This window comes from Halorubrum ezzemoulense (assembly GCF_004126515.1).
Classification (GTDB): domain Archaea; phylum Halobacteriota; class Halobacteria; order Halobacteriales; family Haloferacaceae; genus Halorubrum; species Halorubrum ezzemoulense.
The window spans coordinates 3,012,196-3,062,294 of sequence record NZ_CP034940.1 but is presented as its reverse complement, the minus strand read 5'-3'; the positions used below and the strand labels follow the sequence as shown (position 1 = coordinate 3,062,294).

52 protein-coding genes, 1 tRNA gene and 2 pseudogenes (1 of these 55 running past the window's edge) are annotated in these 50,099 nt (G+C 69.6%); 33 read left to right on the top strand and 22 right to left on the bottom strand.

What is annotated here, in order from left to right; genetic code table 11:
• Window positions 1-900: 900 nt before the first annotated feature.
• Window positions 901-1,652: pseudogene (locus EO776_RS15615) on the bottom strand (TetR/AcrR family transcriptional regulator).
• Window positions 1,653-2,107: 455 nt separating this feature from the next.
• Here EO776_RS15615 and EO776_RS15610 point away from each other — a divergent pair.
• From EO776_RS15610 to EO776_RS15595, 4 genes are all read left to right on the top strand, one after another.
• Window positions 2,108-2,749: an Era-like GTP-binding protein gene (locus EO776_RS15610; protein ID WP_049931966.1), complete on the top strand. Its 642-nt coding sequence runs from the start codon at window positions 2,108-2,110 to the stop codon at window positions 2,747-2,749.
• Entirely contained in the window at window positions 2,749-3,162 is a 414-nt protein-coding gene (locus EO776_RS15605) for a DUF2073 domain-containing protein (protein WP_049931967.1), read from the top strand. The genes EO776_RS15610 and EO776_RS15605 overlap by 1 nt, the downstream gene beginning before the upstream one ends.
• Window positions 3,163-3,864: a Zn-ribbon domain-containing protein gene (locus tag EO776_RS15600; protein WP_094520964.1), complete on the top strand. Its 702-nt coding sequence runs from the start codon at window positions 3,163-3,165 to the stop codon at window positions 3,862-3,864.
• A gap of 436 nt (window positions 3,865-4,300) precedes the next feature.
• Window positions 4,301-5,482, top strand: coding sequence for an aspartate kinase (locus tag EO776_RS15595; protein ID WP_049931970.1), 1,182 nt, complete (start codon window positions 4,301-4,303; stop codon window positions 5,480-5,482).
• Between the two features lie 179 nt (window positions 5,483-5,661).
• Here EO776_RS15595 and EO776_RS15590 read toward each other — a convergent pair whose 3' ends face one another.
• Window positions 5,662-6,135 (bottom strand): hypothetical protein, encoded by a 474-nt coding sequence (locus EO776_RS15590; protein WP_049931971.1) that lies wholly within the window; start codon window positions 6,133-6,135, stop codon window positions 5,662-5,664.
• Between the two features lie 89 nt (window positions 6,136-6,224).
• Between EO776_RS15590 and EO776_RS19915 the strand changes: the two genes are divergently transcribed.
• The gene (locus tag EO776_RS19915; protein WP_425433471.1) at window positions 6,225-6,314 is read left to right on the top strand and encodes a hypothetical protein; all 90 of its coding nucleotides are present in this window, start codon (window positions 6,225-6,227) and stop codon (window positions 6,312-6,314) included.
• Entirely contained in the window at window positions 6,314-7,177 is an 864-nt protein-coding gene (locus EO776_RS15585; RefSeq protein WP_086216142.1) for a DUF7089 family protein, read from the top strand. The genes EO776_RS19915 and EO776_RS15585 overlap by 1 nt, the downstream gene beginning before the upstream one ends.
• A 27-nt stretch (window positions 7,178-7,204) precedes the next feature.
• Here the strand turns inward: EO776_RS15585 and EO776_RS15580 are convergent, their stop codons facing one another.
• Window positions 7,205-7,783, bottom strand: a complete 579-nt coding sequence (locus EO776_RS15580) for a DUF7090 family protein (RefSeq protein ID WP_049931973.1) — start codon at window positions 7,781-7,783, stop codon at window positions 7,205-7,207.
• An 812-nt stretch (window positions 7,784-8,595) separates the two neighbouring features.
• On the opposite strand from EO776_RS15580, the gene EO776_RS15575 reads away from it, so the two are divergent.
• A complete protein-coding gene (locus EO776_RS15575) occupies window positions 8,596-9,168 on the top strand; it encodes a magnesium transporter (RefSeq protein WP_049931974.1) in 573 nt (190 codons plus the stop codon).
• Window positions 9,165-9,740, top strand: coding sequence for a magnesium transporter (locus tag EO776_RS15570; protein ID WP_049931976.1), 576 nt, complete (start codon window positions 9,165-9,167; stop codon window positions 9,738-9,740). The genes EO776_RS15575 and EO776_RS15570 overlap by 4 nt, the downstream gene beginning before the upstream one ends.
• A gap of 63 nt (window positions 9,741-9,803) precedes the next feature.
• Here the strand turns inward: EO776_RS15570 and EO776_RS15565 are convergent, their stop codons facing one another.
• On the bottom strand, window positions 9,804-10,247 hold the full coding sequence (locus tag EO776_RS15565) for a hypothetical protein (protein WP_049931978.1): 444 nt from the start codon (window positions 10,245-10,247) through the stop codon (window positions 9,804-9,806).
• Between the two features lie 66 nt (window positions 10,248-10,313).
• Between EO776_RS15565 and EO776_RS15560 the strand changes: the two genes are divergently transcribed.
• The 4 genes from EO776_RS15560 to cgi121 all read left to right on the top strand — a co-directional run bounded on the left by EO776_RS15560 (window position 10,314) and on the right by cgi121 (window position 15,202).
• On the top strand, window positions 10,314-10,991 hold the full coding sequence (locus EO776_RS15560; RefSeq protein ID WP_049931979.1) for a class I SAM-dependent methyltransferase: 678 nt from the start codon (window positions 10,314-10,316) through the stop codon (window positions 10,989-10,991).
• A 96-nt stretch (window positions 10,992-11,087) separates the two neighbouring features.
• Entirely contained in the window at window positions 11,088-11,984 is an 897-nt protein-coding gene (locus tag EO776_RS15555; protein ID WP_089308529.1) for a hypothetical protein, read from the top strand.
• Window positions 11,985-12,152: 168 nt separating this feature from the next.
• Window positions 12,153-14,612, top strand: a complete 2,460-nt coding sequence (locus tag EO776_RS15550) for an ATP-dependent DNA helicase (protein WP_099288954.1) — start codon at window positions 12,153-12,155, stop codon at window positions 14,610-14,612.
• A complete protein-coding gene (cgi121, locus tag EO776_RS15545; RefSeq protein ID WP_099288953.1) occupies window positions 14,609-15,202 on the top strand; it encodes a KEOPS complex subunit Cgi121 in 594 nt (197 codons plus the stop codon). The genes EO776_RS15550 and cgi121 overlap by 4 nt, the downstream gene beginning before the upstream one ends.
• Window positions 15,203-15,294: 92 nt before the next feature.
• Here the strand turns inward: cgi121 and EO776_RS15540 are convergent.
• Window positions 15,295-15,367: transfer RNA gene (locus tag EO776_RS15540), tRNA-Gln, on the bottom strand.
• A 344-nt stretch (window positions 15,368-15,711) separates the two neighbouring features.
• Between EO776_RS15540 and EO776_RS15535 the strand changes: the two genes are divergently transcribed.
• Window positions 15,712-16,305 carry an IMP cyclohydrolase gene (locus EO776_RS15535; RefSeq protein WP_086216688.1) on the top strand — a complete coding sequence of 198 codons (594 nt, stop codon included), beginning with the start codon at window positions 15,712-15,714 and terminating at the stop codon, window positions 16,303-16,305.
• 180 nt (window positions 16,306-16,485) lie between these two features.
• Entirely contained in the window at window positions 16,486-18,615 is a 2,130-nt protein-coding gene (locus tag EO776_RS15530; RefSeq protein ID WP_099288952.1) for a S9 family peptidase, read from the top strand.
• 18 nt (window positions 18,616-18,633) lie between these two features.
• Here EO776_RS15530 and EO776_RS15525 read toward each other — a convergent pair whose 3' ends face one another.
• The 4 genes from EO776_RS15525 to EO776_RS15510 all read right to left on the bottom strand — a co-directional run bounded on the left by EO776_RS15525 (window position 18,634) and on the right by EO776_RS15510 (window position 20,440).
• Complete coding sequence (locus tag EO776_RS15525) at window positions 18,634-19,008, bottom strand: helix-turn-helix domain-containing protein (protein WP_099288951.1); 375 nt, start codon at window positions 19,006-19,008, stop codon at window positions 18,634-18,636.
• A 55-nt stretch (window positions 19,009-19,063) separates the two neighbouring features.
• Window positions 19,064-19,303, bottom strand: coding sequence for a hypothetical protein (locus EO776_RS15520; protein WP_049931988.1), 240 nt, complete (start codon window positions 19,301-19,303; stop codon window positions 19,064-19,066).
• Window positions 19,304-19,379: 76 nt separating this feature from the next.
• Window positions 19,380-20,066 carry a DUF5828 family protein gene (locus EO776_RS15515; protein ID WP_094495121.1) on the bottom strand — a complete coding sequence of 229 codons (687 nt, stop codon included), beginning with the start codon at window positions 20,064-20,066 and terminating at the stop codon, window positions 19,380-19,382.
• A 122-nt stretch (window positions 20,067-20,188) separates the two neighbouring features.
• A complete protein-coding gene (locus EO776_RS15510) occupies window positions 20,189-20,440 on the bottom strand; it encodes a hypothetical protein (RefSeq protein ID WP_086220242.1) in 252 nt (83 codons plus the stop codon).
• Window positions 20,441-20,567: 127 nt separating this feature from the next.
• On the opposite strand from EO776_RS15510, the gene EO776_RS15505 reads away from it, so the two are divergent.
• Complete coding sequence (locus tag EO776_RS15505; protein WP_049931992.1) at window positions 20,568-20,948, top strand: cupin domain-containing protein; 381 nt, start codon at window positions 20,568-20,570, stop codon at window positions 20,946-20,948.
• Window positions 20,941-21,615 (top strand): hypothetical protein, encoded by a 675-nt coding sequence (locus EO776_RS15500; protein WP_129452532.1) that lies wholly within the window; start codon window positions 20,941-20,943, stop codon window positions 21,613-21,615. Before EO776_RS15505 ends, EO776_RS15500 begins: the two co-directional genes overlap by 8 nt.
• A 49-nt stretch (window positions 21,616-21,664) precedes the next feature.
• Here EO776_RS15500 and EO776_RS15495 read toward each other — a convergent pair whose 3' ends face one another.
• From EO776_RS15495 to EO776_RS15480, 4 genes are all read right to left on the bottom strand, one after another.
• Window positions 21,665-23,551 (bottom strand): carbon starvation CstA family protein, encoded by a 1,887-nt coding sequence (locus tag EO776_RS15495; protein ID WP_049931995.1) that lies wholly within the window; start codon window positions 23,549-23,551, stop codon window positions 21,665-21,667.
• A 265-nt stretch (window positions 23,552-23,816) separates the two neighbouring features.
• Window positions 23,817-24,770: an ArsA family ATPase gene (locus EO776_RS15490; RefSeq protein WP_049931997.1), complete on the bottom strand. Its 954-nt coding sequence runs from the start codon at window positions 24,768-24,770 to the stop codon at window positions 23,817-23,819.
• A gap of 28 nt (window positions 24,771-24,798) precedes the next feature.
• Window positions 24,799-25,095 (bottom strand): hypothetical protein, encoded by a 297-nt coding sequence (locus EO776_RS15485; RefSeq protein ID WP_049932143.1) that lies wholly within the window; start codon window positions 25,093-25,095, stop codon window positions 24,799-24,801.
• Between the two features lie 94 nt (window positions 25,096-25,189).
• On the bottom strand, window positions 25,190-25,396 hold the full coding sequence (locus EO776_RS15480; RefSeq protein WP_049931998.1) for a hypothetical protein: 207 nt from the start codon (window positions 25,394-25,396) through the stop codon (window positions 25,190-25,192).
• 163 nt (window positions 25,397-25,559) lie between these two features.
• On the opposite strand from EO776_RS15480, the gene EO776_RS15475 reads away from it, so the two are divergent.
• Entirely contained in the window at window positions 25,560-26,876 is a 1,317-nt protein-coding gene (locus EO776_RS15475; protein ID WP_099288949.1) for a CobW family GTP-binding protein, read from the top strand.
• Window positions 26,877-26,903: 27 nt separating this feature from the next.
• Here EO776_RS15475 and EO776_RS15470 read toward each other — a convergent pair whose 3' ends face one another.
• Window positions 26,904-27,143, bottom strand: a complete 240-nt coding sequence (locus EO776_RS15470; RefSeq protein ID WP_049932002.1) for a hypothetical protein — start codon at window positions 27,141-27,143, stop codon at window positions 26,904-26,906.
• A 96-nt stretch (window positions 27,144-27,239) separates the two neighbouring features.
• The gene (locus tag EO776_RS15465) at window positions 27,240-27,566 is read right to left on the bottom strand and encodes a hypothetical protein (protein WP_049932004.1); all 327 of its coding nucleotides are present in this window, start codon (window positions 27,564-27,566) and stop codon (window positions 27,240-27,242) included.
• Window positions 27,567-27,624: 58 nt separating this feature from the next.
• Here EO776_RS15465 and EO776_RS15460 point away from each other — a divergent pair, with 58 nt between their 5' ends.
• The 7 genes from EO776_RS15460 (at window position 27,625) to EO776_RS15430 (ending at window position 33,365) form a co-directional block, all read left to right on the top strand.
• Complete coding sequence (locus tag EO776_RS15460; protein ID WP_086216696.1) at window positions 27,625-27,864, top strand: hypothetical protein; 240 nt, start codon at window positions 27,625-27,627, stop codon at window positions 27,862-27,864.
• 93 nt (window positions 27,865-27,957) lie between these two features.
• The gene (upp, locus tag EO776_RS15455) at window positions 27,958-28,635 is read left to right on the top strand and encodes a uracil phosphoribosyltransferase (RefSeq protein ID WP_049932007.1); all 678 of its coding nucleotides are present in this window, start codon (window positions 27,958-27,960) and stop codon (window positions 28,633-28,635) included.
• Window positions 28,636-28,744: 109 nt separating this feature from the next.
• Complete coding sequence (locus tag EO776_RS15450; RefSeq protein ID WP_049932009.1) at window positions 28,745-28,960, top strand: DUF7569 family protein; 216 nt, start codon at window positions 28,745-28,747, stop codon at window positions 28,958-28,960.
• A 46-nt stretch (window positions 28,961-29,006) separates the two neighbouring features.
• Complete coding sequence (locus EO776_RS15445; RefSeq protein WP_080508662.1) at window positions 29,007-29,516, top strand: IS630 family transposase; 510 nt, start codon at window positions 29,007-29,009, stop codon at window positions 29,514-29,516.
• Window positions 29,513-30,076 carry a transposase gene (locus EO776_RS15440; RefSeq protein WP_080508661.1) on the top strand — a complete coding sequence of 188 codons (564 nt, stop codon included), beginning with the start codon at window positions 29,513-29,515 and terminating at the stop codon, window positions 30,074-30,076. The genes EO776_RS15445 and EO776_RS15440 overlap by 4 nt, the downstream gene beginning before the upstream one ends.
• A gap of 88 nt (window positions 30,077-30,164) precedes the next feature.
• Complete coding sequence (gene thrC / locus EO776_RS15435; protein ID WP_129452531.1) at window positions 30,165-31,448, top strand: threonine synthase; 1,284 nt, start codon at window positions 30,165-30,167, stop codon at window positions 31,446-31,448.
• Between the two features lie 150 nt (window positions 31,449-31,598).
• Window positions 31,599-33,365: a histidine kinase N-terminal 7TM domain-containing protein gene (locus EO776_RS15430; RefSeq protein WP_089308522.1), complete on the top strand. Its 1,767-nt coding sequence runs from the start codon at window positions 31,599-31,601 to the stop codon at window positions 33,363-33,365.
• Window positions 33,366-33,436: 71 nt separating this feature from the next.
• Here EO776_RS15430 and serA read toward each other — a convergent pair whose 3' ends face one another.
• A complete protein-coding gene (gene serA, locus EO776_RS15425; RefSeq protein WP_049932012.1) occupies window positions 33,437-35,041 on the bottom strand; it encodes a phosphoglycerate dehydrogenase in 1,605 nt (534 codons plus the stop codon).
• Between the two features lie 171 nt (window positions 35,042-35,212).
• On the opposite strand from serA, the gene EO776_RS15420 reads away from it, so the two are divergent.
• Both EO776_RS15420 and EO776_RS15415 read left to right on the top strand, forming a co-directional pair.
• Window positions 35,213-36,529 (top strand): hemolysin family protein, encoded by a 1,317-nt coding sequence (locus EO776_RS15420; RefSeq protein WP_049932014.1) that lies wholly within the window; start codon window positions 35,213-35,215, stop codon window positions 36,527-36,529.
• 87 nt (window positions 36,530-36,616) lie between these two features.
• Window positions 36,617-37,447 (top strand): DUF7504 family protein, encoded by an 831-nt coding sequence (locus EO776_RS15415; protein WP_086216894.1) that lies wholly within the window; start codon window positions 36,617-36,619, stop codon window positions 37,445-37,447.
• A 98-nt stretch (window positions 37,448-37,545) separates the two neighbouring features.
• On the opposite strand, the gene EO776_RS15410 is transcribed toward EO776_RS15415, so the two are convergent.
• Window positions 37,546-38,946 (bottom strand): HEAT repeat domain-containing protein, encoded by a 1,401-nt coding sequence (locus EO776_RS15410; RefSeq protein ID WP_129452530.1) that lies wholly within the window; start codon window positions 38,944-38,946, stop codon window positions 37,546-37,548.
• Between the two features lie 89 nt (window positions 38,947-39,035).
• A complete protein-coding gene (thpR, locus tag EO776_RS15405) occupies window positions 39,036-39,611 on the bottom strand; it encodes an RNA 2',3'-cyclic phosphodiesterase (protein WP_094494302.1) in 576 nt (191 codons plus the stop codon).
• A gap of 123 nt (window positions 39,612-39,734) precedes the next feature.
• Here thpR and EO776_RS15400 point away from each other — a divergent pair, with 123 nt between their 5' ends.
• Both EO776_RS15400 and EO776_RS15395 read left to right on the top strand, forming a co-directional pair.
• Window positions 39,735-40,631: an alpha/beta fold hydrolase gene (locus tag EO776_RS15400; RefSeq protein WP_129452529.1), complete on the top strand. Its 897-nt coding sequence runs from the start codon at window positions 39,735-39,737 to the stop codon at window positions 40,629-40,631.
• 210 nt (window positions 40,632-40,841) lie between these two features.
• Complete coding sequence (locus EO776_RS15395) at window positions 40,842-41,486, top strand: helix-turn-helix domain-containing protein (protein WP_086216308.1); 645 nt, start codon at window positions 40,842-40,844, stop codon at window positions 41,484-41,486.
• Between the two features lie 37 nt (window positions 41,487-41,523).
• Here the strand turns inward: EO776_RS15395 and EO776_RS15390 are convergent, their stop codons facing one another.
• Window positions 41,524-43,314, bottom strand: coding sequence for an excinuclease ABC subunit C (locus EO776_RS15390; RefSeq protein ID WP_049932018.1), 1,791 nt, complete (start codon window positions 43,312-43,314; stop codon window positions 41,524-41,526).
• A 162-nt stretch (window positions 43,315-43,476) separates the two neighbouring features.
• Between EO776_RS15390 and EO776_RS15385 the strand changes: the two genes are divergently transcribed.
• From EO776_RS15385 to EO776_RS15375, 3 genes are all read left to right on the top strand, one after another.
• Entirely contained in the window at window positions 43,477-45,093 is a 1,617-nt protein-coding gene (locus EO776_RS15385; RefSeq protein ID WP_089308518.1) for a methyl-accepting chemotaxis protein, read from the top strand.
• Window positions 45,094-45,184: 91 nt separating this feature from the next.
• Window positions 45,185-46,579: a cytochrome P450 gene (locus EO776_RS15380; protein WP_094519662.1), complete on the top strand. Its 1,395-nt coding sequence runs from the start codon at window positions 45,185-45,187 to the stop codon at window positions 46,577-46,579.
• The gene (locus tag EO776_RS15375) at window positions 46,580-46,762 is read left to right on the top strand and encodes a hypothetical protein (RefSeq protein ID WP_129452528.1); all 183 of its coding nucleotides are present in this window, start codon (window positions 46,580-46,582) and stop codon (window positions 46,760-46,762) included.
• 13 nt (window positions 46,763-46,775) lie between these two features.
• Here EO776_RS15375 and EO776_RS15370 read toward each other — a convergent pair whose 3' ends face one another.
• The 3 genes from EO776_RS15370 to mdh are packed head-to-tail and all read right to left on the bottom strand — an operon-like array spanning window position 46,776 to window position 48,543.
• On the bottom strand, window positions 46,776-47,372 hold the full coding sequence (locus EO776_RS15370) for a 2'-5' RNA ligase family protein (protein WP_129452527.1): 597 nt from the start codon (window positions 47,370-47,372) through the stop codon (window positions 46,776-46,778).
• Window positions 47,373-47,385: 13 nt separating this feature from the next.
• Window positions 47,386-47,574 (bottom strand): DUF7554 family protein, encoded by a 189-nt coding sequence (locus EO776_RS15365; protein ID WP_049932025.1) that lies wholly within the window; start codon window positions 47,572-47,574, stop codon window positions 47,386-47,388.
• A 54-nt stretch (window positions 47,575-47,628) separates the two neighbouring features.
• Window positions 47,629-48,543 carry a malate dehydrogenase gene (gene mdh, locus EO776_RS15360; RefSeq protein ID WP_049932026.1) on the bottom strand — a complete coding sequence of 305 codons (915 nt, stop codon included), beginning with the start codon at window positions 48,541-48,543 and terminating at the stop codon, window positions 47,629-47,631.
• A 108-nt stretch (window positions 48,544-48,651) separates the two neighbouring features.
• Between mdh and EO776_RS15355 the strand changes: the two genes are divergently transcribed.
• A complete protein-coding gene (locus tag EO776_RS15355) occupies window positions 48,652-49,245 on the top strand; it encodes a DUF7474 family protein (protein WP_049932148.1) in 594 nt (197 codons plus the stop codon).
• Between the two features lie 82 nt (window positions 49,246-49,327).
• Window positions 49,328-50,099 (top strand): annotated as a pseudogene (locus EO776_RS15350) (histidine kinase N-terminal 7TM domain-containing protein) (it continues 1,089 nt past the right edge of the window).

Genomic DNA, 50,099 nt, shown 5'->3' with positions numbered 1-50,099 from the left:
CGACTGATTGTTCTCTTCGAATGGACCCCCCCACCCCTTCGTTTCGTGTGGAACAGCGATCAGGGGTGGGGAGGGGGTCGAAGAGCTCTATGTAACAGAGGTAGATTTAATATCTATAGCGTAGAACAGTACCCTCGGCAATCTACTATAGAATATATTAGTATGTTTGTAGTTATTTTATCTTGTTTATAGCCGTATTTTTCTTGCCGCCCACAGACAACCCTGGACAACTCCGGTTCAACCGGCCACCACCCCACCGCCGAGCCCGGTTCCACCTGAAACGAAGGGGTGGGGGGGGAGATACCAGCGAGAAGTACCAATCCGGACCCTCTCCGGCCGTTAGCACTGGGCCGGGAAGTCCCCACAGGTGTCACCCGCCTCAACACCCTAACGTTCGTCGCCAGCGGGTTCCGCCTGGTGGTTCTAGCGAAGCAAGCCGAAGGGGTGACCGAAGTTGGACAACCTGACTGCGATGACGCCTTCCGTCACTCCACACCGACGCACGTTGAAGACGAGTCTCCAGACTGCCCGACCCGGCTCACCGAGAGAAGAGTCTCACCTCAAATTTAAACAAGCGGACAGCAAGAGGCGATGAACTGTCAAAAGAGGCGCGAAAACGCTAAAGAGTCACTGAGAACCAGTCCGCGACCGAGGGTTATCTCGGGAGCGACGAGCCGCGTCGTCCGCCGTCGCAGGTACCCGCAGGGAGGTCACGCTCTGTCCAGTTGACATGGCGGCGGTCGTCGCGACGACAGTCGAGAGGACTCACCCAGATGTCTGTGCGCCGAACCGCCTCGCACCGCTTCGGCCCGACTTGGCTCGATCCATTCGACTACTTTCTCTGTCCCATCGTCTGATCCGTTCGACTACTTGCTCTGCCCCACCGCCTGATCCGTTCGACTACTCGGTCCGTTCGAGCGATTCAAAGATGAACTCGTCTATTGCTTCTCGCGTCTCCTCCGGGGCGTCCTCGTGACCGAGCGAGATCCGCCGCCCGCGAGCGGCGTGGATAACGTCGGTCACCAACTGGCTCATCCGTTCGGGGTCGACGTCGCGGAAGACCCCCTCGTCGATCCCCTCTTCGACGACCTCGACGATGTTGCCCCGGACGCGCTCGTAGTGTTCGTTGAACACCTCGCGGTGCTCGGCGTCGTTTGCGCCTGCGTGTACAGCTCGTGGTACACTCTCATTCGGTCTCAGTGGCTGAAATCCTCGAATTCGGGTCCGAACAGGCACTGATCGACGCGAGCGCGCAACTCGGTCCGCGGGTCCTCGTCGCCCTCGACGACTAGGCTCCTCTCATACTGGTCGATGGTGTGTTCGAGGAACGAAGACATCAGGTCGTACTTCCCGTCGAAATGATAGTGGATCACCTGCCGCGTGAGGTCCATCTCCTCGCCGATATCGCGCATCCGGAGGTCCTTGTAGCCGTGCTTGCTCAGCGCGCGGAACGTCGCCTCCATGATGACCTCCTTCGTATCCTTCGAGGAGCCCGTCTCTCTGCCGGATCTGTCGGAATTGTCGGATCCGATGGCGGAACGCTCTTGCGGAGGATTCCTGTCGGAGCCGCGGTCACCGGAACCCGCGTCGTTCGCGTCGTCCGACAGTGACTCGACGGACTCGTTCACCGGGCCATCCTGTGAGTCGTTCATGCCAATTTGATACGCGTGAGGTAGATAATACGGTTACTCTTCGCTTTTATTCTCCGACGAGATCTACCCCCTCGATCGAACGATATCACCGCAGGTAAACAAACGATCGTCCGAAACTGAACCGGCGTTTCACTCAACCCGCCAAACGAGTGGGTCACACCCGACGAGTGAGTCGGGTCGCGGACCGACGGTCCCCGGGATCCCGTGTCGCCTGCCGCCCGCGACCGCGCCTTCTCATCAGCCGATTCTCCCCCGCCGAACCGCACCCCCGACGCCGAATTTCGGGTTCGTCCGGCGCCGATGCTCCGGATCGGGGGGGATGTCTGACGCAGTTCTTAAGTGAGAGCGGTGAGGACCGTACCGTAATCCCCCGAACGGGCGTGGAGCGCACGGATCGAACGGCGTCCGAAACGACAGCGGTGTTCGGGTAAACTACACACGGACTGGAGGTCAGGATGGGACTGCTCACGAATCTCAGAGACAGCATATCGCGGGTCACAGACGGCCTGTTCGCGGCCGACGAGCCCAAGCGGATCGGGATCTACGGACCGCCGAACGCCGGTAAAACGACCCTCGCAAACCGGATCGCACGCGACTGGACGGGTGACGCCGTCGGGCCGGAGAGCCACATCCCCCACGAGACTCGCCGGGCCCGCCGGAAAGAGGGCGTGGAGATCGAACGCAACGGGCGGACGGTCACCATCGACATCGTCGACACGCCCGGCGTGACGACGAAAGTCGACTACAAGGAGTTCTTGGACCACGACATGGAGAAGGACGACGCCGTCCGCCGGTCGCGCGAGGCGACCGAGGGCGTCGCGGAGGCGATGCACTGGCTCCGCGAGGACGTCGACGGCGTCATCTACGTGCTCGACTCGACGTCGGACCCGTTCACCCAGGTGAACACGATGCTGATCGGGATCATCGAGTCGCAGGACCTCCCCGCGCTCATTCTCGCGAACAAGACTGACCTGCCGGGATCGGACGTCCAGCAGATCGCGAACGCCTTCCCGCAACACGAGACGATTCCGCTGTCGGCGTTGGAGGGCGACAACATGGACGAAGTGTACACCAAGATCGCGGAGTACTTCGGCTAATGGCCGGCCCGAAAGCCAACGTCAACGCCGCCGACGATCCCGACGACTCCGACGACGGCGTCCGGATCGACATGATAAGCGGCGCGCGGATGGAGGGGCTCACGAGCATGGAGAAGATCCGGCTCATCCTCGACGGCGTCCGCGAGGGAAACATCGTCATCCTCGAAGAGGGGCTCTCCCCCGACGAGGAGTCGAAGCTCATCGAGGTGACGATGACCGAGATCAGCCCCGACGACTTCACCGGCATCGAGATAGAGACGTACCCCAAGGCCGAGGCGGGCGACCAGAGCTTCCTCGACAAGTTGATGGGCCGCGAGTCGACCCAGAAGCTCACGGTGATCGGCCCGGCGAACAGAATCGAGACCCTCCACAAAGACGAGAACCTCATCAGCACGCTCGTCTCTCGCAAGTAGATGCCCCACCAGTGTACCTCCTGCGGCCGGACGTTCCCCGACGGCTCCAAGGAGATGCTGTCCGGGTGCCCCGACTGCGGCGGGAACAAGTTCCAGTTCAAGCCCGCGAACGCGACGGAGAACGCCGGCCCCGCCGCCGAAGCGGACGAGGCGTCCGACTCCGCCGCCGGAGCGGACGGGACGCCCGACTCCGACTCGGGGCCGTCCGACGGAACGCGGCCGACCGCGGACGGGGAGGTTGCGTCGGCGTCCGACGAGGGCGCCGCCGCTCGGGGCCCCGACAACGCCGCAGACGCGACGCCGGACGACCGGGCCGATCCGACGCCGGACGATGCCGTGGCGGGCGCCGAATCAACGACCGGGTCCGACGGTACGGAACAGATCGCCGACCGGAGTGACGAGGACATGGCACAGGCGAGCGCGCGATCCGAAGTGGTGTCCCCGGACGAGCTTGACCGCGCGAGCCGCGATGTCGACTCCGCCGAGACCTCGGAGCCGACCGACGAGGAGTCCAAGCCCGGCATCGACGCGCTCCGCGACGAGCTCAACGACCAGTTCGAGAGCATCCGCATCGTCAGCCCCGGCCAGTACAAGCTCAACCTGATGGAGCTGTACGACAGACAGGAGTACATCATCTCGCTTCAAGAGGACGGCCGGTACGTCATCGAAATGCCCGACGCGTGGGGCATCGACGACGAGTGACGCCTTCACTCCCCGTCCCGTCCGGCTTTTCACGCTCCTGACCCCCCAGTTCTCTTCCTGACCCCCAGTTCTCTTCCTGACCCCCCAGTTCTCTTCCTGACCGCCCCCGTTCTCGTCCTGACCGCCCCTTCCCGTCCCGCCCCGCGCTCTCTGACCGTCGTCTCCCCACATTCCCGGCGATTCCGGACGTCGGTGATCGTTCGTCTCGTTTTATTCGTAGTATAACAACTGAACCGGACGATTCGGCGATTCGGGCGACCCTTGTCGAAGAAGATACTGTTATCCGGCTTCCTCCGCTACGGAGTCGCATGTTTACCGATCGCTCCCGCCGACCGACCCGGAATTCCGGCGTCGGCTCGGCACCCGCCGTCCCGCTCGCCCGCCGCCGACCGCTCGCCGGAGACCGACCCTCTCGGACCCGCGACGGGGTAGCCGCATGCGCGTAGTCGCGAAGTTCGGGGGAACGAGCCTCGGCAGCGGCGACCGGATCGAGCGCGCGGCCGACTCGGTCGCGAGCGCGGTCGCGGCCGGCCACGAGATAGCGGTCGTCGCGAGCGCGATGGGGTCGACCACCGACGACCTCCTCGACGACATCACCTTCGAGACGGACGACGCCGACCGCGCGGAGATCGTCTCGATGGGCGAACGCACCAGCGTCCGCATGCTGAAGGCCGCGCTGTCCGTCCGCGACGTCGACGCCGTCTTCCTCGAACCCGGCCACCCGGACTGGCCGGTCGTCACCAACGAACTCGGCGAGGTCGACGTGGCGGAGACGAAGCGGCGGGCGGAGGAGATCGCGGCCGATATGGACGGCGTCGTCCCGATCATCACCGGGTTCCTCGCCGAGGACCACGAGGGCAACGTCACCACGCTCGGGCGTGGCGGCTCGGACACCACCGCCGTCATGCTCGGCAACTACATAGACGCCGACGAGGTCGTGATCGTCACCGACGTGGAGGGCGTGATGACCGGCGACCCCCGCGTCGTCGAGGGCGCGCGCAACGTGGGCGAGATCACCGTCGACGAGCTGCGCAACCTCTCTTTCCGCGGCGCCGAGGTCGTCGCGCCGTCTGCGCTCTCGTACAAGGACGAGGGGCTCGCGGTTCGGGTCGTCCACTACCAGCACGGTGACCTGCTCCGCGGCGGCACGCGGATCGAAGGCGAGTTCGAGAGCCTGATCGACATGCGCGAGGAGCCGCTCGCGTGTCTCACCATCGCGGGGCGAGCCATCCGCAACCGCCCGGGGATCCTCTCGGAGCTGTCGAACGCGCTGCGCGCCGAGGAGGTCAACATCGACGCGGTCGCGTCCGGCATGGACTCGGTCACCTTCTACGTCGATGTCGACATCGCCGAGACCGCCGAGGCGCTGCTCCACGAGGCGGTCGTCACCGACGAGGCGCTCTCCTCCGTCACCGTCGCCGACCCCATCGCCGTGATCCGCGTCACGGGCGGCGAGCTCCCCAACCAGTCGGGGGTCATTCAGGACATCATCGCGCCCATCGCGGACGCCGGAATCAACATCATCGACCTGATCACGAGCGCCACCTCCGTCGCGGTGTTCGTCGACTGGGACGACCGAGAGGAGGCCCTCGAAATCGTCCAAGAGCGCTTTGACTAAGCCTCGCGGGGATCGACGACCGCGACTCTGACCGGATCGGTGGCTGCGACCCTGACCGGATCGACGACCGCAACCCTGACCGGATGGGCGGCTGCGATCCTGATCGGATCGGCGACCGCGACCCTGACCGGATGGGCGGCCGCGGTCCTGACCGGATGATAAACCCCGAAGCGTCCGCCTCAGCCGCTTTCCGCCGGATCGAACCGGTACCTCGTCGTCGCCGTGCCGTCGATCCGCGGCCCGGATCCCGCCGCCTCGAAGCCGAACGCCTCGACCACTTCCGGACCGACCCCGTCGGCGGGGACGATGACTTCGACCGACATTCCCTCTCGTTTCGCGAAGCCGACCGGCTCCTCGAACAGCCGCTCGACCGCGGCCGCGGTGCCCTCGAAGTTCGTCACGTGAACCGTCCCGTCACGCACGTCGAACGCGACGAATCCGGCGACCGCGTCGACCGGGGTGTCGTCACCGCCGTCACCGTCGCCGCTCGGCTCCGACGGCGAGGGCGCTCCCCCCGATTCCGACCCGGCGTCGTCTGTCACCGCGACGCGAACCGACCGGTCGTGGATCATGTTCCGAGCGACGCCGCGGGGTCGGCCCGTCATCGACCCGACGGCCGCGGCGTCGGCCTCGACCGCGTCACGAACTCGCATACGTCAGTACTCTCGGCCGACGGCATAAAATCGCCGCACGGTTGGCGTCGACCGGATGATTTTAACGACGGGCGGACGGATTGTCTCGCATGTCCAAATCGACCCAGATCGTGGTTGGCACGGTCGGCGTTTCGGCCGTCCTCTCGGTGCTCATCATCCTCTCGTACGTCCTCGGCTGATGTTCTCGCCCCGGGCGCTCGACGACGATATTGAAGCGGTCCGCGATCACTACGCACCGGGATCGCCGGTCCTCGACGTCGAGTCCGACTTCGAGACCCTCCCGCCGGCCGCCGCGGAGGACCTCGGCCTCTTTGTCGACGCGCTCGACCCCGCGTCGTACCCCGCCGAGTGGCTTCCCGAGGCGGTCCCGGACCTGCTCGGCAAGCACGCTGGCCCGGCGTTCACCGTCGGACTCCCCGGCGACGGGACCGTCGTCCGGACCGCACAGACCGATCCGCCCGCGGTCCTCGTCAAGCGACGTGCGGAGGGGACGCCCGAAGACTTCCTTGCCTTCCTCGTCGCCGAGCGGCTAGTCCAGATCGACTGCGACCCGGCTCCGGGCGCAGTGAGCGGCGGAGACTCGACCGGGCTCCCCGAGACGTTCCTCCCCTTCTTCGGCGAGCGCTACCGCGACCTCGACGCGGCGATCCGCCGCCCCGACCCGGAGACGGGCGCGTCGACGACGGGATTCGGACCGGCGGACGTGTTCCAGGTTGCGAACGCGCTGTTCGACGCGTGGGTCGGCCTCCACACCCGCGACACGTTCGCGTCGTGGGAGTCGGAGCACCCCCGGCTGTACGACGCGTGGGTCGACGCCGGCAAGCGGCTCTCCGGCCGGCTCGGTGAGCTCTCCGGCGAGGTCGCGCGCGGCGACACGGAGTTCCCGAGCGCGACGGAGTACGCCTGCTCGGCGGTCAAACACGACCTCGACCTCCCGGCGCCGTACGCCGCCCTCGACACGACCGCCTACCGGGACCGCGGGGCCGCCTACGCCGTGGCGTGGACAGAGAAGACGTTCGCGGCGCTCCTCGACGAGAGCTGACGCTTCCTCGCGGCGGCAGACCGCCGCTCAGACGTCTACGACGACGTTCCCGTCCCCGTCGAGGTCGATGACGCCGTCGAACAGGTCGCGGAACCGGTCGAGCGTCGCGACCTCGTGGACCTCTTCGGAAAGGTGGAAGATACCGACCGCGTCGTGCTCGTCGAGGAGGTCAAGGATCTCGCTCGCGGCGTCGTACACCGCGTCGTCGTCGGCGTAGTAGGCCATCTCGGTGAGCGAGTCGACCGAGACGCGCCGCTTCCCCTCGTTCTCGGTGAGGAACCGCTCGACGCGGTCGACGACGCCGTCGAGGTCGTCCGGCGCGGAGACGTAGTAGACGTCGTCGGCGGTCCGTCGCGAGTAGCCGCGCTCGACGGAGAGCGTGTCGAGGATCGTCGCCTTCGTCTCGTCGACGTCGTAGTACTCCAGCTTCTGTTCGACCTCGCGGGCGGTCGTCCGGGTCGAGACGACGAGGAACGCGTCGGTGTCGGTCTTCAGGAAATCGGTGTCGATCCGGTCCGTCTCGCCGATGCTCGGGTGGACGAGCAGGAGTCCCGTGCCACCCGGTATCGCTTCCGGTCCGTTCTCGATCGCGAGCGAGTAGTCCATGGGATCGGCAATCACGCGACCGACTTAACGGTGCGGTCGACGGGCTAATAATTAAGTCAAATAGAATACACCTGTGGTTGAGCGAATGAGCGATACGTCTTCTGGGACATACGACGCTGTCATCGTCGGCGGATTCTCCGGCGTCGTCACCACGATACTCGCCGTCCGTGAACTCCAGAACGTTGATCTGTAAGTCGACCCGCTGGATCCGGACGGGTTGGGTGGCCTCAGCATCACCGGATACTTTTCGATTCGCACTACGCTCACGTTCTCGACGGGGTCGCTACTTCTCCCCCCGCGTTCATTTTCGTCCGGGGAAACGCCCCCTCGCGGTTGGTCTCTGTGATCGCCGCCGGTTTCGTCGGAACGATTCTCGTTTCGTTCCTCTACCCGACTCGACTGACCAATAGAAGGCCCAACAGCACAGCGACTCGAGATTGGAGGAACTCCGAAAAGAGCATCCGACAGGCGAAACTGACGCCCTCAACTACTCGAAAATCGAATCCAGTGACGAAAACATGGAATTACTGAATCGAATGGAACTAGACAGAGTCCGTCGGGAGTAGCAGGACTACCAAAATCTATGGCTCTATCCGTTTCAAGTGAGTAGCCTCCTGAAACTGATCTCGTCGCTCGTTCTCCCGATCCTGTTCCTCGTAATTGATTCGTACGTACTCTGCGTCTCCACCGCATTCGCCCCCTTCGTTTCATCTGGAGATCGCCGTCACGGACCGATGAGTTGTGACAAGTCTCGATCCTGCGTTCAAACGCGTCGGTCGGTTTTTTTGCCCCGCCCGTCGTCGGTGCGTTCGATGCCCGGGCACGACTCCGCGCGCGACATCTACCGGCAGGCGGTCCCGGTGATAACCGTCAGCCTGATCGCCGGGCTGTTCGCGGGGACGATACTCGCCTCCGACGCCATGCGCGCGAACATCGCGGAGGTCCCCGGGCTCCTCCTGTTGCTCCCGGCGTTCCTCGCCACCCGCGGGGGAGTGTACGGCTCGCTCGGCGCCCGGCTCTCGACCGGGCTCCACCAGGGGATCATCGAACCGCGGTTTCAACCCGACCGGCGACTCACGAACGCGGTCGTTGCCTCCTTCCTGAACGGAATGACCGTCTCCGTGTTCATCGCGGTCGTCACCTACGCGACGCTCGTCTTGTTCGGTGACGGCGGGAGCCTCTTCCAGCTGGTCGGCGTGATGGTCGTCGCCGGCTTCCTCTCGGCGGTGCTGATGATCACGGTGCTCATCGCGGTCATCTTCCTCGGCTACCGCCGCGGGCTCGACCCAGACAACGTCATCGGACCGGTGGTCACCACGCTCGGCGACGTGTTCGGGGTGTTCTTCCTCTTGGTCGGCGTCGCCGCCGTGGGGGCGCTGTCGTGACCGACCCCGAGTCCACCGCGGTCGACGAGTGGTCGGTCCGACGGATCGTCCGGACGATGATCCCCCTGCTCGCCGCGCTGTCGGTGCTTCAGCTCGTCTCGGGGACGGTACTGGAGACGTACGAGGCGGTACTGCTCAGGTACCCGGCCCTGCTAGTCCTCGTTCCCGTCCAGATCGGGACGGCCGGCAACCTCGCGTCGATCACCTGCTCGCGGCTCACGACCCAGCTGTACCTCGGGACCTACGAGCTCAGCCCGTCGAACCCGGCCCTCCGGGCGAACACGGGCGCGGTGTTCGGGCTCGCGGCGACCGTCTTCGGCGCCGTGGGAGTCGCCGCGTGGGCGATCGGGCTCGCGCTCGGCGGGTCGCTCGCGCTCGGCCGGGTGCTGCTGATCTCGTTGGTCTCCGGGCTGTGCCTCGCGGTCCTCGTCGTCGTCGCCAGCGTCGCCGCCGTCGAGGTGTCCTACCGCGTCGGGCTCAACCCGGACGACACGACGATCCCCGTGGTGACGAACCTCTGTGACATCGCCGGCGTGCTGATCCTCTTCGCGGTCGTCTCGGTCGTGCTGTGAGGCCGGAGCGAGCGGCACGGCGCGACCGCGGCGCCGTGACCGCGACAGCGCGCCACGCCCCTCTCAGAACACGCTGTCGGCGGTCGCAGCGCCGACGACGCTGAACATCGCGCCGACGGCGACGGCCTTCGCCGTCGTCGCCACCACCGCGCCGTCGCCGATCCCACCCTCGACGAGGAACGTCTGCGGGGCGTCGAAGATCAGCGCGAGCAGGAGCACGGACCCGAACGCCACCGTCATCAGCGAGACGAAGCGGGTCGGGATCCCGACGAAGTCCGGCTCCTCGTCGACGTCGCGTCCGGTGTCGGCCCGGTACAGCGCGGCGTACCCGATCAGTCCGACGAGCGCGGCGGTCACACCGGCTTGGACCCAGTTCATCCCCGCGGCGAGCTCCCAGACCTCCGCGGTGACGACGAACGGCCCCGCGAGCAGGAAGCCGCCGACCGACTGCTGGGCGATGTCGGCCACCCGGAAGTTCGGTCGGCGGAGCGCTCGCGGTCGCTTCATACCCACTGGCGGGAGCGGAGCCGGTAAAACACCGCCGTTTTTCACCGCTCTCCCCGTTCGGCCGGTATGAGCGTCCGCGAGGAGTTCGACGAGTGGGCGGCGAGCGGGAAGGACCGCGGGATGGAGGACCGCCACTGGCACACCGCGAAACACGTGTTGGCCCGCATGCCGGCCGAGGCGGGCGACGCCGTCCTCGATCTGGGGACCGGCTCCGGCTACGCGCTCCGCGCGCTCCGCGAGCGGGGGATCGACCGCGGCTACGGCCTCGACGGCGCCCCTGAGATGGCCAGCAACGCCCGCGAGTACACCGACGACGACGCGGTCGGCTTCCTCGTCGGCGACTTCGACGAACTCCCCTTCGCCGACGACTCCTTCGACCACGTCTTCTCGATGGAGGCGTTCTACTACGCGGCCGACCCGGTCCACACCCTCGAAGAGGTCCGCCGCGTGCTGAAGCCGGGCGGTACCTTCTACTGCGCGGTGAACTACTTCGCGGAGAGCGAGACGACCCACGCGTGGCAGGAGAACATCGCCGTCGAGATGACGCTGTGGAGCCGCGAGGAGTACCGCGAAGCGTTCCGCGAGGCCGGCCTGTACGTCGCCGAGCAGGACGCGATCCCGGACCGCGAGACCGAGATTCCCGACGCCTCCGAGTTCCCGACCGAGGGGTACGAGACGCGCGAGGCGATGGTGGACCGCTACCGGACGTGGGGGACGCTGCTGACGGTCGGTGTGGCTCCCTGAGTCGGTCCGTCGGGATTCGACCTCCCGTGGCGGCCGGTGCGAGACGAACAGTTGATCTCCCAACCGTTTTACCGAGTCCCACAGTCGTCTCCCTCAATGGACGTCCGCCGTGCCCTCCTCGGCCGTCCCGACGGTCGCTTCCGTATCGCCGGCACCGTCGGTCTCGTGTTCGTCTTTGCGTTCGTCCTCTACGCCGCCTACTGGCGGTCGAACGCGGCGTACGGTGCGAGTACGGAGGTGACCACCCAACTCGGTGCCATCCGCGCGGTCGCCCCGGAGATCAGCGACATCGGTCACTCGCGTGCCACCGCCGTCCTCTACCTGCCCGCCGCGGCGATCGCTATCCTCGTTCAGTATCACGGTGGCGCCGCCATCTACACGCTCGCAGCGGGGCCCGCCATCCCGGTCGCGTCGGCTCTCGCGCGTGCGGCGTTCAGCCCCTTGCCGGACGTACTGGAGATGGAGGTCCTCGGCGTCACGCTTCCGACTCACCTCCGGCTCGGCCTCGCGGTCGGCGCCTTCGCCGTCGTCGTCGGTTCTGCCCTCCGTCGATTGAGTCCCCCGAGCGAGCGTTCAGCGTCGGAACGCTTCTTCGGCTCGTCGGGGGAGCGGCACAGAGCGGTTGTCGTCATCGCTGTCGCCGCCGTTCTCTCGGTCCCGTCCACGTTCTGGTTATATGCCTCCTATCCGACCTACCAGCCGTTCGGGTACGCCGTGTTCGGGGCTCCGATCGCGGCGCTCGTCTACTGGTACCGGGGCGGGATCGCACTCGCGTGGCTCGGTGACGCCGCGGCCGTCTTGGGACACGCAACCGCGATCGCGTTTATCGCCGATTCGCCCGACTACGTCCTCGATCCGGCCTTCTTCGTTCCCGCGCTCGCCGTTGCGACCGCGCTCGGGTCGCTCGGCGCGGGCGTCGCCGTCGGCTTTCGAGGACTGTACGTGGTCGTCAGCCGCCGGGACGCTGTAGGGTCGGGATCGCACGGGGGGTAGGTCGCGAGACGGCGCCCTTGGTCTGCCCCCGGCCGCCAGCGACTCGCGCGCGCAGCTCGCGGCCTTCGCTTCGCTCCGGCCGCTCACCGACACGCGCCGCCGCGCGTTCTTCCGCTATGTTCGGCCCGTTCCGACGGTTTAAATCGAGGCGAGGCCCAGACTCCGGTAATGGAACCGAGTTCGCTCTCCGGGCTCCCCGCGGGCGTCGGCGAGGCGCTCGAAGCGGAGGGCGTCGCGGAGCTGTATCCGCCGCAGGAAGCGGCGGTCGAGGCGGGCGTCACCGACGGCGAGAGCCTCGTCGCGGCGGTCCCGACCGCGTCCGGCAAGACGCTGATCGCCGAGCTGGCGATGCTCTCCTCCGTCGAGCGCGGCGGCAAGGCGCTGTACATCGTCCCGCTGCGCGCGCTCGCCAGCGAGAAGAAGGCCGAGTTCGAGCGCTGGGAAGAGTTCGATGTGACGGTCGGCGTCTCCACCGGCAACTACGACTCCGACGGCGAGTGGCTCGCGAGCCGGGACATCATCGTCGCCACCTCGGAGAAGGTCGACTCGCTCATCCGCAACGGCGCCCCGTGGATCGACGATCTCACCTGCGTCGTCAGCGACGAGGTCCACCTCGTCGACGACTCCCACCGCGGCCCCACCCTCGAAGTGACCCTCGCGAAGCTCCGCAAGGTGAACCCCGGCCTCCAGACGGTCGCGCTCTCGGCGACCGTCGGCAACGCCGACGTCATCGCGGACTGGCTCGACGCCGAACTCGTCGAGTCCGACTGGCGACCGATCGAGCTCCACACCGGCGTCCACTTCGGCAACGCGATCAACTTCGACGACGGGAGCCAGCGCGAGGTCCCAGTCGAGCGCGGCGAGGACCAGACCGCGAAGCTCGTCGCCGACGCCCTGGACACCGAGGAGGACGGCCAGGGCGGCTCCTCGCTCGTCTTCGTCAATTCGCGGCGCAACGCCGAGTCGTCGGCCCGCAAGCTCACCGGCGTGACGGGGCCGCGGCTCACTGGCGACGAGCGCGACCGCCTCCGCGAGCTGGCCGAGGAGATCCGCGGCGTCTCCGACACCGACACCTCCGAGGACCTCGCCGACGCGGTCGAGGAGGGGTCGGCGTTCCACCACGCCGGCCTCGCGAGCGAGCACCGCAGCCTCGTCGAGGACGCCTTCCGCGACCGCCTCATCAAGTGCGTCTCCGCGACGCCGACGCTCGCGGCCGGCGTCAACACGCCCGCGCGCCGCGTGATAGTCCGCGACTGGCGGCGTTACGACGGCGAGTTCGGCGGGATGAAACCGCTCGACGTGCTCGAGGTCCACCAGATGTGCGGCCGCGCGGGCCGCCCCGGCCTCGACCCCTACGGCGAGGCGGTGCTGCTCGCGAACAACGCCGACACCCGCGAGGAGTTGTTCGAGCGGTACGTCTGGGCCGAGGCCGAACCCGTCCGCTCGAAGCTCGCCGCCGAGCCCGCCCTCCGCACCCACGTCCTCGCGACGGTCGCGTCCGGCTTCGCCGCCACCCGCGACGGGCTCCTCTCGTTCCTCGACAACACGCTCTACGCCACGCAGACCGACGACGAGGGGCGGCTCGCGGCGGTCACCGACACCGTCCTCGACTACCTCGAAGTCAACGGCTTCGTCGAGCGCGACCGCGACGGCGGGAGCGAGGGCCTCGCCGCGACCGGGATCGGTCACACCGTCTCGCGGCTCTACCTCGACCCGATGAGCGCGGCCGAGATACTCGACGGGCTTCGGACCGTCGCGGACGACGGGTCCGGGCCTGTCGGATCCGCGGACGCGGACGGCGAGTTCGTCGCGGCCGACGACCTGACCGCCGACGCCGACGACCCCGGGTTCACCACGTACACTCGCGCCGGCGAGGACGAACCGGACGACCCCGCCTCAGAGGGGCCGGCGTCGGCCGGCGACGCCGCCCCGGCGGTCACGCCGCTCGGACTCTACCACCTCGTCAGCCGGACGCCCGACACCTACGAGCTGTACCTCAAGTCGGGCGACCGCGAGGAGTACACCGAGGTCTGCTACGAGCGCGAGGCGGAGCTGCTCGGCGACACCCCCTCCGAGTACGAGGACGTGCGCTTCGAGGACTGGCTCGCCGCGCTGAAGACGGGGCGCCTGCTCGAAGACTGGGCTAACGAGGTGGACGAGGACCGGATCGCGGAGCGGTACGGCGTCGGCCCCGGCGACATCCGCGGGAAGGTCGACACCGCCGAGTGGCTCCTCCGGGCGGCCGAGACGCTCGCGCGCGACGTGGAGGGGATCGACGGCGACACCGTCGTCCAGGTGCGCGAGGCCCGCAAGCGGCTGGAGTACGGGGTCCGGGAGGAACTCCTCGACCTCGCGGGCGTCCGCAACGTCGGTCGGAAGCGCGCCCGCCGCCTCTACGAGGCAGGCATCGAGAGCCGCGCCGACCTCCGCGAGGCGGACAAGGCGGTCGTCCTCGGCGCGCTGCGGGGCCGCGAGCGAACCGCCGAGCGCATCCTGGAGAACGCCGGCCGCGAGGACCCCTCGCTCGACGGCGTCGACCCCGACAGCTCGGCCTCCGCGGCGGCGACCGCGGGCGCGGACGCCGACGGCGACGGCGACGGACAGGCCAGCCTGGGTGATTTTGGATGACCGACTCCGCGGCCGGCGGCGACGGGATGCCAGCGCCCGACCCCGGGGTCAGCATCGTCGCCGGCACCTTCGCGATCGACGACCTCGACGCGTTTCTCGCGGACCTCGACGCGATTGCGGCCGATACCGGCGCGGTCGTCCAGGCGTTCGACGCCGACCTCGTCATCTCCGCGACGCACCTCCGCGAGGCGGCGCGACTGGCGGCGCGGGCGATCGCTCGCGGCGAGGCCGTCGCGCGCGACCCGGGCGTCGAGGTCCTGCTGTACGCGGCCGGGCGCAGGCAGATCGACCGCGCGCTCGAACTCGGCGTCTCGGAGGGCGAGCGCGCCGCGGTCGTCCTTGTCGCGGACTTCGGTGACGTGTCCGGCGCCGACCGCCCGTCCGCGGACCTCGACCAGGCGACCGAGTCCGTTCGCGAACTCACCGCCGACTCGCGCACCGACCCCGACGACTCCGGGCTTCCGGTCGACTTCGACGAGGAACGGGTGCGCGAGTTCTACGGAGTCACTGATCGCGAACTCACCGCGACTACCGGCGGTCTCGCCGATGTCGTCCGCGAGCGGGTCGCCCTGCTGGACGTCGAGAAGTGACGGCCGCCCGCTCATCGGTACCCCTTCGTTTCAACTGGAAACCACGAGACGTGGACGCCACTCCGTTCCACTCGAAACGAGACCGAGAGAAGTAGTCCATCCTGGATTCGAACCAGGGTCGTTGCCCCCAGAAGGCAACAGGATTGGCCACTACCCCAATGGACTGCGCACCTACAGATAGCCAGTACGTGTTTGTAAGCGTTGCGCGTTGCGGTCGCCGTGCGATCGGTTGACGAGCATCGGCGGGCGCCGGCGGGCGTCGCTGCCCGCCCCCACTGTTGTCTCGCTGTCCTGTCCCCACTGTTGTCTCGCTGTCCTGTCCCCACTGTTGTCTCGCTGTCCTGTCCCCACTGTTGTCGTCGCCGTCCCGTCCCCACTGTTGTCGTCGCCGCCCCGCCGTCACCGCCCCGCCGTCGCCGGCGGCAGATCATGAAGAGGGCATCTCGCCCACGGATCGCGTTCGTGCGCATATCGATGCGCTTTATGCGACTCGATACACACGAAAATGTATGTACGTCGGACGATTCGTCGTCGTCGCGCCCGGCATCGGCGGCTACCGCGTCTCTTCGCGCTCGTTCCCGAACCGCCGCGTCCGCGACCGCGGCGGGACACTCACCGTCGGCCCGACCGCGGACGCGCCGGAGACCGACAACCCCTACGTCTCGTACAACTGCGCTCGCGCGGTCGAGACCCCGACCGAGGAGCCGCTGGCGGTCCTCGGCAACGGCTCGCACGTCGACCCGATCGCGGAGAAACTGGAGCGCGGGTACCCCGCGCGCGACGCGCTCGCCTCCGCGCTGCTCGCGCTTGACTACGAGAAGGACGACTACGACACGCCTCGCGTCGCCGGCGTGGTCGGCGCTGAGTCGGCGACGATCGGAACCGTCCGCCGCGACGCGCTCCTCGTCGAGGCCGTCGAGGAGCCGACCGTCGTCGCGACCTACGAGACGGACTCTCCCGAGCCGTACGACCTGACCGCGACCGACGCCGAGCCCGTCGCGACCGAACTGCTCGGCGCCGACCTCGAACACCCGGTCTGCGCCGCGGGCGCGACCGTCGACGCCGACGGCGTCTCGCTCGCGTTCGACAACGGCGGCGACTGAGCGACGGACGACTGGGCGCTGCCCACGGCGCGGGCTCGGCGTCGGCGTCGCTCGCGCTGCCGCCCGGCTTTCCGTCTCCTAACGTTCGCCTTTCCGCCCCCCGACACGCGGCCTTTCGCTTGCCGATCCTCGCCTTTCCGCCTCCCGACGCCTTTTGCCTCCCCCGTCCGACCCACACCCATGGAGCCGATCACCGCGGCCGACTACCACGACATCGCGGTCCCGTCCGACCCCCGGATCTCGCCGGGCGACGACCGTGTCGCCTTCGTGCGCCGACAGCCGAACGACGACGACAGCTACGAGGCGACGGTGTACCTCGTCGACGCAGCGGGCGAGGGCGAGCCGCGCCGCCTCACCCTCGCCGAGGGCGCCGACGCCGAGCCGCGCTGGAGTCCCTCGGGCGACCGCATCGCGTTCACCTCCACCCGCGGCGCGGCCGACGACCGCCAGCAGCTGTGGGTCCTCCCGCTCGACGGCGGCGAGGCCCGTCGCGTCACCGACGTGGTCGGCGGCGTCTCGTCGATCGCGTGGTCGCCCGACGGCGAGCGGATCGCCTTTGTCCAGTCCGTGACCGCCGACGACCGCGAGGCCGACCGCGACCTCGCGGTGCCGGACGACTACGAGCCCGAGGACCATCCCGACCCGCGCGTCATCGACCGGACCGTCTACCGCGCCGCCGAGCGTCACTTCGACGGCCGACGCCCCGGCGTGTACGTCGTCGACGCCGACGCGACGGTCGGCGGCGTCACCGACCCCGACCCGGCCGAGTCCGGCGCGGTCGACCGAGTCACGGACCGGGAGGCCGACTTCGCCGCGCCGTCGTGGGGCGACGCCGACACGCTGTACTACACCGAGGCGGTCGGCGACGACCCCGACGACTCCGTCGAGATCGCGATCCACGCCCACGACCTCGACGCGGGCGAGGCCGAGCGCGCCCACACCACGACCGGGTGGGGCGCCGACCTCGCGGCGACCGCGGACGGCCGCGTCGCGTTCACGCATGCGGAGCCGAAGCAGGTGTCGATGCAGCCGACGGACCTCCGCGTCCTCGACGTCGAGTCGGGCTCGGTCACCGACCTCACCGGCGGTGTCGACCGGGGCCTCGGCCGCGGGACGACCCCGCAGTGGGGGCCGGCCGACGAGACGCTGTACTTCGCGACGCCTGACGAGGGGCAGACGGCGCTGTGGCGGGTCCCCGCAGACGGGAGCGAGACGCCCGAGCGCCTGCTCCGGCCGGGGACCGTCTCGGGCGCGACCGTCGGGGGCGACGCCGACGCGGGTCCCGAGTCGGTCACCGTCGCGTTCGCCGCCAGCGAGTGGGACCACCCGGGCGACGCGTTCGCCTACGACGCTGCGGCCGACGAGACGACCCGCCTGACCGACCTGAACGCCGACTACCTCGACGAGCGCGCGGTCGGCGAGCCCGAGGAGCTTCGCTTCGAGTCCGACGGCGTCGAGATCCAGGGGTGGTTGCTGACCCCACCGGTCGAGGCCGGTGACGCCGAGTCCGCCGACGCGGACGGTCAGTACCCGCTCGCGGTCGAGATCCACGGCGGCCCGCACGCGATGTGGTCGACCGCCGGAACGATGTGGCACGAGTTCCAGACGCTCGCGGCCCGCGGCTACGCCGTCTTCTGGTCGAACCCCCGCGGCTCGACCGGCTACGGCGAGGCGTTCACGCAAGCAATCGAGCGCGACTGGGGCGCGATCACGCTCCGCGACGTGATGGCGGGCGTCGAGACGGTCGCCGACCGCCCCCAGATCGACGACTCGAACGCGTTCGTCACCGGCGGCTCCTTCGGCGGGTTCATGACCGCGTGGGCGGTCGGGCAGACGGACTACTTCCGCGCGGCCGTCTCCCAGCGTGGCGTCTACGACCTCACCGGCTTCTACGGGTCGACCGACGCGGCGTACAAGCTCGTCGAGGGCGACTTCGACACGGTGCCCTCGGCGGAGCCGGAGTGGCTCTGGGAGCAGTCGCCGACGGGCCACGCCGACGCGGTCGACACCCCGACCCTGCTGATTCACTCCGAGGACGACACCCGGACGCCGATCTGTACGGCGGAGCTGTACCACCGGCTCTTACGGAAGAACGGCGTCGACACCCGATTCGTCAGGTACCCCCGCGAGGGCCACGAGCTCTCGCGGTCCGGCGAGCCCGCGCACGTCGTCGACCGCATCGAGCGGATCGCCCGCTGGTTCGACGGCTACTCCGAGCACCACGACGCCGAGCGCGCGCTCGACCGCCCTGAGGACGACGGGCTGAGCGCCGGAGAAGAGCCGGAGGACTCGGCGGAGTCCGAGACGTAGTCGCCGCGAGCGACGCGATCAGCTCTCGTCCGGCTCGAACCCGTCGATGGCGTCGTGGACGTCGGCCACCCACTCGTCGAGGGCGTCGTGGAGCCGGCGCTTGGCCTCCGGCACGGGCGTCGCGGTGTACTGGTAGACGTAGCCGCCGGAGTCGAGCAGGCGGCGGCGGCGCTCGACGAGCCCCTTCTCGCGGAGCGTCGACAGCGAACGGTTCACGTTCGAGCGGTCCCGGTCGAGCGCGTCGGCGAGCTCCGACACGGTGCTGCCCGGGTACTCTAGCAGCGCAAGGTACGCGCGGCTCTCGTGGTCGCGCACGCCGAAGACACAAGAGAGGACGTGTTCGAAGGAGGGAGAGCCGTCGCCGACGAGGTCCTCGATTTCGGGGTTGCTCATGCGGGCCGATTCGTGCGCGGCGAGGTTAAATGCCGGTTTCTCCGACTCGGGGTGGTCACTCCTTGGCGGCGTACCCCATCTGGTCGATACAGCCGCGCATCCCTGACTCGTCGGCGTGCCGGTGGAGGTTCGTCGGCGTGTCGCAGTGGTACGTCTCCCCGTCGTATCGGAGGGCGACCTCGTGGTTGGCGCCCGCGACCTCGACGTCGACGAGGATCCGCTGCCCGTCGTTGAGCGCGTCGATGAGTTCGTCCACGGACAGCTCGCCCGCCTCGACTCGGAGTACCTCGCTCATGAGCTCGATTCAGCGGTGAGCGAGTTAAAGACGACCGATGTGGCTCCGCGTTCGCGACCGCCCGACACGCTCCGCCTCACGTCGTCGTCGAGTCCGGCCCGCCCTCCTCGGCGGGCGGCTCGACGCCCTCGGCGGCCGCGACCTCGTCGGTCCGCTTCTCGGTCTCGACGTGCCAGCGGTCGATTTCGGACTCGTACTCGTCGAGGACCGCCGACACCTCCGATTTCAGCTCGTCGTCGTTGACGTTCACCTCGAAGACGAACGTCTCGCCGTCCTCGGCTCGGGCGACCTCCTGGATGTTGGCGCTGACGAGATCGTTGTCGAAGTAGTACGGCGCCACTTGAGTCATCACGTTCCGGTAGACGGCGTCCTCCACCTTCCGGATCGCCTTCCGACCGGCCGAGTCGGCCGCCCGGGCGACGTGTCCGATCGACTCGCCCCAGCTTTCGCGGGCGCTCTCGGTGTCGTTCTCCTCGACCTTCTCGTAGGACTCGGTGAGCTTCTCGCCGGCCGTCTGGAGGTCGTCGCCCGGCGATTTTCCCGCGCGCTCGCCCTCTCCCTCGTCGACGGACGCCTGCGCCGCGGTCTTCTCCGAGACATCCTCGTCGATGCGCTCGTGGGTCTTGGGACGCCACTCGTCGAACTCGTAGTAGGCGTCGCTGTTGACGCCCACCTCCCGGAGCGCCAAGGCGATCCGCTCGCCGTGTTCGACGACGTCGCCCCAGTCCCCGCGCACCTTGAAGCCGGAGATGCTCTCTTCCATCGGTTGCCCTCATTACGGAACGGAGGGGTATAAGTCTCTCCGAACTGACGGGACTCGGCCGCTCAGTTCGCCGGCCGGAACCGCTACGGCGCGCGCCTCCTCGGCCGGGGCCGCTACGACGCTCACCTGCCGTACGCGATCCGGCGCGCGACCGCGTCGAGCCGCTCTTTAACTTCGCCGAGGTAGCCGGCCGGCGACGCGCGCCGGACGGCGGACTCGTCGACTTCGATACGCTCGCCGCGGAACGGGTCGCGCTCGGCGCGCTCCTCGGGGGACTGGTCTTTCGCCACCGCCCCCACGACCGTCGACATCGAGCAGCGGCCGCAGGCCTCCGCCTCGACCGCGCCGTCCGCCTCGTCTCCTTCGTCTGTCATGGTCTCTCACATCACACGACGTGGTCCTCCCGGTTAAAACTCCGCCTCGGGAAAACGACGCCTCGGGGGCGCTCGCGCCCGCTCCGCTCCCGACGCCCTTTTCACTCGCTCCGTGGAATGCGTTCCCATGGGATATCGTGTCGTCGACGTCGACTCGGTCGACCCGGAGCCGGACCGGCCGTGCGAGTGTCGAAAGCTGTCCGATTCTGGAGGGCTCGACGCCGCGGCGATCAACCGATTCAGGGCCGCCCCCGGCGAGCAGCTCCCGCTGGCGTACCACTACCACGAGACCCAACAGGAGGCGTTCTACGTGCTCGACGGCACCCTCGCGATCGAGACCCCCGACGAGACATACGAGGTGCCCGCGGACGACCTGTTCGTCGTCGACCCGGAGAGCCCCCAACGGGCGTACAACCCGGCCGACGCCGACGCTCCCGTCACCGTGCTGGCGATCGGTGCGCCCCCGGCCGACGGCGACGCGGTCGCGTACGAGCCCGCCGATGAGTGAGCGTGCCGAGCCGGAGGCGGACGGCGAGGGGGGTGCCGACGCCGCGGACCCGGCGGGGGCCGACGACCGCCGCGCCCCCGAGGAGCTGCCGGTGGAGATTCGCGAGGCCGTCCCCGAGTACGACGACGAGTACCTCGACCGCGTCTCCGACCGGCTGATGTACAGCTACGACCTCGACCGCGACGCCGTCGTCGACGGCGAGCGCTTCGAGATGACCGCCGAGATGCGGGTACGCAATCAGAAGCAGTTCCTCCACCCGGCGCTGAGCTACGCGGACCACGACATGCGGGAGTACGTGTACGTCCGCCGGGTGTCGACCCCGAGCGTCGGGGAGCTAGAGCGACTGGTCGAGTTCGCTCACGACGTCGCCGACGAGCGCGTCGAGGGCCACGAGGAGCACTACGGCACGGACGTCACCGTCGTCGTCGTCGCCGACCGTATCCCGGACGACGTTGCCGACTTCGTCGCCGGGTTCAGCGACCGCACGCTGCTGAAGTTCGGCTACTACGGCCACTACGAGGTGAACCTCGTCGCGGTCGCGCCCGACCGCGAGGCACTCGTCGCCAGCGAGAACGCTGACACCGCGGCCGCGTTCCGGCTGTGGGAACGGGTCGACTCGCCGGACGAAGGGTTCTTCTCGCGGTTCGCGAAGCGCTTCTGGCGCTGACCGTCGCCGGTCGTTCGGAAAAAACCGCGCCGAACCGGGCCGATCTCAGTCAGTCGTCGCTCGGTTCTGCGGCCGCTCCGCTGTCGCTCCGCACGGTCGTGATGTTGTCGTAGCCGATCCGCACCAGCGACAGGGCCAGGTAGATGAGGACGAACGCGAGCCCCATCTGGACCACCGCCGATATCTGGCCGCTGAGTCCGGCCACGTTACCGAGGATGAGCTTCTGATAGAGGTTGTCCCACAGCGCCACCCACGACAGCCCGAGAACGGTGATCGTCACCATGATCGTCATCGGGACGCCGGTGGAGGCGAGCTGCTTGGACTCGTCCCAGTTCGCGAGCCAGACCGTGCCGGCGAGCAGCGCCAGCGCCGCGAGAAGCTGGTTCGCGCCACCGAACAGCGCCCACAGCGTCACCCACTCGCCGGAGATGACGAGCAGGTACGCGACGAGCGACTGGACGGCCGGATTCGTGTACCGGCCCTTGGCGATGCTCCCGAGGTCGGCGGAGAAGCCCGTCGTCGTCCCGCTCCCGGTCGTTCCGACGATCTCTTCCATCATGTACCGACCGAGCCGCGCCGCGGTGTCGGTCGAGGTGAGCAGGAAGCTCACCAACACGAGCGCCATGAACGGCGCGCCGACGCCCTGCGGGATCCCGAGGCTGGTGAGGATGATCCCCCCGCCGGTCGCGAAGTTCGGCAGCGCGCCGCCGATGCCGCCGCCCGCGGCCGCCGTGGTCGCCCCGGCCACCGCGAGCGTCGAGATGGCGACCGACGCGAGCAGCCCCTCACCGAGCATCCCGCCGTAGCCGATGAGGCGAGCGTCGCTCTCCTTGTTCAGCTGTTTTGCCGTCGTCCCGGAGGACACCAGCGAGTGGAACCCGCTGATGGTTCCGCAGGCGATTGTCACGAACAACAGCGGGAAAAGCGGCGTGATACCCCGGGTATCGACGGCCAATTCGCTACCGAAGAAGCCCATGTACGCGCCGATGGAGGGATCGACGGTCAGCGGCTGGGCCGAGGTGCCGAGCAGCGTTCCGACGATAATCGCGAGCAGCGCGCCGCCGACTCCCGAGTAGAGGAGGAACGACGACAGGTAGTCGCGGGGCTGAAGCAGCACCCACACCGGGAGCGCGCTCGCCAGTGTCGCGTAGACGAGGATGACCGGCACCCACGCGGCGACGTTCGGCTGGAGGATGGCGTCCGCACTCATCACCGCTCCGGGCAGCCACCCGCCGTTACCGAGGAACTCGAAGAGGACGATGGTCCCCTGGGGGAACGCCCCGGACTCCACCGCCGGGAACAGCGCGATCGGGTACTGGATACCGAGCCAGACGCCCGCGAACACGCCCGCGACGAACACCACCGTCCCCGGGAGGAACGGGCCGTCGAGCTGGTACAGGTAGACGCCGAACAGGAACGCCAGCGCGATGTACACGAGGCTCGCCGTCGCGGCCGAGGGGAACGCGTTCAACACGATCCCGACGACCAAGGCGAACACCGCCACCACGAGGATGATGGTGAGGAACGCGAACCACAGCAGCATGTCCTTGCCGCGTTCGCCGACGTACTCGCCGATGATGTAGCCGATCGACTTCCCCTCGTGTCGCATCGACCCGGACAGCGAGATGAAGTCGTGGACCGCTCCCATCAGCGGATTGCCGATGGCGACCCACAACAGCGCCGGCACCCAGCCCCAGATGGCTCCAGCGGTGATCGGACCGACGATCGGCGCGCCGCCCGCGATACTTGAGAAGTGATGCCCCAACAGAACCGGCTTCTTCGCCGGTACGTACTCTTGGCCGTCCTCGTACTTGTGTGCCGGCGTCTCCCGCTCGTCGTCGAGATCGACGAAACGAGAGAGGTACCGCGAGTACCCCACGTATCCCACGGTGAACGTACTGAGCACGGCGACGACGATCCAAATTATACTTGTCATAAGGTCCCTGCCTCGTGGTATCGATTCACTATGTCGAACTTAAACGTTATCTTCGTTCATGACGATCGACGACTCCCCCGGATCGAGTAACGCTACTCACCGTCGAAACGAAGTTAATTTCTCTGACTAATAGGTAAAATCTGCCCAGATCGCCCGTCGACCCACCTCGCGCGCACCCGGACGGACCGCAGCCGCCGCGCGCGATCGAGTCGGATCGCCGCGCGCGCTCTCCCAGCTCGCGGCCGCGCGCTCGACTCCGACGGATCTACGGCTCCACGTCGAGCGACGCGGCCACGTCGGCGAGCACGTCCCCCCGGACCTCCGTCGTGCGCGACTCGATCTCGGCGACGAGCGGCGGGTCGAACCCCTCGCGGACCTGCGCGAGCCGCTCGCGCTCGGTCTCGACCTTCTCGCGGAGGTAGCGCGCTCCGCGCCCCTGCTCTCCCTCGTCGGGGGACGGCGTGAGCTTGTTCGCCACCAGCCCGCGGACCCGCAGGTCTCGCTCGGTGAACGCCTCGATGGCCCGTTCCGTCTCGTTGACCGAGAGCTGGTCGGGGTTCAACACGAGGAAGAAGGCGGCGTCTGTGCGCATCGTCTCGCCGGCGTACTCGAAGAACTCCTTGCGCTCGTTGAGCCGCTCGATCACGGGGTCGCCCTCCAGCAGGCGCCGGGGCTCCATGTCCCCGATCGCCGCCTTCTCGAACAGGTCGATCGACTGCTCGCGCTTGTACAGCAGCCGGTCGATCCAGTCGCCGAGGAACTCAGGGAGCCCGAGCAGCCGGAGCGTCGACCCCGTCGGGGCGGTGTCGAACACGACCCGGTCGTACGGCTCGCTCTCCGTGCGCATCACGTCGACGAACGCGTCGAACAGCGCCGACTCGTACGCGCCCGGCGTCCCGTGGGACATCTCCAGCTGGCGGTTGATCTCCGAGACCATCGCGGCCGACACCTGCTCCGAGAGCGCCTCGCGGATCTCCGTTAGGTGCCGCTGCATCTCGTCTTCCGGGTCGATCTCCATCGCGTCGAGCCCGTCGACGTCCGCGACCGACTCGGGCTCGTCGCCGAACCGCTGGTCGAACACGTCCGACACCGAGTGGGCCGGGTCGGTCGAGACGACGAGCGTCCGGAGACCGTCTCGCGCGCAGCGGTGGGCGTACGCGCACGAGACCGTGGTCTTGCCGACGCCGCCCTTGCCGCCGAAGAAGACGAACTGCTCCATCAGTCGCGGCGTGAGTGTCGTCCGGTCATCAGAAGTGGTACTGCTGCCCCTTCCGCTCTAGCAGCGTCTCGCGGTCCCACAGTCGCCGCTCCCACGCCTCGAACTCGTCTTCGAGGTACGGGAGCAGCTCGGCGGTGTAGTACGACACCGGCGACGGGATCCCGAACGCGTCCGGGAAACACGCCAGCATGAATTCGTCTTCGGCGTCCTCGGCCTCCTTCTCGATCTTCTCGTAGGCCGGGTGCGTGATCATCCCGTGGTACAGGCCCCGGACCCACTCCTCGAGGACCGCCCGGAACCGCTCGATCCGGTCTGCTACTGTCATCATTCCTCATGACACTCTTCCCCTGTTAAAACCTGTCGCGGTCCGGGCCGCCGAGGGGCGGACCGCGGCCGGATCGGCCTCGGCGGTCGCGGCGTCAGGCGGCGTTCCCGTCCGGAAGTTCGCCCGACGCCTCGTCGTTGTCGTCGCCGTCGTCGTCCAGTTCCGGGTGGTCCTCGCTACCGGGGCTCGGCGTGTGGATGTCGCTGTCGAGCGATCCCCAGACGAGATACAGCATCGCGGCGACCATCAGCACCGTCACCGAGACGCTGACGAGCGACACGGCGGAGGCGGACAGAACCATATCGCGAGTACGACGACCGCGGCGTATCAACGTATCGGCTCGGACCGGTCCGCGTCGGTCTCACCCCCCGGGCCGGCCCCGCGCGCCGCCCGGTTTTCGCCCCGCCGCCCGAGTTTCCGTGTGTCGGCCGGGGGTTCAAGAGCGTCGTGTCCGATCCGCCCGTATGGACGACCGCATCCCGGTGACCGTGCTCTCGGGGGGACTCGGCGCGGGTAAGACGACGCTTCTGAACCACCTGCTCCGGAACGCCGGCGACCGCGACATCGCGGTCCTCGTCAACGACATGGGGGACGTGAACGTCGACGCGGACCTGATCGCCGAGGAGTCCGAGGTCGATGTCGAGGGCGTCACGGAGCTGTCGAACGGCTGTATCTGCTGTGAGCTTCAGGACGACCTCGAAAGCGCCGTGGTGCGGCTCGCGAACGAGCGCTCTTTCGACGCCCTGGTCGTCGAGTCTTCGGGCATCTCGGAGCCCGCGCCGGTCGCGCGGCTGTTCACGACCGAGTCGCGCGCGGCGGCCCGGTACCGGGTCGACGCGCTGGTGACCGTGATCGACACGCGGCAGTTCCTCGACGCGTTCGCGGGCGACGAGACGCCGGAGCGGCGCGTCGATCCCGACGCCGGCGCCGGGGCCGCGACCGGCGACGAGGACGACGCCGACCGGCCGCTCTCGGACCTCCTCGTCGAGCAGGTCGAGGTATCGAACCTCGTGGTGTGTAACAAGGCGGACCTCTGTACCGACGCGGAAATCGACGAGGCGGTCGACCTCGTGGGCGCGCTCCAGCCCGACGCGGAGACGGTCGTCACGGAGTTCTCCGCGGTCGACCCGGACCGGATCCTCGGCGTCGAGCTGTTCAACGAGCGGGAACTCGGCGAACTCCCCGGCTGGAAGCGCGCGCTCGCCGAGGTCGACGACGCCGACGCCGACAGCGGGACGGACGACGACCACGCTCACGACGGCGACCACGGCCGCGACGGCGACCACGCCCACGACCACCGCCACCCCGACGAGGTGTACGGCGTCACCTCCTTCACCTACCGCCGCCGGCGGCCGTTCCACCCGGACCGACTCGCCGCTCTCCTCCGAGACCTCCCCGCCGACGTGGTCCGCTCGAAGGGGACGCTGTGGGTCGCAGGCACCGACCAGCGCCAGCAGGTCGGGCAGGCGGGTCGGTCGGTCCGCGTCGAGGCGCTCGGCCCGTGGATCGCGAGCCTGCCGTCGGTCGAGCGCGATATGCTCCGCTCGAACCGCCCGAAGCTAGAGTGGGACGACGACCACGGCGACCGCCGGACCGAGTTCGTCGTCATCGGCACGGGAGTCGACGAGGCACCGCTCGTCGACCGGCTCGATGACGCGCTTCTGACCGACGACGAACTCGCGGAGCTCGGCGACCCGGGGATCGGTGACGACCCGGTCGACGTCGGCCCAGCCCCGTTCCCGAGCGAGCAGGGCGCCGAGGTCGCGCTCCGGGAGCCGTAACCCCTCGACGCGACCGGCGGTCGGCGATCAGCAGGCGCAGTCGCCCCCGGTCGCGCGGGCGAACCGCATCGGGTCGCCGCAGTCGGGACACGTCGGCGTCCCCTCCGCGTCGCGGTCGAGCCCCTCGTCGTCGACGTCGACGTCGCGGACGCGGACGCCGCAGTCGTCGCACCAGTACGCCCCCTCGGAGCCGTCGTCGCCGGCGGCCCCGGGTGCCGTCCCCGTCGACCCCGCCAGCGCGTCGGTTACCGTCTCGAAGATGCCCATATCGTAATGATCCGCATCGATCATCTTAGTCCCCCGGTGTCGTGTAACCGATTCGCACAGCCGACCCGCGGAGGCCGCCCCGCGCTCGGCGCCCCGTCACAGCAGCGGCAGCGTGAGCGCAAGGAACGCGATCCCTAGCACGACCCCGGCGTACAACAGGCGTTCGAACCGGAGGTCGGCCGGGAGCGCCCCGGCACCGACCGGAGGCGCGGACCGGACGAGCTGTCGGTACGCGACGATGGTCACTCCGACGAACCCGAGCGCCGAGAGGGCAAGCGCGGCCGAAAGCGACAGCCCGTAGGCGAGGCCGTACAGCGGCCCGAACGAGAAGACCAGCGCGAACGCGAGCCCCGTCGTCACGAGGAAGGGGATCGGATCGATGGGGTCCCCGCGTCGGTTGCGGAGGTGGACCGGGCCGATCATGAGGGCCGTACGGCCCGAACGGACAAGAGCTAAGTGGCGCACAGCCGCGAATCCGCGTATGAGTGCCGAGGAGCGCACGGACGAGGGAGGCGACGAGGCCGGGATCCGCGAGGGCGTCGAGCGCTCCTCAGGCGATCCCAAGGTGCTGCTCGCGATGAACGCCGTGCTCTCGGCGTGGTTCGCCTGGATGATCGTCTGGGGGCTCGACTTCGTCGGGACGGCGACGCTGTCGCTCCGGAACGTCGCGACCCTCGCCGTGATCCTCTTCGCGGTGACGTACGTCGTCGCGCTCCGCTAGGTGCGGTCGCCGGAGGGGGCTGCCCTCTGGTCGCGGTCCGGCGAGCGCTCGATTCGCCACGTTTTAAGACCGTTCCGGGCGCGGTTCCGTATAATGACGATCGAAGACCGCGACGACGCGTACCTCATCACGCACGCGCTGGCGACGGACACCCTCTCGCGGCTGCGCGACGCCGAGACGGAACAGGTGGCGTTCCGGAAGGGCCTGGTGAAGCTTGGGCGGATCTGCGGCTACGAGATCATCGACGGCGCGATGGAGACGGAGTACGTCCCCGTCGAGACCCCGCTCGCGGAGACGACCGGCGAGCGCGTGAAAGGACTCGACGACGTGGTGATCATCAACGTCCTCCGGGCCGCGACCCCCTTCGTCGAGGGGCTGTTGAAGGCGTTCCCCCGCGCGAAGCAGGGCGTCATCTCCGCCGGTCGCGACGAGGCGGCCGGGATGACCGACGACGGCGAGTTCCCGATCACCATCGACTACGTGAAGCTCCCCGAGATCCGCCCGGAGGACACCGTCATCGTCGCGGACCCGATGCTCGCGACGGGATCGACGATGGCCGCCGTCCTCGACCACGTCCTCGACGAGGCCGACGACTTCGAGGACCTGTTCGTGCTCTCCGCGGTCTCCGCGCCCGCCGGCCTCGTCCGCGTGAGCGAGGCCGTCCCGGAGGCGGACCTGCTGACGGTCGCCATCGACGATCACCTCGACGACGACGGGTTCATCGTCCCCGGCCTCGGCGACGCCGGCGACCGGGCGTTCCGGACCGTGTGAACTCCTCGACAGCTCCCCCTTCCGGCCCCCGTCGGCCCCTCTACCCTCCCGACGTTCCCGCCACCGCTCCCGACGTAGATTTAAGAGCCGCCGCCGCGACCGACACCATATGAGCGACGCGCCGACGACTGCGCCCTGCGACGCCTGCGGCGAGGCCACGACGGACGCGCTCGCGCGCACCGTCCGGCTGAGCGTCGACCGGGCGAACATCGACACCCAGCGGCTCTGCCCCGACTGCTTCGCCGACTGGATCCAGCGCTACCAGGACCGCCTCGGCTCCGGCGACGACGGGGGCGACGAGAGCTCCGAGATCATCGTCGACTGATAGTGATTAAAGAAAATATTTACCTTTATGCGTAGTAGAGCTGGTAATGAGTCGGCTCGACGGGGTCACGCTTGAGGAACTCTACGAACTCAAAGGGCAGATCGACGAAGGGAAGCCGCGAGAACGTGTTCTCGCGGCGATCGGACGCAAACAGGGCGATCACTTGGATACGTTGGCTGAACGCCATGGCGTCGTCGAGAAAACGATCCGCAACTGGCTCGATCGGTTCGAAAAAGAACCGATCGAGCAAGCTCCCTACGACACACCTCGACCAGGAAGACCAGCAAAAATCCAGGGAGAAGAGCGTGAACAGCTGTTCGAACAGCTACAACAGCCACCGACTGAACTCGGCTACGACCAGCAAGCGTGGTCTGCGAAGCTCTTGCTCCACCACGTCAAAAAAGAGTATGGCGTCGAATACCACGAGAACTACGCGTACGAGTTGTTGAGAGAGGCCGGACTGTCCTTGCGGACAGCACGGCCTCGACACCACGAAGCTGACCCCGAGGAGAAGGCCGAGTTCCAAGAGACAGTCGAAAAAAACAGCCCGAATTGAGCGAAAAAACGGTCGTTGTCGTCGATCAGTTCACCAAACACGTCGGAACTGTCCAGCGGCGTGGCTGGTACCCAATCGGGTCAAATCCGACGATAGAGACGGCAACGTCTTGGAAGTCGGTGACAGTGCTGGGCGCTGTCACCGACGACGGTGACAGCCTCTTTTGCTGGACGGAAGAGAACTTGACCAGATTCCACGGAATTCGGCTGTTAGAGGCATTGAAAGACGAGTTTGGTGATGAATTAGTGGTGTTTCTGGACCGAGCGGGCTACTTCTACGCGAGGGATCTCTGGGAACACGTCAGCGGTGAGCGAGAGACCGAAACTGTCGGAGACAGTTCGGTCTCGTGCGTGCGTGGAGACGACCTTGAAGTGTGGTACTTCCCGTCAAAGCTTCCCGAATTGAACGCCGTCGAAGGATGTTGGGATCAGCTCCAAGAGTGGTTCAAGTACCGCCTTGTTCCAGATCTCTCAACGCTGAAAGACTACATGACACGAGGATTGAGCGCAATCACCGAACCAAATATCTGGCCGTATCTTACTGGTAAAGATTTATCGTAACCACTATGAGGCCGAACGCGTTCGCGTCGGCCGGCAACGTCCGTCTCGACCGCCCGTCTTAAGCCCCGGCGGGACGGACGCCGTGGTAATGGATCTCGCCATCGACGCCCCGACCCCGGCGGCGCCAGACTGCGCCGACGACGGGACGTGGCTCGCGTGTATCGCGTGCGACGAGACGTTCGCCCCGTTCGAGGCGGTGCGCTACACCTGCGACGAGTGCGACGGCCTGCTCGAAGTCCGGTACGACGACCCCCCGACGTTCGACGAGTTCGGGTCCGGCGCGTCCTCCGACGGCCCCGACCGCGGCGTCTGGCGCTACCGCGAGGGGCTCCCGTTCGACCTCGGCGTTACCCTCCCCGAGGGCGACACGCCGCTCCACCGCGTCCCGCGCATCGAGGAGGCGGTTGGCGTCGACGTGCTTCGGATCAAACACGAGGGGATGAACCCCACCGGCTCGTTCAAGGACCGCGGGATGACCGTCGGCGTCCGCGTCGCGAAGGAGCTGGGCGTCGGCGCGCTCGCGTGCGCCTCCACCGGCAACACCTCGGCCGCGCTCGCGGCCTACGGCGGCCGCGGCGGGATGCAGACCCTCGTCCTCCTCCCGGAGGGGAAGGTCGCCGCCGGGAAGATCGCGCAGGCGAGCCTCCACGGCGCGCGCATCCTGGAGGTCGACGGCAACTTCGACGCGTGCCTCGACATCGTCCAGGAGCTGGCCGCCCGCGGCGAGGCGTACCTGCTCAATTCGTTGAACCCGTTTCGGCTGGAGGGGCAGAAGACGATCGGCTTCGAGATCTTAGAGGAGTTCTACGCCGACTACGGGACGTTCCCGGACCGCATCGTCCTGCCCGTCGGCAACGCGGGCAACACCTCGGCGCTGTACAAGGGGTTCCGCGAGCTCGTCCAGTCGGGCGCGCTCGACCCCGACGAGGTCCCCAAGCTCACCGGCGTCCAGGCGGAGGGCGCCGCGCCGATGGTCGAGGCGGTCGAGGAGGGGAACGACGAGATCCGCCGCTGGGAGGAGGTCGAGACGCGGGCGACCGCGATCCGCATCGGCAACCCCGTCAACGCGCCGAAGGCGCTCCCCGGCATCCGGAACACCGGCGGCACCGCCGTTGCCGTGAGCGACCCGGAGATCACCGCCGCGCAGCGCCACCTCGCCAGCGAGGGCGTCGGCGTCGAGCCCGCCTCCGCCGCGAGCCTCGCGGGCCTCAAGAAGCTCCGGCGCGAGGGCGTCGTCGACGACGACGAGCGCGTGGTCTGCCTGACGACCGGCCACCTCCTCAAGGACCCCGACGCCGCCTACGAGGCCGGCGGCGACCCCGAGCCGGTCCCGAACGACGCCGACGCCGTCGTCGACCACCTCCACGACTGATCGCCCGACGGGGCCGGTCGGTGCGGCCGCCCACCTCCCGCTCTCGACCCGCGCCCTCGACACCCCAGAGCCGTTGGCGCTATCACCGATTGCCGAACACGTCGCCCCGACAGTTTGTATTAAGTAGTAAACACTTGAACGACAGACAAGTTGATAGACGTCCCGACGACCGCACCGCTCGCCGCGCTCGCCGCCGTCGTTGCGGTCTGTGCGACGGCGGTCGCGTTCGACTCCCGCGACGAGTCGGGCGGTCGCGCCGCGGTCGCGTTCATGGCCGCGATCGCCTGGTGGTCCGCGGGGCTGTTCGGCGAGGCCGTCGCGACGACTGAGGCCGGGAAGCTGTTCTGGCTCAACGTCCAGTACCCCGCGACCGCGGTCGTCCCGGTCGCGGCGGTCGCGTTCGTCGCGTCCTACCTCGGCTACGACGCGTGGCTCTCCCGGCGCCGCCTGCTCGCGCTGCTCGCCCCGCTCGCCGCGTTGACCCTGCTGAGCTGGACGAACGATGTCCACGGGCTGGTCCGGACCGGGACCGACCTCGTCGCGGTCGGCTCGGGGACGGTGCTCGTCCGGGAGTTCGGCCCGGTGTGGTGGGTCGGCTGGCTCTACTCGCAGGTCCTGCTCGTCGGGACGTTCGCGACGCTCGCGTACGGCGTGTACGACTCGGCGCCCGCGTTCCGCGCGTCCGCGGGGCTGCTGCTCGTCGGCTCTGCCGCGCCGTGGGGCGCGCAGTTCGTCGTGCTCGGGGGCGGCCCGGCGTTCCGGCCCGAACTCCTGTTCGTGCTCACGGGCGTCGCATTCACGATCGCGGTCCGGCGGGGGCGGACGCTGGGCGTGACGCCGGTCGCCCGGCAGGTGACCCTGGAGGCGGTCCCCGACCCGATCGTCGTCGTCGACCGAAGCGGGCGGATCGCGGACGCGAACCCGGCGGCCCGCGCGTGGCTCGGCGAGGGCGTCGCGGTCGGCGTCCCGATCGCGGACGCGCTCGCCGACGCCCCGGAGGTCCGCGCCGCGTACCGCCGCGGCGAGGCCCCTGACGAACCGCTCCGCGTCGAGGTCGCCGGCGAGCCGCGGTTCGTCTCGCTCTCTGCCGTTTCGCTTCCGACGCTCGGCAGCCGCTCGCAGGGGACGGTGTTGCTGTTTCGCGACGTGACCGACTCGGAGCGCAACCGGCGGGACCTCGAAGTGGCGAACGACCGGCTCCAGACGCTGACGCACGCGCTGGCGCACGACATTAAGAACCCGTTGACGGTCGCGGACGGGTTCACGGACCTCGCGACCGCGGGCGACGAGGCGGCGGCCGAGCGGGTCGAGAGCGCTCACGACCGGATCTTCGAGATCGTCGACGAGACGCTCGCGGCCGTCGACCACCCGGACCCAGACGCCGGTGCCGAGTCGTTCTCGTTCGCGGCCGCGGCCGAGGCGGCTTGGCGGACCGCCGAGACGGCGGGAGCGACGCTGACGGTGGCGGGCGACGAGTCGTACGCCGCGGACAGGACTGCGGTGCGGAGCGTCTTGGAGAACCTCTTCCGGAACGCGGCTGTCCACGCCGGGTCCGACGCGACCGTCGCCGCCGTCGCGCTCGACGGCGGGTTCGCGGTCATCGACGACGGCCCCGGCGTCCCGCCGGCGGAGCGCGACCGCGTGTTCGACCGGGGCTACACGACTGCGGACGAGGGGACCGGGATCGGCCTCGCGTCGGTCGCGGCGCTCGCCGAGTCGCACGGCTGGACGGTCGGCGTCGGTGCGGGTCGCGGGGCCGCAGAAGGGGAAGCCTGCCTGTCGGACACGACGGTCGGCGACGGCGCGGCGTTCGTCGTCGCCTTCGGGGATCGACCGATCGAAGCCGTCGCGTCGCCCGTCGTCGCCGACGCGGACGCGCTCGTCGCGGTCTCGGAGTCGCCCGCGGCGGAGTCGTAGCCCGTCCGGGGACGGTCTGATCTCTTCTCCGGGGCTGCGCAGTACTCGCCGCCTACTCGGCGAGTCCCGCGTTACTCGTCCGCACGCCCGTCGGCGCCGTCCAGGGTGATCTCGGTGATCTCGACGACGCGGTCGTCCGCGAGCAGCTCCTCGGTCGCGGCGTCGGGGACGGCCGAGTCGAGGTTGTAGACGGTGAGCGCCTCCCCGCCCTGCGTCTCGCGGCCGTTGAACATCCCGGCGATGTTGACGTCGTGGTCGCCGAGGACGGTCCCGATGAGCCCGATGACGCCGGGCTCGTCGGTGTTTCGCGCGACGAGCATGTGGCCGTACGGGACCGCGTCGACCCGGAACCCGTCGATCCGGACGATGCGGGCGTCCTCGCCGGCGAACAGCGTTCCCTCGACCGCGATCTCGTCGTCGCCGTTGTGGACGGTGACGCGCACGAGGCTCTGGAAGTCGTCGGTCTGCCGGGTCTTCGACTCGGTCACCTCGATGCCGCGCTCCTCGGCGAGCCGCGGCGCGTTCACCGCGTTCACCTGCCACTCCAGCGGCTCGAAGACGCCCTTCAGGGCGCTCGCGGTGACGAGGTCGACGTCCTCCGCGGCGATGTCGCCCTCGTAGGTCGCCTCGACCCCGGTGATCCGACCGTCGAGCAGCTGGGCGGCGACCTTCCCGGCGGTCTCGGCCACGTCGATGTACGGCTCGATTCGCGGGAACGCGCTCTCGTCGACCGAGGGCGCGTTGAGCGCGGTGAGGACCGGCTCGTCGTCGAACGCCGCGAGGACGGCCTCGGCGGTGTCGACCGCGACGTTCTCCTGGGCCGCCTCCGTCGACGCGCCGAGGTGCGGGGTCAAGACGATCTCCTCGACGTCGAGCAGCGGCGAGTCCTCGGGGAGCGGCTCCTCGGCGAAGGAGTCGAGCGCGGCGCCGGCGAGGACGCCGTCCTCGACCGCCTCAGCGAGCGCATCCTCGTCGACGATGCCGCCGCGGGCGCAGTTGATGAGGTAGCCGCCCTCCAGCTTGGCCAGCTCGGCCTCGCCGATCATCCCCTCGGTCTCGGGGAGAAGCGGGGTGTGGATCGTCGCGAAGTCGCCCACGGCGAGCGCGTCGTGGAGGTCCTCGACGAGCTCCGCCCCCATCCGGTCGGCGCGCTCCTCAGAGATGTACGGGTCGTAGACGACGAGGTCCATCCCGAGCGAGTCGAGGCGCTTGGCGACTTCCTGCCCGACGCGGCCGAGGCCGACGATGGTGAGTGTCTTGTTGTTCACCTCGGTACCGAGGAACTCGCCTTTCGCCCACTCGCCGCCGATCAGGCGGCCGTGCGCCTGCGGGATCGAACGCGCGACGGCGAACGTCATCGCGACGGTGTGCTCGGCGGCGGCGCGGACGTTCCCCTCGGGGGCGTTTGCGACGATGACCCCGTGGTCGGTCGCGGCCTCGATGTCGATGTTATCGACGCCGATGCCCGCCCGGCCGACGATGACGAGCTCGCTCGCGGCCTCGAAGACCGCCTCGTTCACGTCGGTTCCGGACCGCACGATCAGCGCGTTGGCGTCGGCTGCGACGTCGAGCAGCGCCTCCCCCTCCGCCTCGTAGTCGGTGACGACCTCGTGGCCGGCGTCTCGGAGTCGGTCCAACCCCGCGTCCGCGATGGGGTCGGTCACGAGTACCTTCATGTCGAAACGCACCCGCGGCGCGGGGTTAACGCTTTCCTCATCGCGCCGTTTTGCCGCCCGAACGGATCCGCGCTCGTGGGTATCGACCCCTCTGTTTCGACTGGAGAATGCGCGTTCGTGGGTATCTTCGCCGCCGGTACTCCCTTTTATATTGGGCCGCACGTTCCGCGCATGAACCTCACGATCGCGTTCGTCGGCGTCGGCGCCATCCTCGCGCTGACCGCGGTGAGCGCCTTCTTCTCCAGCTCGGAACTCGCGGTGTTCTCCGTCCCCGGCCACCGGATCGACTCGCTCGTCGCGACCGACGCTCCCGGCGCCCGGGCGCTGTCGGCGCTGCGCGACGACTCCCACCGGTTCCTCGTCACGGCCTTGGTGAGCAACAACGTCGCCAACATCGCCGCCGCGTCGGTCGCGACCGCGGTGTTCGTCCGGTTCGGCTTCTCCGGCGGCCAGGCGGCCACGGGGTCGACGCTCGTCACCTCGGTGTTCGTCATCGTCTTCGGCGAGATCGCGCCGAAGTCGTACGCCGTCGCCAACGCGGAGCGACACGCGCTCCGGGTCTCCCGGATCGTCGTCGCGGTCCAGCGCGTGCTCCGTCCCGTCCTGTACGTGTTCGAGGCGGCCTCCGGCGTCGTCAACCGCTTCACCGGCGGCGAGTCCGCCATCGAGTCGTACCTCACCCGGGAGGAGATCGCGACGCTCGTGCGCTCCGGCGAGGTCGCGGGCGCGCTCGACCCTGACGAGGGCGCGATGATCCGGGGCGTCCTCGATCTGGAGACCACCACCGTCGCCGCGGTGATGGTCCCCCGGACCGACGTGGTCGCGCTCCCCGACACGGCGACCCCGGCGGACGCGCTCTCGCGGGCCGCGAGCGAGGGAGTCACCCGGATGCCGGTGTACGGCGAGAACCGCGACGACGTGGTCGGGGTCGTCGACGTCCGCGACGCGATCCGCGCCGACGAGAGCGGTGCCGACCTCGCGAGCGCGCTCAGCGAGCCGGCGTTCGTCCCCGAGACGAAGCCGCTCGACGAGCTGTTCACGGAGATGCGCGCGAGCGAGACGCGAATGGTGATCGTCGTTGACGAGCACGGCGCGGTCGTGGGAATCGCGACGTTGGAGGACCTCTTCGAGGAGGTCGTCGGCGAGCTGGTCGGCCGCTGGGAGACGGACGCGGTCGACGTGGTCGCGCCCGACGCCGCCGTGGTCCGCGGCTGGACGACGGTCGGCCACCTCAACGAGGCGCTCGGCCTCTCGCTGCCCGCGGACGCAGGCGTCGAGACCGTCGCGGGGCTCGTCACCCGTCAGCTCGGGCGGCTCCCGAAGGAAGGTGACCGCGTCGCGGTCGGCGAGGTCACGCTCGCCGTCACCGGCGCGACCGCGACCCGGGTCACGCGCGTCCGGGTCGAACACGCCGACGAGAACGGGTTCGCGGTCGACGCGTCTGTCGGTCCCGACGGCGGTGACGCCGGCTCGCTCGGGCCCGAGTGACCGCCGCTCCTCCGACGCCGCGGTCTCCACACACATTACCCAACATACATGTGCTTCCGACGGTTCCCGAGAGACACGTCTCTGATCATGGTGAGCCGTTGGGCGTGTGGCCGGTGCGGGTTCGTCGCGTGGACGCGGGACCGCTCGGAGATGGTCGACGTGACCGGGTCCCACCTGCTCGCACACGACTCCGACGCGCTCTCTACGTCTGACTTCCGTGTAAGTTGGGACTGCCCGTACTGCGCCACGGCCAAGACCACCTACGACAGCGGCGGCGCCGTTGCCGAGTTCAAAAGGCACCTGTACGAACACGTCGCCGACCGGGTCGCCGACGGAACACACGTGGCCGAGCGGGTCAACTGGGACGGGGTCGTCCGCGTCGACGCGTCGGCCGCCGGCGACGAGGCCGACGCGCTCCGGACCCACTTCCACGCCGCCGCGGGGCTCGTGGTGGCCGTGACCCCCTCCCCGGAGCGGCTGGTCCGCGCGCTCGACGAGGCCCTCGACGCGTGGCCACGGCGGGCGGTGATCGTCAGCACCGGGGAGTACGACTTCGAGGCGACGCCCGATGTGGACTTCGAGGGCCGGAACGTCGAGATCGTCGAACTCGACCCGCGGCTCTCCCCGGCCGAGGTCGGCGAGACGGTCTCGCGGATCCTCGACGACAACCACGAACCCGGCGAGCGCGTCTCGCTGGAGGTGAGCGTTTTCCACCAGATCGTCGCCGCCTTCGACGTCGAACGGTCGGTGGCCTTCGTCCGTATGCTCGCCGCGCGCCTTGCCGACGCGGGCGGCGTCTTACAGCTGTACGTCGACGCGGACGCGGACCGTAACGTCGCCACCGTTCTGAACCTCCTCGACGAGACGATCGACCTGACGGTCGCGGTCGACGACGGGCAGTTCGTTCGGCGGCCGTGACTGCGGGAACTTGTCTCCCGTTCCCCGTCCTCGCTCACCCGTCGTAATCGCCCTTCACTCGGCGTCGCTGGGTCCAGTCACTCGGCGTCGCTGCGCTCTCACTCGTTGTAGCTCTCCGTGTAGTCCGCGGGCCAGCGGACGTAGACGTACTCCACGTCGCGGTCCGCGGCCGCCTCGACGACGGCCCGCTTGAACCGCCGCAACACCGCCCTGGCGCGCTCCCGCGCGGCGTCGGAGGCGGCCTCGTCGCCGGCGAGCGCGCGGAGGTTCCGCTTGATGTCGACCCCGAGGGCGGAGTCGGTCTCGTCGTCCGGCAGACCGTCCCCAGTCCCGCTCGTCGAGGCGATCCGGGGCAGGTACGCGGCGGCGAAATCGGCGACCAGCCGGTCGCGGTGGTCGAGCGCGTCGATCAGCCACTCGACCGCGGTCGAACGGTCCGCCGCGGTCGGGTCCGCGGATTCGAGGAGTTCGCAGTACAGCCACGCCGCGTACCGCTTGGTCTCGGTGTCGACGCGCTCCTCCGATCCCGCGGTCGCGTCGGCGGGCGCTGCCCTCCGGTCGGCTCCGGTTCGCTCCGCGGCGACTGCCCGGAACACCGCGAGCAGTCCGTCGGCCTCGAAGGGTCGCTCCGCGAGGAGCCGGTCGCGGACATCGCCCGCCGGGACGGCGTCCGCCTCGGCGATCACCGCGGCGACGGACCGCGCGGCTGCCCGGCGAACCGATGCCGAGGGGTCCCGCAGTGAGCCGAGCAACACGCCGGTCGCGTCCCGGCGACCGAGCGCTCCGAGCCGACGCACGACGGCGAGCCTGAGTCCCTCGTTGCCGCGCCGTGCCGCGCGCGCGAGCAGTTCGACCGCGTCGTCGCTCTCTATCGTGACAAGCGCGTCGACCGCGGCCCCGCGCACCAGGTCGTTCCGCGCGTTCACGAGCGGGCGAACCGCTTCGACCGCCTCCCCGCCCACCCGCGCGTACCCCCTGACGGCCCGAGCGCGGACCCGCGCGTCGCCGTCATCGAACGCCTCGCGGAGCCGGGGGGCGGCGCCCTCGTCGCCGACGGTCGACAGTCCGGTCGCCCCCAGCATCCGATACGCGGCCCGGTCGTGTCTCAGCCACCGCGAGAACGTCTCGGCAGCCCCGCTCGTCTTCCCGCTTCCGTCCTCGGCGCCGCCGCCTCGCCGGTCGGCGACCCGCCGCCCCAGTCGGTCGACGTGGTCGTCGCCGTGGAAGTACAGCGACTCGATCGCCGCCGCGCGGACGGTCTCGTCGGGGTCGTCGAGCGCCGCCTCGAACAACCCATCCACGATCCGGCTCGCGGCGGCGCTCATCGAACTGGACGGGCTGCCGAGCGCCTCCGCCGCCTCGCGTCGCGTCGACGCGTCGAACCGCCGATCGAGCCGCGCCAACGCCGGGGGATCGTCGTCGGTCGGCCGCCCGCCGCGCCCGGTGCCGCCGCTCTCCGCCGATCCATCGGCCCCGTCCGGTCGCGGCCTGTCGTCCATCTGTGAACACCTCACCGATCCGGTAGATTAAACGTATGGCCGCGGCTATCACCGATGAGAATCCGACGCGACCGGCGCGCGGTGCCGCGTTATTCGAGTCCGAACCCCCGGACGACACCGTACTCTGGCCCGGACGCGGTAAGCGCCGACTTCACCAGCCGAATCTCGTCGACCGAGAACGTCCCGACTTCCGGATCTCCCGCGTCGAGCACGTCTCGGACCGCCTCTGCCCCGGTCGCGCTCTCCACGCGGGCCAGCGTCACGTGCGGCGTGAACGCGTGGGCTTTGGGGTCGACGCCGAGCGCGGTCGTCTCCGCTTCGAGCGCCTCGTAGAGCGCGGCGAGGTCGTCGCCGCCGCGGCCGACGCCCGCCCAGACGACCGAGACGTACTCGCGGTTCGGAAAGACGCCGAGGCCGCGGATGTCGGCCTCGAAGGGGGAGACTGCGGCGCGGTCGACGGCGCGCTCGCCGGCGGCGGCCACGTCGTCGAGGGCGGGGTCGCCCTCGTCGTCCTCCGTGCCGATGTCGCCGAGGAACTTCAGCGTCACGTGCGCCTGTTCGGGGTCGACCGGGTTGACGCCCGACGCGTCCGCGAATGGGGCCTGTGCCTCCGCGACGGCGGGCGCGAGCGAGTCCGGGAGGTCGACGGCGAAGAACGCTCGCATCTCGGTCGCCGGATCGGCCGAGCGACGGATACCGCTTGTGGTGGTCGAACCAGCGCCCTACATAAATACCACCGTATCAGTCCGGCACAATTTCCAGTAGTGACCCTCCCATACTCGCATGGGATGGCCACCACCGACTCCGCGCGACCGGACCCGCCCTCGGAGCGTCGGGCGCCGGCGCGCGAGATGTCGAGCGTCGCCCGCTCGGCGGACGGTCGCCGGATCGCCTACGCGACGTACGGGCCTCCCGACGGCGACCCGGTCGTCTTCTTCCACGGGACGCCCGGGTCCCGCCGGCTGGGCGCGCTCCTCGAACCGGCGGCGCGAGCGAACGACGTCCGCGTGATCGCGCCCGACAGACCCGGCTACGGACGCTCGCCCCCCCAGTCGGGTCGGACCGTCGGCGACGCCGCCGCGTCCGTGCGGCCCGTCCTGAACGACCTCGGAGTCGAGCGCGCGGCCCTCGTCGCGTTCTCCGGCGGCGCGCCCTACGCCCTCGCGACGGCCGCGTCGCTCGGCGACCGGGTCACCGGCGTCGACCTCGTCGCCGGCGCGACGCCGCCGTCGTTCGGCGACGACACGCCCGCGGTCCAGCGCCTCCTGTCCGGCCTCGCGGCCGCGACGCCGTCGGTCCTCGGGGCACTGCTCCGCGGTCAGGCGTGGGTCGCGTCGCGCGCGGACCCGTCGTTCGTGGTGGCCCAGTACGCCGAGGACGCCGACGCCGTCCCCGAGGACGCCGCGACCGTGGTGAAGGAGGACTTCCTCGCGGCGTTCGAGCGCCACCGGAACGGCGCGGTCACCGAGTTCCGCGACGCCGGCAGCGACTGGGGGATCGACCTCGACGCGGTCGACGCCCCGGTGCGCCTGTGGCACGGGACCGACGACGCGAACGTCCCCGTCGCCGGGGCGGAACGACTGGCCGAGGCGCTTCCGACCGCCGAACTCCGCGTCCTCGACGGCGCGGACCACCTCTGGACGCTCCTCCGGGCCGCCCCCGAGGCGCTGTCGCGTTCCCGCTGATCGCTGGCTCTCCCCCCGATTTCGCCCCTGAAACGCCGCTGCGTCCCCGCTGATCAATCCGGCCCTGCCCGAGTCCGTCCCCGAGACGCCGTTGCGTCCCCGCTGACCGGTTCGGCCCTCCTCTCCGACCTCGTCCCGGGTCCCTCCCGCGGGCGGTCCCGAACCACGCGGATTGATGTACGGCACGCTCGAACGTCGAGCGACGGCGTCATGAAACGGATCAGGTTCTCGGCCGCCTACCCCGAGCGGCTCCGCCACCCCCTCCACGAGGCGATCGCCGCCGACTCGCCGATCCGTCGCGCGGAGCTGCTGATGTGGAGCCCGACGGCGGACGCGACGACGCTGCTCTGGTTCGACGGCGACCGCGACGCGACGGCGTCTGCCCTCGACGCGCTCGACTCGCTGGTCGCGAGCAGCCTCGTGAGCGACGCCGACGGGACCTACGCGTTCCTTCGGCAGGACGCCTACGAGTTCCCGGCGGCGCTCCTCGACACCGTCGCGGCGTCGCGGGTGATCTTCCTCCCGCCGGTCGTCTTCCGCGAGTCGGGCGACGTCCGGTTCGAGGCAGTGGGCGCGACGGCGGCGCTCAGCGAGTTCCACGACGACCTCGCGACCCTCGCCGACCTCACTATCGAGTGGGTCCACGAGTTCGAGCGCCGACGGGAACCGTCGCGGCTGACCGACCGACAGCGCGCGGCGCTGGAGACGGCGGTCTCGACGGGGTACTACGAGGTTCCGCGCGAGGGGACCGTCGCGGACGTGGCGGCCGCGCTCGGCTGCGCGACGAGCACGGCCGGCGAACTGCTCCGGAAAGCCGAGGCGGCGGTCGTCGAGCGCGCCGTCGAATCGGCGTGACGGCCGCCGCCGTCCCGGACGCCGACCCGCCGTCGGTTCACAGCCGCTCGCGGAGCGTGTCGGCGGTCGCGTCGCCCACGCCGTCGACGTCGGTGAGGTCGTCCCGGGAGGCGTCGCGGACGTTCTCGACCGAGCCGAACCGCCGGAGGAGGCGGCGGCGCGTCTCGGGGCCGACCCCCGGCACGTCGTCGAGGACCGTCCTGACCTCGTCGCGGACGGTCTGGTGGTAGGAGACGGCGAACCGGTGCGCCTCGTCGCGCACGCGCTGGAGCAGGTGGAGCTCGGGGGCGTCGTCGTCCCAGCGCCGGGTCCCGGTCGGAGTGACGACCAGCTCCTCCGCCTTCGCGAGGGCGACGACGGGCACGTCCCACCCGGTCTCCGCGAGCGCGTCGCGGGCGGCCCCGAGCTGCCCCTCGCCGCCGTCGATGAGGAGGAGGTCGGGGTCCGGGCGGTCGTCCTCGCCGGCGAGCGCGCGCTCAGCGCGCCACCGGACCAGCTCGCGCATGTTCGCGTAGTCGTCGTTGCGTTCGGTGAGCTTCTTCCGGCGGTAATCGGCCGTCTCCGCGCTCCCGTCGACGAAGCACACGTCGGAGCCGACCACGGCGGTGCCCTGCGCGTGGCTCACGTCGAACCCCTCGACGCGCTCGGGGCGGGCGATCCCGAGCCGGTCGCCGAGCGCGCCCACGGGGTCGTCGCGGCCGCCGCGCTTCCGGGCGTTCTTCAGCGCGAGTTCGACGAGCTTCGCCTCGCGGCCGGCGCCCGGGACCCGGACCGCGACCCCCTCGCGCTCCAGCCAGTCGACAACGTCCCGGTCGGCGGGTCGTTCGGCGAGGAGGACCGCGTCCGGGAACTCCCGCTCGGCGTAGTACTGCGCGAGGAACGCGCTGAGCACGGCGGCGGGGGTGTTGGCGTCGGGGTCCGCCGGGGTCGCGTCGCCGCCGGAGGCCCCCGATTCGGCCGCGTCCGCCACCGCCGCCGCGTCCAGCTGGTGGCGGCTCCGGTCGACCAGTTGCCCGCGCTCGCTGTGGAGCCGGGCCACCCGAGCCGTGTCGCCCTCGACCGCGGCCGCCAGCACGTCGACGGTGCGGTCGTCGTTCCGGTCGCTGACGGCCTCGCCCCCCTCGCCGTGGAACGCCTCGACCGCTTCGAGGCGGTCGCGGAGATTCGCCGCGCGCTCGAACTCGTTCGCCTCGGCCGCGGCCTCCATGCGGCGTCGGAGGGGGTCGGCGAGGACGCCCGTCTCGCCCTCGAAGAAGCGCCGCGCGGCGGCCACGTCCTCGGTGTACGCCTCCGGCGATATCTCGCCGGTACACGGCGCCGAACAGATGCCCATCTCGTAGTCGAGGCAGGGGCGGTCGCGCCCCTCGTACTTGTGGTCCGAACAGCCGCGCAGCCGGTACTCGTCGCGGACCGCCTTCACCACGGTCTCGACGCGGCCCACGTCTGTGAACGGGCCGTACGCGACCGCGCCCGCCTCGGGGTCGCGGGTCACCTCGATCCGGGGCACCTCGTGGTCCGAGAAGGCGACCAACGGGTACGACTTGTCGTCCTTCAGCCGGACGTTGTACCGCGGGCGCAGCCGCTTGATGAGGTTCGCCTCGAGCAGCAGCGCCTGCGTCTCCGTGTCGGTGACCGCGAACTCGACCCGGTCGGCGCGCTCGACCATCCCTCGGATCCGGCCCGAGCGCGGGTCCGCGTACGACCGCACCCGGTCGCGGAGGTCGAGCGCCTTCCCGACGTACAGCGTCGTCTCCCCCGCCCGGAACTGGTAGACGCCCGGCTCCGTCGGGAGGTCTCGGGCCCGCTCGCGCACCGCGCCGGCGTCCATCGGTCTCGGATCGCCGTAGCCGCCCGACGCCATTGAACGCTGCGGGGACGAGCCGAAGCGAGGTCACGGTCCGTTCATGTCACTTCGCGAACTGGGTAGTTATCAAACCTGAGTCACGGGGAGAACCGTTTATGCCGATGCTTGGGGGAGAGGGAAACAGATATGACGGGAGTTCGAGGGCTGTTACGGCGCGTGCTCGGGCGGGGAGGTGACTCCCGGTCGGTCCCCGACGGGGGCGTCGTCGTCGGGGAGCCCGCGGGGACGGACGACGCGACGGTCCCGGCCGGCGAGTCCGGTGGCCCGAGCGACGAGGAGTACAGCGTCACCGAGGCGGACGGCGTGGACCGGACCAAGACCTTAGGGGGTGCCGGCTTCGCCGAGGTGTTCAACGCCACGGGCGTCCCGACGTTCATCCTCGACACCGAGGGGAACGTCGCCGAGTGGAACGAGTCGCTCGCGGCGCTCACCGGCGTCGACCGCGCGGACGCCCTCGGCCACGACTACGCCTCGGAGCTATTCTACCCCGACGGTCGGCGCGCCGACACACTCGCGGACAAGGTGCTCGACGCGCCCGAGGACGCGGACGAGGTGTACGATGTCGAGCGGTCCGGCTCGGCACGGATCCGCTACCGCGACACGAGCACGATGGTCGACCGCCACGGCGAGGAGAAGCACATCGAGTTCACCGCGACCCCGATGTACGACGGCGACGAGTTGGTCGGCGTGACTGAGGTCGTCATCGACCGCACCGAGAACGTCAACGAGCGCGAGGCGACGGCGGAGCTGGTCGCCGAGATCCGCCAGACCGCCGAGGAGATCGGGGAGGGAAACCTAGAGGCCCGCGCCGTCTGCCGCGAGGAGTGCGAAATTCTCAACGAAGAGCTGTTGAGCGTCATCGGCGTCGTAAACCGGATGGCGGAGAACCTCCAGACCCTCTCCGAGAGCGTCCACGAGAAGGCGCGCGACCTCGACGGCACCGTCGAGGAGGCGAGCGCCGCGGCAGCCGACATCGCCGAGAACGTCGACGAGCAGAACGAGCTCTTAGAGGAGAGCGTCTCGGAGATGCAGTCGTTCTCCGCGGGGATGGAGGAGGTCGCGGCGACGGCTGACCAGGTCGACTCCGCCGCGGTCGCGGCCGCCGACGCCGCCGACGAGGGGTTAGACGCCAGCGAGGACGCCCGCGAGGCGACCGAGGACGTGGTGGAGATCGGCGACGAACTCGTCGAGAGCGTCGGCGCGCTCTCCGAGCGCATGGACGACATCGAGGAGGTCATCGAGGTCATCTCCGACGTGGCCGAGCAGACGAACCTGCTCGCCCTGAACGCCAACATCGAGGCCGCCCGCGCCGGCGAGGGCGGCGACGGCTTCGCGGTCGTCGCCGAGGAGGTGAAGAAGCTCGCCGACGAGACCCGCGGCTACACCGAGGAGATCACGGAGAGTCTCGACAAGCTCCAGGCGCAGTCCGCGGAGACCACGACCGCGGTCGAGCGCTCGCACGACCGGATCGAGGACGCGGGCACCGAGATCGAGACGGTCCTCGACTCGCTCGAAGAGATCGCTGACGCGGTCGACGAGGCGGCCGCGGGCGTCGCGGAGGTCGCGCGCACCACCGACGACCAGGCGGCGACCGTCGAGGAGCTCACCTCGTCGCTGGAGGCGGTCCGCGAGCGCTCCGACCGCACCGAGGAGGCGACCGAACGCATCGTCGACGCCACCGACGACCAAGAGGCGGCCGTCGACGAGCTGATCGCCCGCGTCGAACAGCTCGACGCCAGATAACTCCCCTACCGCCCCCAGTCCCGTCCGCTTTCGCTCCCCCGTTCTCTCGGCACCGCCGAACGTTTAACCCCGCTCAGCCCCCACAAAACGTATGTCCGTTACGCCGCCCGGGCCGCTCGGCGACCCCCTGTTCGGGAACGGTCGCCAGTTCGCTGACGACCCCTTCGGTTTCCTCCGCGCCTGCGCCGACAGCTACGGTGACGTGGTGCGGCTCGACCTCGGTCCCAGAGAGACGTACCTGCTCACGAACCCCGCCGACGTCGAGCGCGTGCTCGTCGCCGACGCCGAACGCTACCGGAAGCCCCAGTTCGGCGACGACGCGATGGACACGCTGCTCGGCGACGGTCTCCTCATGAGCGACGGCGACACGTGGCAGCGCCAGCGCACGCTCGCGAACCCCTCGTTCCACAACCGCCGGATCGGCGCGCTCGACGGGACGATGGTCGACCACACGGAGTCGCAGCTCGCGGACTGGGCCGACGGCGAGGTCGTCGACATCCAGCTCGAGGTCGCCCGCCTCACCGTGAAGATCATCGTCTCGGCGATGTTCGGCGCCGACATCACCGACGAGGAGGTGAAGACGGTCCAAGAGAACTTGGAGCCGCTCGGCGCGCGGTTCGAGCCCGACCCGCGGCGGTTCCTGATCCCGAACTGGGTGCCGACCCGCGAGAACCGCGAGTTCGACGCCGCGATCGACACCCTCGAATCCGTCATCGACGGGATCGTCGACCGCCGCCGGGGCACGGAGCGCGACCCGAGCGTCGACCCCGCCGGCGCGGAGGGCGTCGGGGTGCCCGGCCCGGCCGGGGACGGCGACGGCGACCTGCCGATGGACCTGCTCTCAGTCCTCCTGCGCGCCCGCGACCGCGGCGAGCAGACCGACGAGAACCTCCGCGACGAGCTGGTGACGATGCTGCTCGCCGGCCACGACACGACCGCGCTCGCGCTGACGTACACGTTCTACCTGCTCTCGAACCACCCTGAGGCCCGTCGCGAGGTCGAGCGCGAGGCCGAGACGGCGACCGCCGACGGCCCGCCGACCGCGGCCGACGTCCGCGACATGGCGTACACCGAGCGCGTGCTCAACGAGTCGATGCGCCTCTACCCGCCCGTCTACACCCTGTTTCGCGAGCCGAAGCTCGACGTGAAACTGGGGGGGTACCGGATCCCGGAGGGGTCCGCGCTGATGGTGTCGCAGTGGGTGACCCACCGGTCCGAGCGGTGGTACGACGCCCCCGAGACGTTCGACCCCGACCGCTGGACGCCCAAGCGCCGGAGCGAGCGCCCCCGGTTCGCCTTCTTCCCCTTCGGCGGGGGCCCGCGCCACTGTATCGGGAAGGCGTTCTCGCTGCTGGAGGCGAAGATCATCCTCGCGGAGATCTGCTCGCAGTTCGAACTCGGCTACGAGGGACCGGACCTCTCCTTGCGCGGCTCGCTCACCATGCACCCGAGCCATCCGGTGCCGATGCGGATCCGCGAGCGGTAGATGTCCGCCCCCGCCGACGCGTACTGCGCCCGGTGCGGCGATCCGCTCTCGAGCGGTCTCGTTGCGACCGACCGCCGCGCCTGCTGTCTCAACGCCACCCCGATCGCGGGCGTCTGCCCGACCCACGGGCCGGTGGGGCCGCACCACACGGTCGAGGAACCGGACGCGGTCGACGACGCGTAACCTCCGGTTCGCCCTACAGATCGACCGTCGCCGCGACCTCCCGGCACTCCGGGTCCCACGCGTCGAGCGCATGGACGCGCCACCGGACCGGGTCGAACTCGGTCTCGACGAGGTCGGCGACCGCGCCCGGTTCCGGGTCGCCGCCCCGCGCCAGCGTCACGTGCGGGACGTACGCGTCGCCCTCGATTCCCTCCACCGTCCCGAACGCCGCACAGAGCCTGCGGTGAAGCCGAACGAGCCCGTCGCTCTCGACCGTCAGATACACGATCGGCCGTGACCCTGACCGCGGCGCGTCGAAGACGTCGATCCCGGTCACGGCGACCTCGAACGGGTCGGCGGGCGCGAGCGGTCGACGAAGGCGTTCGCGCAGCCGGTCGAGGGCCTCCTGACGAGGCGGGACGGGTTTGTCCCCTCCACGTTCCTCGCCCCCCTCGCCCTCTCCGCGTTCATCGCCTCCGTCGCGCTCTCCGCGTCGCACGTCCTCGGCGCCGAAGCGCTTACAGACGAGGGTGTGACGCTTGCGGACGCGATCGAACCCCGTCAGTTTCGGGTGGAGATCGCCGGCGAGGCGGTCGATAGCGGGCGGGAGCGGGACGTTGAGGCTGAACACGTCGGCGTCCGCCTCAGATCCGATCGGTGAGGTGTAAGGCGATCACGACGACGAGCGCGATCCCGATCAGCGTCGGGAGGGCGTCGAGCAGCCAGAAGGCGACCTCGAGGACGGCCCCGACGATCTCCAGGAGAAGCCACACGACGACGAGCAGCAGCACGATCTTCAGGAGGTCGTCGGTGTCGATCTCGGCGCGGTTCATGGCCAGACGGGGGTGCGGCAGCGATAAAAAGACGGTGATAAAAGCGGGCGCTCGCTACGCGATCTTCTCGTACTGCTCGGAGAGCTTCTCGGCGGCCTCGTCGAGCAGTTCGGCCTCGTACTCGTCGAGGTCCCACTCGACGACCTCCTCGACGCCGTTCGCGCCGAGCTTCGCGGGGACGCCGAGCGCGGTGTCGTCGTAGCCGTACTCGCCGTCGAGCACGACCGAGCAGGGGAGCACCTCGCCGGTGTCGTTGAGGATGGCCTCGACGGTGTGGGCGACGCCGGTGGCGGGTCCCCACTGCGTCGCGCCCTTCCGGCTGATCACGTCCATCGCGGACTCCTGGAGGTCCGCGAGGATCTGCTCTTTCTCGTCGGCGTCGAACGACGGGTCGCGGCCGTCGACGCGCACCTTCGAGAAGACGGGCGCCTGCGCGTCGCCGTGTTCGCCGAGGATCGTCGCCTCGACGTTCTGGACGGGCGCGTCGAAGCGCTCGGAGAGGACGTAGCGGAAGCGCGCGGAGTCGAGCCGGCCGCCGAAGCCGACCACCTTGTGGCGGTCGCGGTCGCCCGCCTCGTAGAGGTGGCGGTTGAGCAGATCGACCGGGTTCGAGGTGGTGACGGTGACGAAGTCGTCGTTGTGCTCGGCGATTGAGGACCCGATGTCCTCCATGATCGGCGCGTTGTCGCCGGCGAGGTCGATCCGGGTCTGCCCCTCCTTGCGCGGGATGCCCGCCGTGATGACGACCACGTCCGAGCCGGCGGTGTCCTCGTACTCGCCCTGCCGGACGGTCGTGTTCGAGTCGTACGCGACGCCGTGGTTCGCGTCGGCGGCCTGTCCGATCGTCGTCTCGCGCTGGTCCGGAATGTCCACGAAGACGAGCTCGTCGACCACGTCGCGTAACGCGAGGTTGTAGCCGGCCGCGGCTCCGACGGTCCCCGCCGCACCAATAACGCTGACCTTTGTCATACCGTGTAGATTCGCGACCGGCCGGTGAGTAAACGTTTCGGAACCCCGCTAACGTTCGTGACCGTCGTCGCGAAACCCCTAACTCCCGCGGCGTCGAAGCGTCGCCTCGTGCCGACGTTCCGCTACCCGTGCCCCGGCTGTCGGACGACGAACAGCCTTCACGACGCCGACTGTGAGTTCGAGGGCGTGAGCTGGCCGACCGTCGAGAAGGCGTACACCGACCTCCTGTCGGTGCTGTCCGCGGAGCCCGACGGCCTCCCGGAAGCGGCGCTGCGGGACGCGGTCCCGGCGGAGTGGGGCGGGCTCCACAAGGCCGCGCTCGGCGCGCTCCGCCGCGACCAGCGCGTCGTCGAGGACGGCGACCGGCTCCGCCTGCTCACCGCCGCGGAGTTCAAGGAACGCGTCTCGGAGCCGACTCGCGACCCGATGCGCACCGTCTACGAGCACGGCTCGGTCCCGGGCTGTCACGACAACGCGGTGTTCGCGATGGTGGCGTGGTACGAGATGGTCGGGCTCTCGTGGCCCGAGACCCGCGAGAACGTGATCGAGTGGCTCCGCGAGTCGGGCGCGTGGGACCGCGGCGGCTTCGAGGAGTCGACGCCCGGCGAGCTCGTCGACGCCAAGCGCCACGTGTACGACGAGGGGTACGGCTGGAAGGAGAAGGGACAGGCCGCGAAGCGCGTCATCGAGCGGCATCTGTAGCGCCGGTTCGTCCGGAGCGCGGACCGGACGGACCGCCGCCCCACGACAGCTTTACCCCCGCCGTCGCCGTCGTACCCGACGAATGGCCCTCGACCTCGTTCCCGCGTGGCCCGCCGTCGGCTCCCTCGCGGGCGGGGCGGGGGCGCTCGCGTGGGCGATCCGCGAACACCGCGGCCGCCCCGGCGTCGACTGGTTCCTCGGCGTGTTCGCCGCGCAGGCGACGTGGTGTCTCTCCTACGGCGTCGGCCTGCTGGTCTCCGAACCGGCGATCCGAGCCGCGCTGGAGGCGACGATGTGGCTGGGCGTGATCTGGACAGGGATCGCCTTCCTCGGGTTCGCACTGGAGTACACGGGCCGGAGCGACGTGGTCCGGAGCCGCCTGTTCGCGGCGGTCGTCGGGTTCGGCGCACTCTCGTCCGCGCTCGTCGTCACGAACTCGCTCCACGGTGTCTTCTGGACCGACTTCGCGCGCGACCCCGCCTTCGGCGTCGAGACCGTCTCGTACGCGTTCGGGCCGTGGGCGTACCTGACGGTCGCCGCGGAGACGGTCCTCGTCGCCAGCGCCGTGTTCCTCCTCGTCGACACGCTGCTCAGCTACGGGCCGCTGTACCGCCGCGGTCGCGCTGAGCTCGCTGCCGCCCGGGTTCGCGCTGGTCGCGTGGGCGCTGGCGCTCGGCCCGGTGCCCCAACTCCAACTCGCGCCGGTGATGTTCGTCCCGCACCTGCTCCTCGACGCGTACGCGTTCGACCGCGCGGAGATGTTCGACCGGAACCCGACCACCAGCCGCGCCGCGGAGCGCACCGCGATCGACGACCTCCGCGACCCCATCGTGGCGCTGGCGCTCGACCGCCGC

What these genes read in the sequence shown, in the direction of transcription:
- EO776_RS15485 (WP_049932143.1), bottom strand. Translation starts at nt 25,095, where the DNA reads ATGACAGTAGCAGACCGGATCGAGCGGTTCCGGGCGGTCCTCGAGGAG.
- EO776_RS15400 (WP_129452529.1), top strand. Translation starts at nt 39,735, where the DNA reads ATGGCCACCACCGACTCCGCGCGACCGGACCCGCCCTCGGAGCGTCGG.
- EO776_RS15365 (WP_049932025.1), bottom strand. Translation starts at nt 47,574, where the DNA reads ATGAACCGCGCCGAGATCGACACCGACGACCTCCTGAAGATCGTGCTG.
- EO776_RS15520 (WP_049931988.1), bottom strand. Translation starts at nt 19,303, where the DNA reads ATGAGCGAGGTACTCCGAGTCGAGGCGGGCGAGCTGTCCGTGGACGAA.
- cgi121 (WP_099288953.1), top strand. Translation starts at nt 14,609, where the DNA reads ATGACCGACTCCGCGGCCGGCGGCGACGGGATGCCAGCGCCCGACCCC.
- EO776_RS15490 (WP_049931997.1), bottom strand. Translation starts at nt 24,770, where the DNA reads ATGGAGCAGTTCGTCTTCTTCGGCGGCAAGGGCGGCGTCGGCAAGACC.
- EO776_RS15390 (WP_049932018.1), bottom strand. Translation starts at nt 43,314, where the DNA reads ATGGACGCCGGCGCGGTGCGCGAGCGGGCCCGAGACCTCCCGACGGAG.
- EO776_RS15580 (WP_049931973.1), bottom strand. Translation starts at nt 7,783, where the DNA reads ATGGACTACTCGCTCGCGATCGAGAACGGACCGGAAGCGATACCGGGT.
- EO776_RS15525 (WP_099288951.1), bottom strand. Translation starts at nt 19,008, where the DNA reads ATGAGCAACCCCGAAATCGAGGACCTCGTCGGCGACGGCTCTCCCTCC.
- EO776_RS15610 (WP_049931966.1), top strand. Translation starts at nt 2,108, where the DNA reads ATGGGACTGCTCACGAATCTCAGAGACAGCATATCGCGGGTCACAGAC.
- EO776_RS15475 (WP_099288949.1), top strand. Translation starts at nt 25,560, where the DNA reads ATGGACGACCGCATCCCGGTGACCGTGCTCTCGGGGGGACTCGGCGCG.
- EO776_RS15555 (WP_089308529.1), top strand. Translation starts at nt 11,088, where the DNA reads ATGGACGTCCGCCGTGCCCTCCTCGGCCGTCCCGACGGTCGCTTCCGT.
- EO776_RS15590 (WP_049931971.1), bottom strand. Translation starts at nt 6,135, where the DNA reads ATGCGAGTTCGTGACGCGGTCGAGGCCGACGCCGCGGCCGTCGGGTCG.
- EO776_RS15460 (WP_086216696.1), top strand. Translation starts at nt 27,625, where the DNA reads ATGAGTGCCGAGGAGCGCACGGACGAGGGAGGCGACGAGGCCGGGATC.
- EO776_RS15395 (WP_086216308.1), top strand. Translation starts at nt 40,842, where the DNA reads ATGAAACGGATCAGGTTCTCGGCCGCCTACCCCGAGCGGCTCCGCCAC.
- EO776_RS15450 (WP_049932009.1), top strand. Translation starts at nt 28,745, where the DNA reads ATGAGCGACGCGCCGACGACTGCGCCCTGCGACGCCTGCGGCGAGGCC.
- EO776_RS15535 (WP_086216688.1), top strand. Translation starts at nt 15,712, where the DNA reads ATGTACGTCGGACGATTCGTCGTCGTCGCGCCCGGCATCGGCGGCTAC.
- EO776_RS15495 (WP_049931995.1), bottom strand. Translation starts at nt 23,551, where the DNA reads ATGACAAGTATAATTTGGATCGTCGTCGCCGTGCTCAGTACGTTCACC.
- EO776_RS15385 (WP_089308518.1), top strand. Translation starts at nt 43,477, where the DNA reads ATGACGGGAGTTCGAGGGCTGTTACGGCGCGTGCTCGGGCGGGGAGGT.
- EO776_RS15565 (WP_049931978.1), bottom strand. Translation starts at nt 10,247, where the DNA reads ATGAAGCGACCGCGAGCGCTCCGCCGACCGAACTTCCGGGTGGCCGAC.
- EO776_RS15480 (WP_049931998.1), bottom strand. Translation starts at nt 25,396, where the DNA reads ATGGTTCTGTCCGCCTCCGCCGTGTCGCTCGTCAGCGTCTCGGTGACG.
- thpR (WP_094494302.1), bottom strand. Translation starts at nt 39,611, where the DNA reads ATGCGAGCGTTCTTCGCCGTCGACCTCCCGGACTCGCTCGCGCCCGCC.
- EO776_RS15600 (WP_094520964.1), top strand. Translation starts at nt 3,163, where the DNA reads ATGCCCCACCAGTGTACCTCCTGCGGCCGGACGTTCCCCGACGGCTCC.
- EO776_RS15550 (WP_099288954.1), top strand. Translation starts at nt 12,153, where the DNA reads ATGGAACCGAGTTCGCTCTCCGGGCTCCCCGCGGGCGTCGGCGAGGCG.
- EO776_RS15380 (WP_094519662.1), top strand. Translation starts at nt 45,185, where the DNA reads ATGTCCGTTACGCCGCCCGGGCCGCTCGGCGACCCCCTGTTCGGGAAC.
- EO776_RS15605 (WP_049931967.1), top strand. Translation starts at nt 2,749, where the DNA reads ATGGCCGGCCCGAAAGCCAACGTCAACGCCGCCGACGATCCCGACGAC.
- EO776_RS15560 (WP_049931979.1), top strand. Translation starts at nt 10,314, where the DNA reads ATGAGCGTCCGCGAGGAGTTCGACGAGTGGGCGGCGAGCGGGAAGGAC.
- EO776_RS15575 (WP_049931974.1), top strand. Translation starts at nt 8,596, where the DNA reads ATGCCCGGGCACGACTCCGCGCGCGACATCTACCGGCAGGCGGTCCCG.
- upp (WP_049932007.1), top strand. Translation starts at nt 27,958, where the DNA reads ATGACGATCGAAGACCGCGACGACGCGTACCTCATCACGCACGCGCTG.
- thrC (WP_129452531.1), top strand. Translation starts at nt 30,165, where the DNA reads ATGGATCTCGCCATCGACGCCCCGACCCCGGCGGCGCCAGACTGCGCC.
- EO776_RS15465 (WP_049932004.1), bottom strand. Translation starts at nt 27,566, where the DNA reads ATGATCGGCCCGGTCCACCTCCGCAACCGACGCGGGGACCCCATCGAT.
- EO776_RS15515 (WP_094495121.1), bottom strand. Translation starts at nt 20,066, where the DNA reads ATGGAAGAGAGCATCTCCGGCTTCAAGGTGCGCGGGGACTGGGGCGAC.
- mdh (WP_049932026.1), bottom strand. Translation starts at nt 48,543, where the DNA reads ATGACAAAGGTCAGCGTTATTGGTGCGGCGGGGACCGTCGGAGCCGCG.
- EO776_RS15510 (WP_086220242.1), bottom strand. Translation starts at nt 20,440, where the DNA reads ATGACAGACGAAGGAGACGAGGCGGACGGCGCGGTCGAGGCGGAGGCC.
- EO776_RS15595 (WP_049931970.1), top strand. Translation starts at nt 4,301, where the DNA reads ATGCGCGTAGTCGCGAAGTTCGGGGGAACGAGCCTCGGCAGCGGCGAC.
- EO776_RS15500 (WP_129452532.1), top strand. Translation starts at nt 20,941, where the DNA reads ATGAGTGAGCGTGCCGAGCCGGAGGCGGACGGCGAGGGGGGTGCCGAC.
- EO776_RS15585 (WP_086216142.1), top strand. Translation starts at nt 6,314, where the DNA reads ATGTTCTCGCCCCGGGCGCTCGACGACGATATTGAAGCGGTCCGCGAT.
- EO776_RS15470 (WP_049932002.1), bottom strand. Translation starts at nt 27,143, where the DNA reads ATGGGCATCTTCGAGACGGTAACCGACGCGCTGGCGGGGTCGACGGGG.
- EO776_RS15410 (WP_129452530.1), bottom strand. Translation starts at nt 38,946, where the DNA reads ATGGACGACAGGCCGCGACCGGACGGGGCCGATGGATCGGCGGAGAGC.
- EO776_RS15420 (WP_049932014.1), top strand. Translation starts at nt 35,213, where the DNA reads ATGAACCTCACGATCGCGTTCGTCGGCGTCGGCGCCATCCTCGCGCTG.
- EO776_RS15505 (WP_049931992.1), top strand. Translation starts at nt 20,568, where the DNA reads ATGGGATATCGTGTCGTCGACGTCGACTCGGTCGACCCGGAGCCGGAC.
- EO776_RS15530 (WP_099288952.1), top strand. Translation starts at nt 16,486, where the DNA reads ATGGAGCCGATCACCGCGGCCGACTACCACGACATCGCGGTCCCGTCC.
- EO776_RS15375 (WP_129452528.1), top strand. Translation starts at nt 46,580, where the DNA reads ATGTCCGCCCCCGCCGACGCGTACTGCGCCCGGTGCGGCGATCCGCTC.
- EO776_RS19915 (WP_425433471.1), top strand. Translation starts at nt 6,225, where the DNA reads ATGTCCAAATCGACCCAGATCGTGGTTGGCACGGTCGGCGTTTCGGCC.
- EO776_RS15415 (WP_086216894.1), top strand. Translation starts at nt 36,617, where the DNA reads ATGGTGAGCCGTTGGGCGTGTGGCCGGTGCGGGTTCGTCGCGTGGACG.
- serA (WP_049932012.1), bottom strand. Translation starts at nt 35,041, where the DNA reads ATGAAGGTACTCGTGACCGACCCCATCGCGGACGCGGGGTTGGACCGA.
- EO776_RS15445 (WP_080508662.1), top strand. Translation starts at nt 29,007, where the DNA reads ATGAGTCGGCTCGACGGGGTCACGCTTGAGGAACTCTACGAACTCAAA.